Origin of the sequence: Vibrio ziniensis (assembly GCF_011064285.1) — a bacterium.
Classification (GTDB): domain Bacteria; phylum Pseudomonadota; class Gammaproteobacteria; order Enterobacterales; family Vibrionaceae; genus Vibrio; species Vibrio ziniensis.
Window position 1 is genome coordinate 345,368 of sequence record NZ_CP049332.1, and the last position, 57,671, is coordinate 403,038.

Annotated in this window: 55 protein-coding genes (3 of these 55 only partly in view); 31 read left to right on the plus strand and 24 right to left on the minus strand. The window is 42.8% G+C overall.

Annotated features, from left to right (window positions below; genetic code table 11):
- On the minus strand, positions 1 to 4 hold the 5' portion of the coding sequence (locus G5S32_RS16570) for a response regulator (protein ID WP_165313229.1). Its footprint begins 674 nt before the window's first position; 4 of the gene's 678 nt are visible here — the first part of the coding sequence; it begins with the start codon at positions 2 to 4; its stop codon lies off the left edge, out of view.
- Positions 1 to 1,590, minus strand: the 5' portion of a protein-coding gene (locus tag G5S32_RS16575) for an ATP-binding protein (RefSeq protein ID WP_165313231.1). Its footprint begins 3 nt before the window's first position; 1,590 of the gene's 1,593 nt are visible here — the first part of the coding sequence; it begins with the start codon at positions 1,588 to 1,590; its stop codon lies off the left edge, out of view. Before G5S32_RS16575 ends, G5S32_RS16570 begins: the two co-directional genes overlap by 7 nt.
- Before the next feature lie 257 nt (positions 1,591 to 1,847).
- Between G5S32_RS16575 and G5S32_RS16580 the strand changes: the two genes are divergently transcribed.
- Both G5S32_RS16580 and nhaD read left to right on the plus strand, forming a co-directional pair.
- Positions 1,848 to 3,254 carry an anion permease gene (locus G5S32_RS16580; protein WP_165313233.1) on the plus strand — a complete coding sequence of 469 codons (1,407 nt, stop codon included), beginning with the start codon at positions 1,848 to 1,850 and terminating at the stop codon, positions 3,252 to 3,254.
- A gap of 238 nt (positions 3,255 to 3,492) precedes the next feature.
- On the plus strand, positions 3,493 to 4,944 hold the full coding sequence (gene nhaD / locus G5S32_RS16585) for a sodium:proton antiporter NhaD (protein ID WP_425509219.1): 1,452 nt from the start codon (positions 3,493 to 3,495) through the stop codon (positions 4,942 to 4,944).
- A gap of 53 nt (positions 4,945 to 4,997) precedes the next feature.
- On the opposite strand, the gene G5S32_RS16590 is transcribed toward nhaD, so the two are convergent.
- Positions 4,998 to 5,474, minus strand: a complete 477-nt coding sequence (locus tag G5S32_RS16590; protein WP_165313237.1) for a methylated-DNA--[protein]-cysteine S-methyltransferase — start codon at positions 5,472 to 5,474, stop codon at positions 4,998 to 5,000.
- A 1-nt stretch (position 5,475) separates the two neighbouring features.
- Entirely contained in the window at positions 5,476 to 6,843 is a 1,368-nt protein-coding gene (locus G5S32_RS16595; RefSeq protein ID WP_165313239.1) for a DNA-3-methyladenine glycosylase 2 family protein, read from the minus strand.
- Positions 6,844 to 7,096: 253 nt separating this feature from the next.
- On the opposite strand from G5S32_RS16595, the gene G5S32_RS16600 reads away from it, so the two are divergent.
- Complete coding sequence (locus G5S32_RS16600; protein WP_165313240.1) at positions 7,097 to 7,534, plus strand: DoxX family protein; 438 nt, start codon at positions 7,097 to 7,099, stop codon at positions 7,532 to 7,534.
- A gap of 93 nt (positions 7,535 to 7,627) precedes the next feature.
- Here the strand turns inward: G5S32_RS16600 and G5S32_RS16605 are convergent, their stop codons facing one another.
- Positions 7,628 to 8,515 carry a LysR family transcriptional regulator gene (locus G5S32_RS16605; RefSeq protein WP_165313241.1) on the minus strand — a complete coding sequence of 296 codons (888 nt, stop codon included), beginning with the start codon at positions 8,513 to 8,515 and terminating at the stop codon, positions 7,628 to 7,630.
- Between the two features lie 150 nt (positions 8,516 to 8,665).
- Here G5S32_RS16605 and G5S32_RS16610 point away from each other — a divergent pair, with 150 nt between their 5' ends.
- The gene (locus G5S32_RS16610) at positions 8,666 to 9,034 is read left to right on the plus strand and encodes a MaoP family protein (RefSeq protein WP_165313242.1); all 369 of its coding nucleotides are present in this window, start codon (positions 8,666 to 8,668) and stop codon (positions 9,032 to 9,034) included.
- A 231-nt stretch (positions 9,035 to 9,265) separates the two neighbouring features.
- On the opposite strand, the gene G5S32_RS16615 is transcribed toward G5S32_RS16610, so the two are convergent.
- Positions 9,266 to 9,517 carry a DUF3081 domain-containing protein gene (locus tag G5S32_RS16615; RefSeq protein ID WP_165313243.1) on the minus strand — a complete coding sequence of 84 codons (252 nt, stop codon included), beginning with the start codon at positions 9,515 to 9,517 and terminating at the stop codon, positions 9,266 to 9,268.
- A 386-nt stretch (positions 9,518 to 9,903) separates the two neighbouring features.
- Here G5S32_RS16615 and nagB point away from each other — a divergent pair, with 386 nt between their 5' ends.
- On the plus strand, positions 9,904 to 10,704 hold the full coding sequence (gene nagB / locus G5S32_RS16620) for a glucosamine-6-phosphate deaminase (protein ID WP_165313244.1): 801 nt from the start codon (positions 9,904 to 9,906) through the stop codon (positions 10,702 to 10,704).
- 55 nt (positions 10,705 to 10,759) lie between these two features.
- Here nagB and G5S32_RS16625 read toward each other — a convergent pair whose 3' ends face one another.
- On the minus strand, positions 10,760 to 11,962 hold the full coding sequence (locus G5S32_RS16625; protein WP_165313245.1) for a tetratricopeptide repeat protein: 1,203 nt from the start codon (positions 11,960 to 11,962) through the stop codon (positions 10,760 to 10,762).
- 380 nt (positions 11,963 to 12,342) lie between these two features.
- The gene (locus tag G5S32_RS16630; RefSeq protein WP_165313246.1) at positions 12,343 to 12,924 is read right to left on the minus strand and encodes a class I SAM-dependent DNA methyltransferase; all 582 of its coding nucleotides are present in this window, start codon (positions 12,922 to 12,924) and stop codon (positions 12,343 to 12,345) included.
- Between the two features lie 258 nt (positions 12,925 to 13,182).
- On the opposite strand from G5S32_RS16630, the gene G5S32_RS16635 reads away from it, so the two are divergent.
- Together G5S32_RS16635 and G5S32_RS16640 are read left to right on the plus strand one after the other, a co-directional pair.
- Positions 13,183 to 14,061, plus strand: a complete 879-nt coding sequence (locus G5S32_RS16635) for a LysR family transcriptional regulator (protein WP_165313247.1) — start codon at positions 13,183 to 13,185, stop codon at positions 14,059 to 14,061.
- 182 nt (positions 14,062 to 14,243) lie between these two features.
- Positions 14,244 to 15,137 (plus strand): cation diffusion facilitator family transporter, encoded by an 894-nt coding sequence (locus G5S32_RS16640; RefSeq protein ID WP_165313249.1) that lies wholly within the window; start codon positions 14,244 to 14,246, stop codon positions 15,135 to 15,137.
- Between the two features lie 68 nt (positions 15,138 to 15,205).
- On the opposite strand, the gene yddG is transcribed toward G5S32_RS16640, so the two are convergent.
- The 7 genes from yddG to G5S32_RS16675 form a co-directional block, all read right to left on the minus strand.
- Positions 15,206 to 16,150, minus strand: coding sequence for an aromatic amino acid DMT transporter YddG (gene yddG / locus G5S32_RS16645; RefSeq protein ID WP_165313251.1), 945 nt, complete (start codon positions 16,148 to 16,150; stop codon positions 15,206 to 15,208).
- Positions 16,151 to 16,277: 127 nt separating this feature from the next.
- Complete coding sequence (locus tag G5S32_RS16650) at positions 16,278 to 16,829, minus strand: sugar O-acetyltransferase (protein ID WP_165313253.1); 552 nt, start codon at positions 16,827 to 16,829, stop codon at positions 16,278 to 16,280.
- Between the two features lie 103 nt (positions 16,830 to 16,932).
- Positions 16,933 to 17,526: a DUF1294 domain-containing protein gene (locus G5S32_RS16655; RefSeq protein ID WP_165313255.1), complete on the minus strand. Its 594-nt coding sequence runs from the start codon at positions 17,524 to 17,526 to the stop codon at positions 16,933 to 16,935.
- Positions 17,527 to 17,669: 143 nt separating this feature from the next.
- Complete coding sequence (locus G5S32_RS16660; protein WP_165313258.1) at positions 17,670 to 18,584, minus strand: L,D-transpeptidase family protein; 915 nt, start codon at positions 18,582 to 18,584, stop codon at positions 17,670 to 17,672.
- Positions 18,574 to 20,001: a deoxyribodipyrimidine photo-lyase gene (phrB, locus tag G5S32_RS16665; protein WP_165313259.1), complete on the minus strand. Its 1,428-nt coding sequence runs from the start codon at positions 19,999 to 20,001 to the stop codon at positions 18,574 to 18,576. The genes G5S32_RS16660 and phrB overlap by 11 nt, the downstream gene beginning before the upstream one ends.
- Entirely contained in the window at positions 19,998 to 20,804 is an 807-nt protein-coding gene (locus G5S32_RS16670; RefSeq protein ID WP_165313260.1) for a MerR family transcriptional regulator, read from the minus strand. Before G5S32_RS16670 ends, phrB begins: the two co-directional genes overlap by 4 nt.
- Positions 20,794 to 21,747 carry a YbgA family protein gene (locus G5S32_RS16675; protein WP_165313261.1) on the minus strand — a complete coding sequence of 318 codons (954 nt, stop codon included), beginning with the start codon at positions 21,745 to 21,747 and terminating at the stop codon, positions 20,794 to 20,796. Before G5S32_RS16675 ends, G5S32_RS16670 begins: the two co-directional genes overlap by 11 nt.
- Positions 21,748 to 22,077: 330 nt before the next feature.
- On the opposite strand from G5S32_RS16675, the gene deoD reads away from it, so the two are divergent.
- The 6 genes from deoD to G5S32_RS16705 all read left to right on the plus strand — a co-directional run bounded on the left by deoD (position 22,078) and on the right by G5S32_RS16705 (position 29,301).
- Positions 22,078 to 22,788, plus strand: a complete 711-nt coding sequence (gene deoD, locus G5S32_RS16680) for a purine-nucleoside phosphorylase (protein WP_165314179.1) — start codon at positions 22,078 to 22,080, stop codon at positions 22,786 to 22,788.
- A gap of 68 nt (positions 22,789 to 22,856) precedes the next feature.
- Complete coding sequence (locus G5S32_RS16685; RefSeq protein ID WP_165313262.1) at positions 22,857 to 24,326, plus strand: IS1 family transposase; 1,470 nt, start codon at positions 22,857 to 22,859, stop codon at positions 24,324 to 24,326.
- 177 nt (positions 24,327 to 24,503) lie between these two features.
- Positions 24,504 to 25,967, plus strand: a complete 1,464-nt coding sequence (locus tag G5S32_RS16690; RefSeq protein WP_165314180.1) for a hypothetical protein — start codon at positions 24,504 to 24,506, stop codon at positions 25,965 to 25,967.
- Between the two features lie 3 nt (positions 25,968 to 25,970).
- Positions 25,971 to 27,548, plus strand: coding sequence for a GGDEF domain-containing protein (locus G5S32_RS16695; RefSeq protein ID WP_165313263.1), 1,578 nt, complete (start codon positions 25,971 to 25,973; stop codon positions 27,546 to 27,548).
- A gap of 242 nt (positions 27,549 to 27,790) precedes the next feature.
- Positions 27,791 to 28,171: a DUF3302 domain-containing protein gene (locus G5S32_RS16700; RefSeq protein WP_165313265.1), complete on the plus strand. Its 381-nt coding sequence runs from the start codon at positions 27,791 to 27,793 to the stop codon at positions 28,169 to 28,171.
- Positions 28,171 to 29,301 carry an HlyD family secretion protein gene (locus G5S32_RS16705; protein WP_165313268.1) on the plus strand — a complete coding sequence of 377 codons (1,131 nt, stop codon included), beginning with the start codon at positions 28,171 to 28,173 and terminating at the stop codon, positions 29,299 to 29,301. The genes G5S32_RS16700 and G5S32_RS16705 overlap by 1 nt, the downstream gene beginning before the upstream one ends.
- A gap of 147 nt (positions 29,302 to 29,448) precedes the next feature.
- Here the strand turns inward: G5S32_RS16705 and G5S32_RS16710 are convergent, their stop codons facing one another.
- Complete coding sequence (locus G5S32_RS16710; protein WP_165313270.1) at positions 29,449 to 30,624, minus strand: MFS transporter; 1,176 nt, start codon at positions 30,622 to 30,624, stop codon at positions 29,449 to 29,451.
- Positions 30,625 to 30,723: 99 nt separating this feature from the next.
- On the opposite strand from G5S32_RS16710, the gene G5S32_RS16715 reads away from it, so the two are divergent.
- Entirely contained in the window at positions 30,724 to 31,689 is a 966-nt protein-coding gene (locus tag G5S32_RS16715; RefSeq protein ID WP_165313272.1) for an endonuclease/exonuclease/phosphatase family protein, read from the plus strand.
- Here G5S32_RS16715 and G5S32_RS16720 read toward each other — a convergent pair.
- Entirely contained in the window at positions 31,678 to 31,956 is a 279-nt protein-coding gene (locus tag G5S32_RS16720) for a GNAT family N-acetyltransferase (RefSeq protein WP_165313274.1), read from the minus strand. The genes G5S32_RS16715 and G5S32_RS16720 overlap by 12 nt on opposite strands.
- A gap of 122 nt (positions 31,957 to 32,078) precedes the next feature.
- On the opposite strand from G5S32_RS16720, the gene G5S32_RS16725 reads away from it, so the two are divergent.
- The 7 genes from G5S32_RS16725 to sstT all read left to right on the plus strand — a co-directional run bounded on the left by G5S32_RS16725 (position 32,079) and on the right by sstT (position 38,279).
- Entirely contained in the window at positions 32,079 to 32,831 is a 753-nt protein-coding gene (locus G5S32_RS16725; RefSeq protein ID WP_165313276.1) for a flagellar brake protein, read from the plus strand.
- Between the two features lie 94 nt (positions 32,832 to 32,925).
- Positions 32,926 to 33,846 (plus strand): polyprenyl-phosphate transporter, encoded by a 921-nt coding sequence (locus G5S32_RS16730; RefSeq protein ID WP_165313278.1) that lies wholly within the window; start codon positions 32,926 to 32,928, stop codon positions 33,844 to 33,846.
- A 140-nt stretch (positions 33,847 to 33,986) separates the two neighbouring features.
- Positions 33,987 to 34,415, plus strand: a complete 429-nt coding sequence (locus G5S32_RS16735; protein ID WP_165313280.1) for a hypothetical protein — start codon at positions 33,987 to 33,989, stop codon at positions 34,413 to 34,415.
- Positions 34,412 to 35,014 (plus strand): SCO family protein, encoded by a 603-nt coding sequence (locus G5S32_RS16740; protein ID WP_165313282.1) that lies wholly within the window; start codon positions 34,412 to 34,414, stop codon positions 35,012 to 35,014. Before G5S32_RS16735 ends, G5S32_RS16740 begins: the two co-directional genes overlap by 4 nt.
- A 4-nt stretch (positions 35,015 to 35,018) precedes the next feature.
- Positions 35,019 to 35,459 (plus strand): copper chaperone PCu(A)C, encoded by a 441-nt coding sequence (locus G5S32_RS16745; RefSeq protein WP_165313284.1) that lies wholly within the window; start codon positions 35,019 to 35,021, stop codon positions 35,457 to 35,459.
- Positions 35,460 to 35,765: 306 nt separating this feature from the next.
- The gene (gene rsgA / locus G5S32_RS16750) at positions 35,766 to 36,824 is read left to right on the plus strand and encodes a ribosome small subunit-dependent GTPase A (protein ID WP_165313286.1); all 1,059 of its coding nucleotides are present in this window, start codon (positions 35,766 to 35,768) and stop codon (positions 36,822 to 36,824) included.
- A gap of 234 nt (positions 36,825 to 37,058) precedes the next feature.
- Positions 37,059 to 38,279: a serine/threonine transporter SstT gene (gene sstT / locus G5S32_RS16755; RefSeq protein ID WP_165313288.1), complete on the plus strand. Its 1,221-nt coding sequence runs from the start codon at positions 37,059 to 37,061 to the stop codon at positions 38,277 to 38,279.
- 88 nt (positions 38,280 to 38,367) lie between these two features.
- On the opposite strand, the gene G5S32_RS16760 is transcribed toward sstT, so the two are convergent.
- Positions 38,368 to 38,733, minus strand: a complete 366-nt coding sequence (locus tag G5S32_RS16760; RefSeq protein WP_246201166.1) for a bactofilin family protein — start codon at positions 38,731 to 38,733, stop codon at positions 38,368 to 38,370.
- A gap of 8 nt (positions 38,734 to 38,741) precedes the next feature.
- Positions 38,742 to 39,689, minus strand: coding sequence for a M23 family metallopeptidase (locus G5S32_RS16765; protein ID WP_165313292.1), 948 nt, complete (start codon positions 39,687 to 39,689; stop codon positions 38,742 to 38,744).
- Between the two features lie 830 nt (positions 39,690 to 40,519).
- On the opposite strand from G5S32_RS16765, the gene G5S32_RS16770 reads away from it, so the two are divergent.
- From G5S32_RS16770 to G5S32_RS16790, 5 genes are all read left to right on the plus strand, one after another.
- Complete coding sequence (locus G5S32_RS16770) at positions 40,520 to 42,412, plus strand: PTS mannitol transporter subunit IICBA (RefSeq protein WP_165314181.1); 1,893 nt, start codon at positions 40,520 to 40,522, stop codon at positions 42,410 to 42,412.
- Positions 42,413 to 42,504: 92 nt separating this feature from the next.
- Positions 42,505 to 43,650 carry a mannitol-1-phosphate 5-dehydrogenase gene (locus G5S32_RS16775; RefSeq protein WP_165313293.1) on the plus strand — a complete coding sequence of 382 codons (1,146 nt, stop codon included), beginning with the start codon at positions 42,505 to 42,507 and terminating at the stop codon, positions 43,648 to 43,650.
- An 83-nt stretch (positions 43,651 to 43,733) separates the two neighbouring features.
- Positions 43,734 to 44,264: an MltR family transcriptional regulator gene (locus tag G5S32_RS16780; protein ID WP_165313295.1), complete on the plus strand. Its 531-nt coding sequence runs from the start codon at positions 43,734 to 43,736 to the stop codon at positions 44,262 to 44,264.
- Positions 44,265 to 44,373: 109 nt separating this feature from the next.
- Complete coding sequence (locus G5S32_RS16785; protein WP_165313297.1) at positions 44,374 to 45,300, plus strand: Gfo/Idh/MocA family protein; 927 nt, start codon at positions 44,374 to 44,376, stop codon at positions 45,298 to 45,300.
- A gap of 66 nt (positions 45,301 to 45,366) precedes the next feature.
- Positions 45,367 to 45,549 carry a hypothetical protein gene (locus tag G5S32_RS16790; RefSeq protein WP_165313299.1) on the plus strand — a complete coding sequence of 61 codons (183 nt, stop codon included), beginning with the start codon at positions 45,367 to 45,369 and terminating at the stop codon, positions 45,547 to 45,549.
- Positions 45,550 to 45,613: 64 nt separating this feature from the next.
- On the opposite strand, the gene G5S32_RS16795 is transcribed toward G5S32_RS16790, so the two are convergent.
- The 3 genes from G5S32_RS16795 to G5S32_RS16805 form a co-directional block, all read right to left on the minus strand.
- Positions 45,614 to 46,999 (minus strand): SLC13 family permease, encoded by a 1,386-nt coding sequence (locus G5S32_RS16795; protein ID WP_165313301.1) that lies wholly within the window; start codon positions 46,997 to 46,999, stop codon positions 45,614 to 45,616.
- A gap of 214 nt (positions 47,000 to 47,213) precedes the next feature.
- On the minus strand, positions 47,214 to 48,071 hold the full coding sequence (locus tag G5S32_RS16800; protein WP_165313303.1) for an alpha/beta fold hydrolase: 858 nt from the start codon (positions 48,069 to 48,071) through the stop codon (positions 47,214 to 47,216).
- A 57-nt stretch (positions 48,072 to 48,128) separates the two neighbouring features.
- Entirely contained in the window at positions 48,129 to 48,719 is a 591-nt protein-coding gene (locus tag G5S32_RS16805) for a TetR/AcrR family transcriptional regulator (RefSeq protein WP_165313304.1), read from the minus strand.
- A gap of 181 nt (positions 48,720 to 48,900) precedes the next feature.
- Here G5S32_RS16805 and zntR point away from each other — a divergent pair, with 181 nt between their 5' ends.
- From zntR to G5S32_RS16830, 5 genes are all read left to right on the plus strand, one after another.
- Complete coding sequence (gene zntR / locus G5S32_RS16810; protein WP_165313306.1) at positions 48,901 to 49,320, plus strand: Zn(2+)-responsive transcriptional regulator; 420 nt, start codon at positions 48,901 to 48,903, stop codon at positions 49,318 to 49,320.
- A gap of 1 nt (position 49,321) precedes the next feature.
- Positions 49,322 to 50,419, plus strand: coding sequence for an SO_0444 family Cu/Zn efflux transporter (locus G5S32_RS16815; RefSeq protein WP_165313308.1), 1,098 nt, complete (start codon positions 49,322 to 49,324; stop codon positions 50,417 to 50,419).
- A 132-nt stretch (positions 50,420 to 50,551) separates the two neighbouring features.
- A complete protein-coding gene (locus tag G5S32_RS16820) occupies positions 50,552 to 51,514 on the plus strand; it encodes an AEC family transporter (RefSeq protein ID WP_165313310.1) in 963 nt (320 codons plus the stop codon).
- Positions 51,515 to 51,663: 149 nt separating this feature from the next.
- Positions 51,664 to 52,689, plus strand: coding sequence for an acyltransferase (locus G5S32_RS16825; RefSeq protein ID WP_165313312.1), 1,026 nt, complete (start codon positions 51,664 to 51,666; stop codon positions 52,687 to 52,689).
- A gap of 7 nt (positions 52,690 to 52,696) precedes the next feature.
- The gene (locus G5S32_RS16830) at positions 52,697 to 53,338 is read left to right on the plus strand and encodes an START domain-containing protein (protein WP_165313314.1); all 642 of its coding nucleotides are present in this window, start codon (positions 52,697 to 52,699) and stop codon (positions 53,336 to 53,338) included.
- 65 nt (positions 53,339 to 53,403) lie between these two features.
- On the opposite strand, the gene glgB is transcribed toward G5S32_RS16830, so the two are convergent.
- On the minus strand, positions 53,404 to 55,590 hold the full coding sequence (glgB, locus tag G5S32_RS16835) for a 1,4-alpha-glucan branching protein GlgB (RefSeq protein WP_165313316.1): 2,187 nt from the start codon (positions 55,588 to 55,590) through the stop codon (positions 53,404 to 53,406).
- Positions 55,591 to 55,756: 166 nt separating this feature from the next.
- Positions 55,757 to 57,671, minus strand: the 3' portion of a protein-coding gene (malQ, locus tag G5S32_RS16840; protein ID WP_165313318.1) for a 4-alpha-glucanotransferase. 266 nt of this gene lie beyond the right edge of the window; only the last 1,915 of its 2,181 coding nucleotides appear in the window; the start codon falls outside the window, past its right edge; its stop codon occupies positions 55,757 to 55,759.

Genomic DNA, 57,671 nt, shown 5'->3' on the forward strand with positions numbered 1-57,671 from the left:
GCATTGTGGCTCCTCATGCTTTGGGAAGTAAAGTGTAAACGACGTTTCTTGGGCGTCACTGTCCAGCTCAACGTGTCCATTTGCAGCTTCAATAATGGATTGCGTCAGATACAGTCCAATCCCATGTTCTGCTGAATTTGATTTAGTGGTGTAGCCCCATGCAGTCAGTTCATCGAGTGGCTTGGTGATTTCCGTACCGTTATTGGTTATGGATAAACCAAACTCAAGGGAAGACTCCCACATTTCCAACTCAATTTTACCACTGCTTTGACCTTGCACCGCATCCATACTGTTATCCAATAAATTACCTACGACTGCACATAGCTGATCCTGATTCAGCTTGCGTGGCAACTCCTGCCAGTGATCTTCATTGGGTAATAACAGCTCAACCTGGCGTTCCTTTGCTTTCATCAACTTCGCCAGCAGCAAAGCTGATAGTTGGGGAAAACGATCAAACGATTTCAGTTGATCAAGCACCTGTTGATCTGCTCTGGACTGGTTCAACACCACATTCAGTGCCTGCTCATACTGACCAAGCTGAAGCAAACCTGCAAGAATGGAAAGTTGGTTCTGATACTCATGTCGAGTCACCCTCAAACTTTCGATGTATTGTCCAACCTGGCTCAATGTTTCAGACAGTGCTTGTAGCTCTTCTGAAGCACGCAGACTAAATACAGCACCTTGTTCGCCAGTTCTCGACATAGGGAGTGTCACACGCGTCATTACGCAGTTTTGACCATTAATTCGAACAAGCTTGTCTAGGAAGTCATCGCCACTTAATGAGAAAGCTGCGCTGTCATCGACCCAATCTTTAATGTGTGTAGAAAGGATATTGCGGTGTATACCCAATAACTTCCTCGCCGAATCATTAGCAACGTAAATTCGACCATCGCTGTTCACCGCGAGCAGACCTTCGTGGGTCGCTTGCAATACACCTTGCTGTGTCACTAGTGTCTGTTTTAATTCCCAAGGCTCCATATGTTGCATGTTCTTTTTCACATAAGTAGAAAAACGAACCGCAACGCCAATAGACACAACAATGATAAATAGCCCGAACATCAGCAGTCCTGCTAAACGCTTACTGTTTAGCATCTCTAGCGTATTGAGCAGATATCCCACTTTGATCATGCCGATGATCTGCTGATCGCCATTAACAATGGGCGAGATATAACGAACCGAAGGACCGAGTGAGCCAGAGGCATAAGAAAGATAGGACTTACCGTGAAGCAACGCATCGTCAATATCACCACCAGTGACAGGCAGCCCAATGCGTTCTTCAACTGGATGAGTCATACGAATGCCCTGCTTATTACTTACCGTAATAAAATCCGCGTCGCTGACTTGCTCTAGGGTTTTAATCAACGAATGAACTGCGGGAATATCTTGAGATTCTACTGCTGCAATTAAGCTAGGCATCTTTGCTATCTGTTGCGATTGAACCTGAGCCCGCAAAGAAATTTGTTTTGTCAGTACATCATGCAACTGATACGCACTGTACACCCACCAGCCAGCAGCAACCAACAGTAACGCTGCGCTCAACAACCAGAAGAGATGTTTAGTAAATGTGTCTGAGATAAAGCGTACTGTCATTGTGCACATCCAATTAGAAACGGGAAACCAGAACCTATTCGCGTGTTAGGTCGAGGGACGATTCGTGAGTCAACTCACCGCGGTGAATTTAATGAATTTTATGATTTTAAAACCGTTAATTTCACTACGTTTACAAAGCAAATCAGAACCAACACCCACACTGGAAGTTAAGCAAAAAACGAATGACTAGAAATTGATTTTACACAGTAAACGTCTCGGTTGAAGCGATATATATAAGGAAAACCTAGGAGGTAATTATGATTTCTTCAGCCAACTCAAGATTGCTTTTATTAGCATTACTCGGAGTCATTTTATGGTTCTTCCCCGTTCCAGATGGCTTAACAGATAACGCTTGGCAAATGATGGTTATTTTCGTTGTAACCGTTCTGAGCCTGATACTTGCTCCACTGCCTTTAGGCGCGATGGCCCTAATAGGACTTGTCGCTTGTACCATTTTAGGTGTATTGCCGATCAAAACAGCACTCAGCGGTTTTGCTAACCCAACAATTTGGATGATTGCGGCAGCATTCTTTATTTCACGAGGCTTCATCAGCACTGGCTTTGGTCGCCGTGTCGGCTACTGGTTTATTTCAAAACTCGGCCACAATTCGCTTGGTTTGGCTTACGGTTTAGTTCTGACAGATCTTCTTTTTGCTCCTGCTACACCAAGTACAACTGCTCGTTGTGGCGGCATCATTTCTCCTCTTTTCCGCTCTGTCGCTGCGGCCTATGACTCCGATCCTGAAAAAGGAACCGAAAACAAAATTGGCGCTTTCCTTGTTCAATGTATTTTCCAATGTAACGCCATCACTTGTGCCATGTTCCTGACTTCAATGGCGGGTAACCCACTAGCAGCGAACTTCGCAAAAGAACAAGGTGTAGAAATTACATGGGCTGGTTGGGCATTAGCGGCGATTGTTCCAAGTGCATTGTGCCTATTCTTAATCCCTTTGGTGATGTACTACGTTTTTCCACCAGAGTTGAAAAAGACACCTGAAATGCGCGCATTAGCGAAGAAACATTTAGTAGAAATGGGCGCAATGAGCCGCGCTGAATGGATGGTAGGTTTAACCTTCATTGGCATGGTGACTCTTTGGGTACTTGGTCCGACGTTAGGTTTACACGCAACCGTAACCGCACTATTAGGTCTAGTATTCCTGCTTATTACTCGCACCATTACTTGGGATGCAGTGCTTGGCGAAAAAGAAGCGTGGCACACCATCACTTGGTTTGCAGTGTTGGTTATGATGGCGGCTCAACTAAACAGCCTTGGCTTTATTAAGTGGTTTGGCGACTACGTAAGCAGCTCTCTGTCTGGCTTTGGATGGGTAACCACTATCGCGATTTTGCTGCTGGTTTATTACTACAGCCATTATTTAATGGCGAGTGCAATGGCACACATCAGCGCTATGTATTCAGCGTTCCTTGCAATTGCTATTTCAGCGGGAGCACCTCCAATGCTGGCAGCGATTGTTCTGGGTATTTTCAGTAACCTTTATATGTCTACAACCCACTACTCTTCAGGCCCTGCTCCTATTCTGTTTGGTGCAGGTTACCACTCATTGCAAAACTGGTGGAAGATTGGTTTCGTGTTCTCACTCATCGTTATCCCTATCTTCTTCTTCGTGGGTGGCGCATGGTGGAAAATTCTTGGCATGTGGTAAGCCATACATTGAGAAATTAAATTTCACACTATTTTTAGCCCATCTTCGGATGGGCTATTTCGTTTTCACTTAACTGAATTCACTCAATATTTGCCCAAGCTCACACTCCAGCGATTAAATAAATTTATCTGCAACCAGAACCTACCAAGTTCACACTCTGAGCAAATTATCCTTCCTACACTGATGCATATCATTTCGACAACGCTATGAGAAAGTGTAAGGATTCATAATGAAAAGAATGCGTTACTTGCCTTGTTGGCCATTAGCCATACTATCTGTTTTGTTTTCTTCTCCAAGCATCGCTTCTGGTAGCACAAGTCACGGTTTAAATCTAACCCATTCATTCATTGGCTATACCGCAGTATGTATCTTCGTCTTCGCATATATCTTAGTGACTCTTGAGGAGTACTTAAAACTCAGAAAGTCCAAACCCGTATTGCTGGCAGCTGGTTTAATTTGGGCGATGATTGGCTATGTCTATCAGCAACAAGGCGCAACGGAAATTGCTCGTGAAGCACTTGAATACAACTTATTGGAATACGCAGAGCTACTGCTGTTCCTATTAGTCGCCATGACCTACATCAGTGCCATGGAAGAACGGAGGCTGTTTGATGCCTTGCAGGCTTGGATGGTAAGTAAAGGGTTTAATTATCGAACCCTGTTTTGGATCACTGGCTTACTCGCTTTTTTCATTTCCCCCATAGCGGACAACTTAACCACGGCACTCTTAATGTGTGCGGTGGTAATGAAAGTGGGAGGTAAACACAATCATTTTATAAATATCGCCTGTATTAACATCGTCATTGCCGCTAATGCTGGCGGTGCTTTCAGTCCTTTTGGCGATATTACGACACTGATGGTGTGGCAAGCTGGGCATGTGAACTTCACTGAGTTCTTGAGCCTGTTTATTCCAGCCATATCTAACTACATGGTTCCAGCGCTGATTATGTCTTTCTTTGTACCGAAAGAGACACCAGACACCGTCAACGAACATGTGGAGCTAAAACGCGGTGCCAGACGCATCGTGCTGCTGTTCATTCTTACTATTGTCACGGCGGTTAGCTTCCACGCCTTGTTCCATTTCCCTCCAGTAATGGGCATGATGATGGGCTTGGCCTATTTGCAATTCTTCGGCTATTTCTTGCGTAAAACGCTGGCAGGTTCCCTTGCGAAGAAAACCGCTTTGGCTATTGCCAACAATGATGAAGCAGCTCTCAAACGAATCGGTTCTGTGGTGCCTTTTGACGTATTTAGCCGAGTATCACATGCAGAATGGGACACGCTACTGTTCTTCTACGGGGTTGTTATGTGCGTGGGAGGCCTCAGTTTATTAGGCTATCTCACCCTGATTTCCGAGATCATCTACACCCAGTGGGATCCAATGTGGGCGAACGTCACTGTGGGTATCCTATCTTCCATCATCGATAACATTCCAGTGATGTTTGCCGTGTTGTCTATGGAACCTTATATGTCTTTAGGTAACTGGTTGTTAGTAACACTGACAGCAGGTGTTGGCGGTAGCTTATTATCGATCGGATCTGCCGCTGGTGTAGCGTTGATGGGCGCCGCCCACGGCAAATACACCTTCTTCGGTCATTTAAAATGGGCTCCAGCCATTATATTGGGCTATGTGGTGAGCATTGTGTTGCATCTGATGATTAACCACGCGTCGTTCAATATATTCTTTTAACTGTGGAACTTATTGAGTCGCAACTGATAACAAACGACATAATACATATATTGTTATGCTTTGTTTTGTTCCAGTTGCAATAGTTTCTCTTTGGTTTCCACTCCGCCCGCATACCCCGTTAGCTTACCGTTTTTACCAATCACTCGGTGACACGGCACTATGATGGATATCGGGTTTTTCCCGTTAGCTAAGCCGACTGCTCGCACTGCTTTGGGATTGCCAATTTCATCCGCCAGTTGTTGATAACTCCAAGTCTCACCGTAAGGGATACGACACAACGCCTGCCAAACTGCCTGCTGAAAATCGGTCCCCTTTGCGGCTAATGGCATATCAAACTGGGTACGTTGACCTGAGAAATATTCTTCTAGCTGACTCTTAGTCTGATTCAAAATCTCATGGGTTTCAGTGTAAGTACCCAACTCTTTGGGCTGTGTTGTTTGTGTTTCAAACCAAGCGCCAAGCAATCCTTTATCGTTTGCTTGAAGAGTCATTTGCCCGTATGGGCACTGGAAAAAAGTGTAGTAATTCATGTTATTGGTTCCAACAGTGGAAAGTCGCATAGCTACCCCATGGCGCTACTTTTTGTTTATTCAATTGTGGGTAACCGACGAGGGCTTTCTTAACCACCAGATCGGTGTCCAGAAAACAGTCGCTATCTGATAAGCCTCTTAGACGTGCGTAGTTCACCGTCCAAGGCCCGACGCCTTTTAAGTTAAGCCATTGATCAACATCTTCATCAAAATGCTCGAGCATATATTGAGCAAACCGGCTCAACGTATCTTTGCGACTTTGTGGCATACGTAAAAATGACAGATCTGCCTTTGCCACCTGCTCAGGCGAAGGAAATGACACATCTTCTCTCAGCGGAGTGAGTGTTTCTGTCAGTAGATTAAGCTGCCCTATCGCCGCTTTAATCGATACCTGCTGTCCTAATATCGCTCTCACCCCCGCTTCCCAAGCATTCCATACACCAGGTATACGAATTCCAGAGGTTTTTACTAAACCCGGAGCAGCTTGTTCCAATTGATTTTCTACCGCAACGATATCGACGTCTAAATCGAACAATCGTCTTAGTTTAACCACCAACTGGCGTAAATCAGCCATCGACTCTAACTCAAACTCAATATCTAAATGAGTATTGGAGTTCTTACTGGCTTTAAACCAACCTTTGCCTTGGCTTAATCCAACGTATCGAGCATAGCTGTTGTCATCAACTGTCTCGAGCCCGTGAATCGCTCTTAGCCGATAAAACGCCAGCATATGTGACCAATCAAAAGGCCCTCGGTAAGCCAAAGACAACTGATTCTTTGCCGTCACTTGAACTTGCTCTTTGCGCACTTGAGAAGGCGTTAATTGTAACACCTTCTGAAAAGCGTCATTAAAACGCCGTGTGCTATTAAATCCACAGGCAAAACCAATATCTGTGATCGCCATTTGGCTATTGTGGAGAAGCTGCTTAGCAAACATAAGCTGATGATATTGAGCGTATTGCTTCGGCGACATGCCAAGGTGAGTTTGAAATAGCTGACGTAGATAACGGTCGGAAATACCAAGTCGATTTGCAAGATCGCTGAGTGAATGGCTTTGCAACTGGCCGCTGTCAATCATCGACAGGGCGCGAATAAACGTCGTCTCAACCCCTTTCCACGCCCAAGAGCTAGGCGCACTGTCTGGTCTGCAACGCAAACAGGGGCGATAACCTGCTTGAAGTGCTTGAGCTTGGTTTAAGAAGTATTCGACATTCTCTTCTTTTGGAAGATTGGCAGGGCAGATAGGACGACAGAATATGCCGGTTGTCTTTACCGCCACATAAAACTGCCCGTCAAAACGTGCATCTCGGCTTAGGCGTGCTTTTTGACACTGCTCATGAGTGAGTATAGCTTCCGCTTGAATCGCCATGGTCTATCCTTAAACGATGAAATTGACTTTAGTTTACGTTGCTTGCACGATAACACTAGCCATTTTCGGAACTAAATGATTGCCAAAGCTCAAACTGATGCTAATTTAACGCCAAAGTTCATTCGAATTTTTCAAACAACAAAATCAACCAATCTAGATTATCAATTCTTCATTCGTCTTCTAAACTTTATTCCAACAGTAACAGACAACATCAAAACTTATTCGAAAGTTTTGAATTTTGAGGAATCTAAATATGTCAGCTCTTAAAAAACTCCTAGCATCAAATGTAGGTTTTGCTCCACTCGCTTTGCGTCTTCCTATCAGTATCATTTTTATGGCGCACGGTTCTCAGAAACTTTTTGGCTGGTTTGGCGGCTACGGTCTTCAAGGCACTGGTCAATGGATGGCATCAATTGGTCTAGAACCAGGCGTGCTGATGGCATTCCTAGCAGGTAGCGGTGAATTCTTCGGTGGTCTATTCATCCTAATCGGTTTACTAACTCGTCCAGCAGCAGCGGTTCTTGCTTTCACTATGGTAGTAGCAATCCTAAGCACACACATTAGCAATGGTTTGTTCCTGTCTAACGGTGGTTACGAGTTTGGTCTTGCGCTTCTTGCAGCAGCTGTTTCCCTCGCTATCTCAGGTGCAGGTAAGCTAAGTGTGGATAACATTCTAAGCAAATCAAAATAATTGGTTTCTTTATCTTAAAATAAAGGGAAGATCGAAAAGGCGAGCAGATTCTCGCCTTTTACTTTTTTGCCTGACTTATTCGTGTTTTTTTAATTATAAATTCGCTTCACCGGCACGCTGAATACTGTACGCTGTAAGAGGGTCGATTTTCTTCACTAGCTCTTCGACATGCCCTATCGCTTCTATAGTCGAGCTATTTTTACGATAGCTGAGAAATACCGGTCTATGCCACTCTTCAACACCCGGTACAAGATACAGTTCACCAGAGGCAATAAATGGCTCGACAATCGACGTTGGCAGATAAGCACTACCACCTTTCTCCAAAATGAAGTCTAAGGCAATACGCGCCGTTGAGGTGCGTAAAAAAGGTGCTGGCGCTTTGGGGTGTCTATCAGCATGCTCTGCGGCAAATCGAGAACCCCAATCAACGTAAACATAGCGATTCTGAAATACCGACTCTAATGTGTCATCTTGGGTAGAGACAAGCACTAGCACCAGATCTGCCACTTTCTTGCAATTAAGCTCTTCGGCTTTAATCTGATCAAAGGCAAACGCCATATCTAGAGTACGCTCTAACAGTTGTCGGCTTAATTGCTCACGCCCCATGACTTCCGCCATGAACGCATAACCACTAAACGCATCGGTCACCACGCTCAAGCAGTTTTGTAAATACGCATCCCATACGTTTGGTGTGCCACCAATCGTCAGTTGTAATGCTTGACCATTTTCCAAAGAAAGTTCAAATTTAGCCTGCTGCAAAGTAGTCACCATCACCTCTGCATAACTAACCAAACGTTCCCCTGCTGACGTCAACTTAATGTTGTTACGATCACGAGTGAAAAGCTGCGTGTCAAAATAGCTTTCTAGTTGTTTAATACGTGCACTTACAGCCGCTTGAGTTAAATATAGGTTTTCAGCAGCACGACCAAAATGGCGTACCTGAGCCAACTCAAGAAAAGTACGAAAGACTTTTACGTCCATATAGAATCCTCTGAATTTACAGTCGAAGATTAACAAGGAAGTACAATTATGACGATAAAAAATTTTTGTTTTTCTTTTATATAATTTGCGCCTAACTTTCGCGGTGAACCAAAGCTACATAGTAGCAGCTCATATTTACACGAGGTTGATATGTTTGAGACTGCATTTCGTACAGGTAAAAAACGTTTTTACGACACGAAAAAGTTCCCACGCGGATTCGCGAAATCCGGTGATTTCACTCTTGCAGAAGAGGATATTCTTACACTTTATGGTGAAACTCTAAACGGCTTGGAAGCTGGTACTCTGCAACCTGAAAACGCTGAAGAACAACAATTTCTAAAAGTGTTGGAGAACCCAGATCTAGCATCAAGCAAAATCGAAAAAGCATGGTTGAAATACGTGCGTTTGGCTCGCGGTCGTAAACGCTTCCATACATTAAATGGTCGCAATAAACTTGACGCATCATCAGACGATTACACTGATACTGATGACGAGCCGACCTTAACCGAAGAAGGTTAATAGAAAGCTTCAGCACACCCTCGTGCTGAAGCTGTCGGTATAAAGGCGATATGCTCGCCTTAATGCTTGTTTTTGTTCAATAACACCGTTCTCAATATTGAGCTTACAGCTTTACTACGCAAAGCTCAGAAGCTTTTAGGTACCCCCTATTTCACCACAGCGTGACGACCATAAGTTCAAGCACATAAATTTCTATGCTAAGCGACCACCGCTATCTATTTTTTGGCTACTCTATTTAGCCAGCATAGAAACTTTCTTTAAAAAGGTGTCCTTTAAGTGCTCTTGATCATACTCGAGATGGTAGGTATTGTGGAATCCCACTTTAAGCTCAACGCCATTTCCACGTAGATAAATACTGTATCCATCGTAGTCTGAAAAAGCCTCTACACCCTCATAGATTTTGCCATGCTCGGTCGGTGTACCGTGTTCTATAATTGCCTCGTAGGCATGTAAGATTTTGGTTGGATCAAGTTCGTTTTTCATTTGTTCACTCCTTAATCTCTCCTTGCACATTAATTATGGGTAACGAACATTCTCTTCGCCAATTGGCTATGCGCTACGAATCAAAAATTCACTTAATTTTAAATGTGAATTTTGTCGTTCTACTTTTACGTACTCAGCCATTAACAAAGCTTAGATTGGGTTTAAATCCACATTTTTCGGCTTCACAAGGTTACATACAGGGTCATACAACGAAAGTTTGACATAAAACAATGGCAGATACTGAAAACTTATTTTATAATGCAAATTAATAAAACAACCCAAAGTGTTTAAAGCAATGTTGCAATGAAATGGCAACATTTTCAGACAGTCAAATGTCACTTTACACATCGAGGCGAGAAGACAATTACCAATATTAAGGGCGGAACATGAGACTTATCCCACTGAACAACAAAGCACAGGTCGGCAAATGGGCTGCGGCGCACATTGTTAAGCGTATCAATGCATTCAAACCTACTGCAGAGCGTCCGTTTGTTCTAGGTCTACCAACAGGTAGTACTCCACTTGAAACTTACAAAGCGCTAATTGAGCTTTACAACGCAGGTGAAGTGAGCTTCAAGCATGTTGTGACTTTCAACATGGATGAGTACGTAGGTCTACCAGCTGATCACCCTGAATCTTACCGTACATTCATGTACACCAATTTCTTTAACCATGTAGATATCCAAGAGCAAAACATCAACTTGCTTGACGGCATGTCTGAAGATCACGACGCTGTGTGTAAGCGCTATGAAGAGAAAATCAAGTCTTACGGAAAAATCAACCTATTCATGGGTGGCGTAGGTAACGATGGTCACATAGCATTTAACGAACCAGCATCGTCACTATCGTCACGCACTCGCATCAAAACACTGACTGAAGATACACGTATCGCGAACTCTCGTTTCTTTGGTGGAGATGTTAGCCAAGTACCAAAATACGCACTAACTATCGGTGTGGGTACCCTGCTGGATGCAGAAGAGCTTCTTATCCTTGCTATCGGTCACAACAAAGCGCTTGCTGTTGAAGCGGCAGTTGAAGGTTGTGTTAACCATCTTTGGACAGTAAGTGCTCTGCAGCTACATCCAAAAGCAATCATCGTATGTGATGATCCGGCAACTCAAGAGTTGAAAGTGAAAACCGTTCGTTACTTTAACGAACTAGAAGCAGAAAACATTAAAGGCTTCTAAGCTTCGATATGGCAATAAAAAGGCCCAGAGATTACCGCTGGGCCTTTTCGTATTACTAGGAATGTTTATCCATCGCCGTATGGCTAAAATCAGGCTTCACTGATAATTCTTGATTTCTATTCTCTGTGTCTTCATCAGTTTGGTCAGGAAAGTGCAGCTCAAATTCATCAAAATCATCCATCTCAGCTAACTCTTCACGCAATGTCTCGCTCGCATTTTCAGTAATCTCGCTATCATCCAGCACTTCACCTTTCATTGGTACCGGGATTTGGCGTTTATACAATTTGTTTAAAGCGCGAATAATTGAATGCTTGTTTACCTTACCCGTTGCGATTTTCTTTTGTAGTGGCCTTGCTAATGCTTGTAAACCCACAACTGAGTTAACACCCATGTTACTACCGACTTTATCACGCAATATTTTTGCTGGTTCATAACCAAAGTGAGCCGAAAGATACAACCAGATATAAGCAATCGAGTTACCGTTGGAACCTTTATCTACCCATGCTTCTGCTGCATGATACATCGCCTCTGCATGCCCTTTTTCTGATGCACGCTCTAACCAATAACAACCTTTTTCATAGTTTACCGGAACCCCAACACCTCTTAAGTAGTTGATTCCAAGTTTCATCATACCGTCAAGGCTGTTTCTTTTTGCAGCTTTCGAATACCAGTAAGTAGAGTCACCTGGCGATGGGGAAAGGTTATCTTTAGAAATACACCAATCACCCATAAAAATGATCGCTTCAATGTATTTGCGCTCGGCAGCTTCCTGAATTAAGCCGAGACCTTTAACTACATTGACTTCGGTCCCCCGTCCAAATACCAATGATTGACCTGTTTCGAATTTTGCTTGTAGATCCCCTTCAAGCCCTTTTATAAACATTTCCCAAAATTGACTTTTTGAACGCAGAATCATGTCATCACGCATTCTTTTACAAATTCGCACAACTCCATGCATGCCGTTGATATTGTCAAGCAGAGCCGCTTTTTCATACCAAAAAAGAGCCTCACGTAGGTTGCCTCTTTCAGACTCTTTAGCCATATAGAGTATTGTCGGAATATGCCCTGATTCAGCTTTAAATAGGCGTTCCTGGCGTTCTTCTTCTCTCGTGCGCTCTAATGCTCGACGATAAGCTTCCTCACGCTCTTTTCTTTCTTCTTCCAACCGTTTTTTTCTGACAGAGAGAGAAACCATCCAAATAAAGATAACAATGAATGATAAGCCCAATGCACCAATGGCCATCCCAATAATATCCATAAGATCTCTATTACTATTATTCCAATAAGACTCTGTACATCTTTAGCGGCAGAATCCCAATTATTTGTAGATTTTGTTCACTTTTTTCAAACATCAAATACCGTATCTATAATGTTGAATAAAGCTCATTATTAAACAATACGTCACTATGGCTGAATTCATTTCGCTTAATCATATACATTATTATCGCAGCAACTTGCTGGAAAAGATGTAAGTAGCTGATCAGAAATTAATTATGAGATCTCTCAGTGATCACTTTTGGAACAAGCATCACATGAAAAAATTAAGTAAATAGTTCCACTGAATTGATTTTTCAACAAAAAAAACGCAGTGACGATGCACTACGATTTTTCTAAATGATTCAGAAGAACTTGCTAAAATTACTTACGCCCTAATCCCATGATGACAGGTTTTAATCCTTGCGGCGTGTTCAACTCAAAAGCAATTCGCGTTTCAATATCAGTAAAGCCAGCTTTGTCGAGTGTTCTTTCAATGTCTACTTGGCTTAAACCATATTCAGGATCCGAATCATCCACTAGCCAATCCCAATGAACAAATAAACCATTTTCTTCTAGCAGAGAATGAATAATGATCGCAACTTCCTGAAAATCTGACACAAAACCGCATACTGAAGATGCAACAACTAAATCGAATTGTTTGCGAAACGCTGGATGCTGGGCAACCAAACCACGAGTTAAGTGGTCGACGACAGGCTCAACATTTTTTAACTCTTTTTTATCAAGTTCTTCAATCATAGCTTCGGAGCCATCTAAAGCGACGATATCTTTTGCCAGTGGAGAAATCCGTTGAGTTAGCAAACCTGTACCACAACCGAAATCAAGTACATGCATCCCTTCTACGCTTGTAAGTTGTTGAAGTTGTTGGAATACGTTTTGTGCAAAAACGGTTGTCGATTCGTCTTTTTCCCAGTTAGCTGCGTATTCGTCCCAATCATGTGCCATCATGGCCTCCGTGTTACTTCGTGTATTCGGCAATTACGTCAAGATTAAACCAAAATGAGGTGTAGTTCCTAGCGTTAGAGTGCAATCTTATTGAAGAAATTGACATTCTTCCGCAATTCTTGTTTTGCACAACTATTTTTGCCTCAATAAAACAAAAAGTAGCGGAAACATCAGTGACATAGAATTCCATGAGCTGTTGATAGGCAGCTTGATCGTTTTTGTATATGATTCCTTAACTTTCATCCGTTTGAGCACATTATGAATTTGTCGCAAATTGAAGCTTTTTGTACCATCGCTGATACAGGATCTGTCTCAGAGGCTGCGCGACAGTTAGAGTGCAATCGAACAAAATTAAGCATGGCCCTTAAAGCGTTCGAAAAAGAACTTGGTGTTGAGTTATTCCAACGCTCAGGCAACAACGTCACGCTTTCGGAAGCTGGGAAAGCAATTTATAAAGACTGTGAGAGTATACTTATCACAGCCACACGTATTCGGCGCACATGCTCCCAAGTTTCAAGTGAATTCGCTGCTGAAATGTGGATAGCACGTGATGACTCTTTACCAGATTCACTTTGGCAAGACCTTGCTCATAAATTGAATAACTTATTCCCGAACACTTCTTTCAACCTCTTTCTCGCTTCCAGCGGTGACTTGGCTAACATGGTCGCTACTCAGCAGGTCGACTTTGCTTTTGGCGTTGACTACGAGCGCTTAGATGATCCTCGCATCACCTATCAACCTCTGGGTAAAATTCGAATGATGTCCGTGTGCAAAGCGACACATCCTCTCGCTAAACTCAAACGTGTGGCTGATGAAGAGCTTCGTAAATCGATGCAGGCCGTAATGGTCTATCTGAATGAGAAAGATAACCCTAGCCTTGAGCCATTCTCTCGTCGCTATATTGGCTTCTCTAGCTTCGAATACATTCTCAATACTATTTTGACTGAAAACGCTTGGGGCGTACTGCCGGAACCACTTATTCGCCATTATCTCCGTGAGCAACGTCTATCTGTTATCAAACACACCTATGGATTGACCCAAGAAGACTACTGTATGTTTACTACCTCTGGTATTGCCGAAAACCCAGCGATGGTCTGGCTAGCCGATAAAATCAGTGATTATCTGTTTGATTTCTAGTCGCTATGTAACTAAATCAGTCAGTGTCAACATTTATGACACCAGAAGAATTAAATAACTATATGATTAATATTATTAAAATTTAAAAGGTTATTTTTTACACTAGCTATAAATCAAATAGCCATTGTAAATGCCTATTTAAAAGCCAAAATATCAGCAGATTTTCAACTGGTATTTCCTAAATGTGTGCTAAAACAAACTTCAACGAAAAACGTATTCTAACGCTTTCAGCCCTTATTTCTTCTGGCTTTGCTATGGGTGGTTTAATTGTTGGCTTATTGGTTAGTTCACTCGTTATCCTATTTGACGGCATGTATTCACTAGTCAGTTTACTGTTAACTATTTTGTCGCTAATGGCTTCTCGATACATCCAGAAACCGTCAGATGATGAATTCCAGTTCGGTCGTGCGGCCCTGGAACCAGCAGTGATCGCCATCAAAGGTGCTGTAATTTTAGCACTTGTATGTTCTTCGTTGTACAACGCCGTTGTCGCGATGTTTACTGGTGGTCGTGAAGTTGACGTTTCAATTGCTACGCTATTCGGTATTGTAAACGTGATTGGTTGTGGTATCGCATGGTTCTACATGACCAAGTTGAACAAACGAACGTCTTCTGACTTAATCGATGCTGAAGTCAAACAGTGGAAAATGGATACTTTGCTAAGTGTGGTCGTTACCGTTGGATTCATCTCAGCATGGTTACTGACACTATCACCACTGGCTGAATATGCAATTTATACTGACCCTGTAATGATGTTGGCAATGTCTTTCTACTTCTTGAAAGTGCCATTCGAAATGTTGAAATCGTCATTACGTGAGATTTTCATGATGGCACCAAGTGAAGACATTTGTAACACAGTAGACCAAGGTGTTATCGCTGCAGGTGAAGAATCTGAACAGTGGGTGGAACTTGCTGCGGTAACTAAGATTGGTCGCGAATTATGGGTTGACGTGGATATCAAAGCGGAAGATAACGTGATTGCCGTACAGGATATTGAACATACACGTCGTACATTACATAAGAAGTTATCGAAACTGCCGTTTAATCTTCAGTTAAGTGTAAACATCGCTACCTAGAATAGAACTTAAAAAGAACCCTCGCCGATAGTGAGGGTTCTTTTTATCAACGCTAATTTCCCGTCAAACTAAGCTTCTTTTCCACTACTCAGCTTTTTATGGCCAACGGTCACCACACTTGACGCGGATTTATTTTTACTACGGGTAACCCACCAACAGAGCAAAGAGCCAATAGTCACCATCACAACACCCTGCCAGAAAGATGTCCCTAGAACGACGCCTAATATGGTTGAGGAAAACAAAGTAGAGAATATAGGGGTAAAGTAAGACAAAGTAGCAAGTAGCATCATATTTCCACGCAGAATCGCCACGTTCCATAGTGCATAGCCACTGCCCATCACAATGCCAGTTAGCACCAAATACAATGTTGATGGCACTGTAAACTGCAAAATACCTTCATCACTTAGCGCATATTTCAGCCAAAGGGATATTGCGGTCATAATAAAAAACACCGTAATCGCGTTTTGTCCATTGGCTAAAGTCTTGGTTACATTGCAGTAAACCGCCCAAATAATTGCGCCGATAAAAGCCATCGAATAGGTCACAGGGTTTGTTGCTACATTCGCCGCGATTGTCGAAACGGAAAGGCCTTGATCCCCTGTGATAGTCCAAGCTACGCCGACAAATGCTAAAGCGACACTTGGATAAACAAAGACATTAACGTTTTTTCGACTCGTCAGTACTGCGAGTAATACCGTTAATGCAGGCCACAAATAGTTCACTACAGCCATTTGCAACGCTTGATGTCGATCATTTGCCATGCCAAGCGCGAGCGCGAAACAAATCTCATAACTGACGAATAGCCCCCCACCAATCACAAGATACTTGAGTGAGAAGTTTTTAAGCTTTGGTATACCCAAAACCAGCATTAAAAACACGGAGGCCGCCGTATAGATAAGCGCTGCGCCACCAATTGGACCAAATTGCTCAGCGACAGTGCGAGTTAACCCCATTAAACATGCCCACAACAGAATTGCAGCGATACCAAACAGAGTATGTTTATGACGAGACAAAGCCTTTCTCCAAATACAACAGAAGCCTGCACTGTAATTCAAATACTAACGGGAGAGAAGATAACAATTATTATGTCAATTCAAGCAATCGTAAGCCCTAGATTAATAGCAAATATAAATCAACCAGTTAGTCAACATTCAACTTGCGAATAATTCGGGCAGGAGTACCTCCAACTAAGGTGTCTGCTGGCACGTCTTCATTGACAACAGAGTTTGCAGCAATCACTGAGCGCGCACCAATGGTCACACCTTGGTTGATAACCACATTGCCACCAACCCAAACATCATCTTCAACCACAATAGGTTTGCAAACCGTTTCCCATCGTCTTCTTGCTTTATAATCCAAAGGATGAGTCGGTGTATAGAACTGGGCGTTTGGACCAATCAACACGTTATTACCAATAGTAATGGGTGCATTGTCCAACATGACGACATTCATATTGATGAAGGTTTCTTCACCAATAGTAATTGTTTTACCAAATTCGCAGTGAAAAGGTGGCTGAACAAGACTTCGGCCAATTTTGCCAAACAGCTTCACCAGCAAAGCCTGACGCTGTTCTTCATCAATACACTGATTAATGTCCAGTTTAAGCTGCGCTGCTGTTCTGCGAAGCTCAACGATCTCCGAGTCAAATCCATCAAAATCGAGACCATTCATCATCTTTTCTATTTCTGTCATTATTTACTGCCTATGTATTTGATGAAGGGAAGTGGAATCTTAAACTTTTTTGCGCAGATAAAAACAGTAAAAAAGTAACGGTTTATTTTCCTCTATTGAGGGTCTAGTGCAGGGAAATTGCCGTCAACCATTGGCGAAGATAAACACCGCCTTCTGGAGTAAGGGTCCACACCAGAAAAATGACATGCAAAGCCATCACAATGAAAAACAATAGCTGAAAAATAAAAGATTTGGGATGTAGATTAAACGAGTACTGCCCGATAACTGCACCCGGCCATCCGCCTAAAAGAGAGAGAAATAACAGTGCGGATTTGCTTGTCACCGGATTGGTACGTTTCTCATTACGCTTATCAAACAGATAAACAACAAACACAATCGCAGTCGCAACTAGATAGTAGTAAACAATAAACAAAGGGTACTTCCAAAAGTAGACACAGCCACCTAAAGTTGCAGCAAACCAAACCACGATGAGCGTGGACCAAGGAAATGCTCGTGTTCCTTCTACATGAGTTGCTCTTCGGTTGCCATTCTCATCTTGTGTAATAACGAAGCGAACAGACTGTTTTATTTCACCCAAATTTACTGAATTTTTAACGTCAGAGACCAAAAATTTGATTCTTAATGCCCCTGAATCGGGAATGATATAGCCATAGCCTCGATCTAGATACCATTCCGAAATTGTCCCTTTTAACGCCATGATTACCTTTCACTTTGCTGTTTATACGTTAAGCATAGCCAAGTAATAAGGTGCTGGTAGGAATAATTATCTGCTAAGTGTTGGTTTTCCAAACACTAAATAGCGAGTAATGAATATTTAAATCTGTGCCTAGTTTTGTTCATTCACTTAGATTCGGGAGCAACAACTTCTAACGGTACCCCATTCTGCGCCAGTATGACTGCTTTTGCTTTCACTTCAGATTTATCAAATTCTTCGAGCCACCATTTTAGTTCCACTGGCAAAGCGAGCTCTTTTTTACTGCCGTTACTGCGCGTTAATGGTTCATGCGCTTCAACAAATACACTTCTATCAGGTTCTAACGCGACCTTAACAGGTTCATCAATAATCCGTACTTTTTCGCCTTTTTCTACTTGATGAAACAACCATTCAATATCTTTCGGCTCCATACGGATGCAGCCAGAACTCACACGTAAACCAATACCAAAATCTTTATTAGTACCGTGGATCAGATAATCTCCATTACCAAATGCTAGACGAAGTGCGTATTCACCTAATGGGTTTTCAGGACCCGATGGGACAACTTCTGGTAACTCAATGCCTTTTTGTCGATATTCCTTACGAATTGACTCAGGTGGAGTCCAAGTCGGGTTTGGTCGCTTCTGACTGATCTTGGTTTCCATTTCAGGCGTATCACGCCCAATTCGACCAATACCTACTGGAAATATGTGTACTTTTCTCTCTTCTGGCTTGAAGTAGTAGAGACGCAATTCTGCAAGGTTCACCACGATGCCTTCATAAGGCACCATAGGTAAGATGATTTGTGACGGAATGGTAAGCACATAACCTTCTTGCGGGAGGAAAGGATCAACACCTTTATTGGCAGCCATCAGCCCTAGAAAACCGATATCATATTGTTTAGCAATTTGCGCTAGCGTTTCGCCTTTTTCAACAACATGGTATTGAGCATTTCCCACCATGCTGCTTCCTTCCATTGGAAAATCATAAGTGGCTGCAAAAACTTTTGTCATAACACTGGAGGCCAATATACACCCAATGACCAATAACTTACGCAACATGTATCTCTTTATCCCTTGCTTGCTTATACATGTCTAAGGTTACTTCTCTTTCTGCTTTATGATCAACGATTCGTGCAGGATATAACACCAAGTTTACACCCGCCCATAACCAAGGTGCGTGAACGTACTTCTCAGGCACTGAACGCAATTCAGGTATCCAGTGGCGAACAAATGCCCCTTTACCATCAAACTTCTGACCTTGAGTGATCGGGTTGAAGATACGGAAATAAGGCTGACCATCACACCCAGTGGACGCACACCACTGCCATCCTCCGTTGTTTGCTGCGTAATCGCCGTCAATCAGTTTGCTCATGAAATAGCGCTCACCCCAACGCCAGTCGATATGCAGATCTTTGGTCAGAAAGCTTGCGACTATCATTCTTAAACGGTTGTGCATCCAGCCAGTTTGGTTGAGCTGTTTCATTGCAGCGTCGACAATGGGGTAGCCCGTTTCGCCACGACACCAACGCTCAAACTTTTCATTATCTTGCCACCAAATGACATAACGTCCCCAATTGAGGAAGTCCCTACCTTTGCATAGCTTAGGTTCAAAAGTCAGTAAATGCTGGTAGAACTCACGCCAGATCAGTTCGCTAAGCCAAGTTTGAGCTCCTTGAGATAAGTTCCCCGAATTAGACTCTGCATAAAGCCTTGCCATACATTGTCTGGCAGATAGCGCACCTATCGCCAAATAGGGAGACAAACTGCTAGTACAGTCTGTAGCAGGAAAATCTCGACGCTGCTGATAATCATCTACGCGCTCTTGGCAAAAGGTTCTTAACTGAGCTCGAATCGTTTCAAAATCCGCAGCCCACTGAGAGCTGTCTTCTCTTGGATAGCTAAATGGTTGTTCTTTGCTCCAGAGAAGCCCCTGTACTTCATCTGGCAACACCATCTCCGGCGCACTTTGAGTTGGTTGGATTCTTGGAATACTTGCTGCAGAAAGCCAAGCTTTCTTAAACGGTGTAAATACCTTGAAGTATTGACCTTGTTTATTCAGCAAACTGCCCGCGGGAACAATGCATTTGTCGTGTAGAGATAACCAATCAATACCTTGCTCAGCCAAAGCGATTTGAGCCAGCTTATCTCGTTTCTGCTCATTCACTTCATATTCTTGATTAACCAACACTTCACTTGCACTGAACAGCTTCGCTATCTCGGAAATTCGCTGTGCAGAATGCGCAAAGTCGGAAACTTCAGAATAAAGCAGAGGTATGTTTAGAGCCTGAAGCTCCTTTTGAAGTTCATCAAGGCGGCGATAGATCAGATCAGCCTGACGAGGTGCCATATGATGCTGTTGCCACTGCTCTGGTGTTGCAATGAAAACTGCAGTAACGGGTTCTCCGCTTGCAATCGCATTGTTAAGAGCCGTGTTATCAACCGATCTTAAATCTCGGCGCAACCAAACCAGCTTCACGAGCTCAATCCGCTTAACGTATTGAGAACATCAGATAAATAGCATTGATCGTTAAAATGATTTCGTAGTTTACTAATCGCATTCATCTGAGAGTCAGGAAGTGACTTGTGAGAGAACAAAGCTAATGTGCTGTAGGCATCAATTGCTTCATGCCCAACAAGACCAGAAACATCATCTACCCCGTCTAGGAAAGTCACGTTGTATCCCTTTTCTGACCAAGTCACAGCCCATAACCAAGCAAGCAAACTGCCTACAGGGTCATAACTAACACAGAGGCACTTACCTTTGTGAGCAGCTTTATTCTCTGCTTCGAGTATGGATGAAAGCTTATTGATCATCAGAGATTGAAACAGTCCTTTTTGTAATGATCGCCAAGGTCCTTTCACTCGCTCTAAGGCATCAATCACTGGAAATACAAATTGAGTTTCAACAATATCCAGCGGATATTCTTTCATTACGGTAGCAATCAGATTTTCAGACTTACCACGATTAAGCTGTGACAGAGCAGTCAGCAGCTGTTCACACTCTTCAAGTTGTAAACGCGCATCTTCCTGGAATTCATCTGAAGCAACACCGCCTTTGAGCAGCTCACTCACTTTACCAATGGAAACGCCTTTAGCTAACCAGCCCTGAATTTCTTTAATGCTGTCGATGTTTTCTTGATTAAACAGACGGTGACCTTTTTCGGTTCTTTGCGGCTGAACCAGGTTGTAACGTCGCTGCCAAGCACGCAATGTGACGGGCTTAACTCCGGTTAATTCTGCTACTTCACGAATAGCGTATAGCTTTTGTTCATAAGCCATAGCGTAACTTCAACTCCTGTGGATAGGGATCCAGATAACGTTGTTGGATGAGGTACGCATCTGGATACAAGGACAAATAATGTTTGATAATGGTTATCGGCGCCAAAAGTGGCAAAATGCCCTTTCTATAATCATGAATAATTTCTGTCAGCTCTTTTTTCTGAGACTTATCGAGCGAACGCTTAAAATAGCCTTGAAGGTGCATCAACACATTGGTGTGATTTTTTCTGCTCGCCCTTATTTTCAAAGCTTGCATAAGCCCCAACCGGTAAAGTTCTATAAACTCATCAGTGGTGTAGTTTGTCACATTGGCCACTAGTCTTCCCAGTTCTCGATAAGAAAGTGGGTGGTGCGCCATCAAAGTGAGTTTGTAACGGGAATGAAAGGCCACAACTTTACCTGCGGTCGCTTCCTGACCAAGAGTCTGGTAAAAATCATGCAAGCAATAGACGCGAGTAATAAAGTTTTCTTTCAAAACAGCGTCATTGAGCCTTCCATCTTCCTCAATAGGAAGCCATGGCATTTTTTCCATTAACTTCTGAGTGTAAAGGCCAATACCACTTTTCTCAGCTTCGTGGGATTTGTAGACCTTAACTTTTTCCATGCCACAAGAAGGAGACTTGGCACAAACAATATAACCACACAACGGCTGCTGCATGAGCTGATCTATTTTTTGCTCTGAATACTGTAACAAGCCTGCGGTGTGATCTTTTGAAGGATCCTTTGTTTCAACCAGAGCTATACGCTCTTCATTTGAAACTAAGCGAATTGGTGGTCGTGGTACGGGTAATCCCATTCCAACTTCAGGGCAGACTGGAACAAACTCAAAGTATGGCAAAAGTTCTTTAATCACAAACTGACTGGCTTTATGTCCAGAATCAAAACGCACTTTTTGTCCCAGAACACATGCACTAATGCCCAATAAGATAGGTGACTGAGCCATATTAGCCCCCCTCAACTCCCAGACCAATAATTAATATTATACAAAAATAAACTTTGTATAATTTATAGCATATCCAAGACTAGTTATACAATTTTAAATTTCGTACAAATTATGCCAACATTTTCCCAAATCGATTGCTTTATCACTTTCAACATAAATCGTTATTAAATATCCACCTAAGTAATCCGATCGCCTTTTTTGTGACAAAAATCTCAAGAAACCTTATTATTACTCATTAGTATTGCCTCAACAGACAAATCCTAAGTCAACAGAAATAGTAATTTGATATGCAATGCTGTTTAATTGACTGAACATTTTTGGAGAACAATGATGGCAACCCCACACATTAACGCGCAACCTGATGATTTCGCTGAAACAGTTCTGATGCCTGGTGACCCGCTTCGTGCAAAATTCATCGCAGATACTTACCTTGAAGACGTGAAGCAAGTGTGTGACGTACGTAATATGTTCGGTTACACAGGTACATACAAAGGCAAAAAAGTTTCTGTAATGGGTCACGGCATGGGTATCCCTTCATGCTGTATCTACGTTCACGAACTGATTGCTGAATATGGTGTGAAAAACGTCATTCGTGTAGGTAGCTGTGGTGCAGTACGTGACGACGTAAAACTGATGGACGTTGTTATCGGTATGGGCGCATCAACGGACTCTAAAGTTAACCGCATTCGTTTTAGCAACCACGACTTCGCAGCTATCGCTGACTTCGATCTACTAGAAACAGCGGTAGCTCAGGCTCGTGCGCAAAAAGTAGATGTAAAAGTAGGTAACATTTTCTCTGCTGACCTGTTCTACACTCCAGAGCCAGAAATCTTCGAAAAAATGAAAAAACTTGGCATCCTAGGTGTGGATATGGAAGCTGCGGGTATCTACGGTGTGGCTGCCGATTTAGGCGCTCGTGCACTGACCATCCTAACGGTTTCTGACCATATCCTACGCGGCGAGAAACTCAGCGCTGAAGACCGTCAAAAATCTTTCCACGAAATGATGCAAGTGGCACTTGAAACTGCTATCAAGATGTAATTTCACATTTATCAAAAGGTTGCCGAGTAGCGCGCTTGGTAACCCCCAATATTCCCGAGGGGGAGATCGTGTCGACCGACCAATTACCTGCGGACGCTGATGGCTTGCAGCTCAACTTTTGTAAAACATTGGCGTGTGACAACTTTGGTTTGAGCGATGCAGAACGGTATGTTTTGCAACGTGCAAATCCTAAGCGTCCAACGATGGTTTGTCGTGAGTGCGGTGCTTTCCCCCCCTTACTTAACAATAAAGAAGTCTTAAACGAACTGGTTCGTTTACGTCAACTTCATAGCGACGGCTTACCGGCTTGTCGTAATCTCGAATGTGAAAACGCTGGGCTTTCCGTCCATATTCACAAACATCTTTATCATGCCTTTGGCTATAGCGGCGATCGTCAACGTTATCGCTGCAAATCTTGTCACTCTACCTTTGTCGATAAATGGTCTGGATCTAATAAGAAATTATTATTCCAAGAAACCTTATTCGGATTACTTTTCATGGGTTATTCGGTACGAGAAATTTGTCGCAAACTCAATATCAATCCCAAAACCTTTTATGACCACATCGACCACATTGCGAGTCGCTGTCGTAGAAAGTTGGCGATGATTGACGCTCGTTGGGTAAACCATGCGAAAAGTTTCCAATTCTCTTCGCACTACATGCCGTTGCAACCTAAAAGCAGCAATGGTGTGCTTTGGATTGCCACTGGTGATGCAAACACCGGCTATATCCTCTGTCAGCATGTTAACTACTCAACCAAAGAAGAGCCTGTAGGTTCTGTTGATCACAACCCTTATGAATTTCCGGCGAGATTCGTTTCAAGAGAACATTCTTCAGAAGCGAACGTACCTCAACCACCACCTTCCCCCATATTAAGAGAAAGAATTGATCAGCAATATCAGACCATTCTTGCTCGCGGTAACGTTGAAGACCCAATGGGGAATTTATCCACCTTTAACTACCCTTCTAAAGGTGCCTTGATTCGTCCGCCATACACGTCGTATGCTCACTATCTACACGTGTTGGATATGTGCGACATTGATAAGCATGTCTCTATCTTTATGCCTCAGGATCCGATTCTGCGCTCGGCGGCTTTAAGTGTGTGTTTATCGAGAATCAGACGTAAAAACATTGACTTAATGTATGTTGAAGAAGATGCTAGCTGGCAAGACACCCAATCTTTTAGCAAGGTTGACATTGTGCTTATGGGTTGGTGGAGAGACAGATGGGCAATTGCCCACCAAGAAAACGGCTCTAAAGGAATCTGTTATTTGGCAGGAGTCAATTCTGAACCTGAAGCTTGGTTACAAAAGGCATCGATAAAACAAACTGAATATTATCAGCAACGTTTTCAGTTACTATTTGAATCCTTCATCAATGAACCTAGACGCAAATTGCGTCCCGGTGGCTTACAGCCACTACTCGACATGTACCGAGCTTGGCATAATCTATGCTATCAAGATAAGTATGGAAATACTGCGGCACAAAACCTAGGATTAACTCAGAAGCCTTTGACGTTAAAAGAGCTTTTGTCCTGAGCATTTAGCATTGGAGTGTGAGGAAACACAAATTTATACACGAGCAAAATAATAAACATTTCCGATTTGCCGTGTAATTAGTGCTAAATGACATCGATACTCAAACGAAGCATATAAAGGCAGGTGGCAACACATCTCAAGATGTCATGTGTGTCGAACAGCCAGGAAGTAATGGATTTGGATCAAAGCCAGTACCTTTTATTATCAGAACTCAAACAGCTTAGGCTCCGAATAGAGTCTGAGCCCGCAGATGTATTGGCAGTAGCAGAAAAGGCTCTTGTCCAAGCTAAACAATCCCTTTTTCACGATGGCATTATTCACGCGCTCATCATTATGTCGCGTTGTGCTTGGTGCGAAATGGATTATCGCCGAGGTTTAAAATACATTAAAGAGGCACATCAGTATCAAAACAGCCTAGATACAGATGAGTTCCTACCTGAAATACTCCATGTTCATGCGCTACAATTTTGGGGGCAGGCCAAATACTATACGGCCCAACAATTTTGGATTAATGCTTTAGAGCAGTCTGCCTTAGTTGACGAAAATGAAGTCCTAATTGAAAGCCTCATCGGTCTCGGCAATATCTGGCGCATAACAAAACAATATGAGCAAGCTTGTTCAACCCACCAACTTGCAGCCAAAGTCGCACACAATATGGATATCTCATGGCTAGAAGGCAAAGCTCGTATATTATGGGCTTGGGATCTGTATTTGTTGCAGCAATACGTCGATATGCTCACTGTGCTTGATGGTGCAGACGAGGCGCTTATCGGCCATCCTGATCAAACATGGCAGGCCGAAGTGTGGGATTTCCGAGGCTTGGCACTATTAGGTCTAGAGCGCATTGAAGACGCGCAGCAAGCAACTCAAAAGGCTCATAAACTAGCTGTGGCGCATAACCTCTCTTGGATGAAGGCTCACTCATACATTAGCCGAGCAAGAATTGAGTTATTGAGGAAAAACCTTGGTCAGGCGGCACAATTGCTCATTTCTGCAGAAGAAACAGCGCGTGGTTTTGATAACGGCGAATTATTATCACAAATTTGCTATCAACAATCTCTCGTTGCTGAAGAGAGTGGCGATGACCACACAGCACTCGAAGCGTTTAAAAAGTATCGTAAATACTCACTGCAAATGCTGCATGAGCAAACGATGAGACTTGGCTCAGATAAAGCTCGCACATCAAAACGCCAGCTCGATCAACGAGCAAGAAAGCTTCTGAACCGAATTCGTAATCAGCACGACTATCATCCAGAAAAACATCTATCCAATGTAGTACCTGAGAACTACTGGTGGGAACAAATGGTCCTACATAAAGTTGACCTAATGAACTCCTCCCACTCCGTGGTTTCTATTTATCATGCAAATCCTCTTTTTTTGGACGCCTGCACCGAGCTGGTTCACTCATTGTGTGGATCTAAAGATCTGCTATCACGTTTGAGTGCCCATTATTTGGGGTTGCTCGTGTGTGAGAGAGGAGAATCGGCTCAGCATATATTTAGTGTACTGGAACAAATGATCGAGATTTATCCATGGGAGCGTAAAAAGCTCCTAGGAACGCTTCCACAAGCGACTCTTCATACTATCGTCAGCTTCCCTTTCACGCTTGAACTACTTGAAGACCTGAACTTGGAGAAATAATGAATGGAAGCGTTACTCAATAAAGTTCAAGAAGCAGGTTTAGACGCCACCTCAGTCAGTGGTGAAGAAGCGGTTATTTTTTGGAGTAAAGTGCGTAAAAGCATTGCTACCACAAATGAAGAAAAAGCTATCTGTTTTATCGTTAGCGCTGAGTTCCATGCGGAAATGCGACAGTTACAGAACAGCATTAATGAGCTTAGATCCGCACTAAACTTGTTGGATTCCGAACATGCTGAGCTCATCCTGACCGTTAAAAACAGTCTTGCTGAACTACTGATTGAAAATGGCGATTACGTAGAAGCCCTTCAAGAACACATTTCCTCTTCAGGATTGGCGGTGGAATATCGTTACATTGATCATTACGTGCTTGCCATACTCGGAATGGGCAACTTGTGCGACGCCTATGGTGATCATCGCCGAGCGATGAGTTACTACCTCAAAATAGACAGCCTCGATCATGCCATCAACAGCCGCGCATTAAGATTACGATACAAACTTTATATGCTCGCTTGTTATGTAAACCTTGGGCGTTTTGATGAAGCCGACGAACTGGTTAAAGAGTGTGAAGAGCTCAGCATTCTTGTTAGTGACAAAATTCTTGCGGGTCAAACCATTCTGTACGAAGCCAAAATATATCGTCACCAAGGCAATATCGAACAAGCACTCCGCACTTTATCAACTGTCCAATTTTCACCGGGTAATATGCATTCTTACTGGCTTGCTAATATGGTTCGTGTCGAACGAGCGAAATGCCTCATAGAACTCGGAAAGTCTGACATTTCAAACATGCTGTTATTTGGAACTGAGAAACGTCTAAAACGTTTTCCATCACCTGTACTAGAAAAAGGGTTATATCAAACCATTAGTCGCATATTTGAACACCAAGGACTGTATAAGGAAGCGCTGCGTTACGAACGCGAAGCCTTCATGATTGAATCCGATCTCATTCAGCGAATCCCAATCGCTGAACTTGGAGCAACTCAATTACGCCGGTTATCTCGATTTGAACTGCAACTGAAACTCATCGTATCTGAGCTTGAGAACCAAGAGCTGAAAGAAACCACTGAGCACCACAAGAATGCGGTAGCTCGTCTGCAGCAGGACGTGTTCACCGATCCTCTCACCAAACTTCACAACCGCCGCTGGCTAGATGGCAAACTTAAAGATCTCCTCCACAATGAAACACCGTTTGCTTTCTTAGTGGTTGATATTGACCACTTTAAGTCGATCAACGATGAACTAAGTCACCTAGTTGGAGACAAAGCTATTGTTAATGTTTCAAGTGAACTGGCAGAACACTTCAACTACCCACAAGCGTCTTGTGTACGCTATGGCGGAGAAGAGTTCTTAGTCATCCTTGAAAACCAGACTTTAGAGCAAGCACAAGCGGCTGCGGAAGAGTTCCGCGAACGAATCTTTAAGTTCCAGTGGCAAGAAATTCTTGGTGAACGAGGCTTAACCGTCAGTATTGGGATTACTTTGAACAAGGAAGGCGAAAACACGCAGAGAACCTTCTATCGTGCCGACAAAGCACTCTATCGAGCCAAAGCAAACGGTCGAAACCAAGTGTGTTCAGAATAATCCTTTGATTTATCAGAGGATACTGTTACAAATGTTCTCGCGTCCAAGTAGAATAGACAGCGATATCAAAGAAAAACGTACTACGCTTTAAGCAACACAAAAGTACTGACCCACGATTTTTATATCTAGTGGCTCAGAGTGAATTTGTCACCGCATATACATATCCAATCGGCGATGATTTTACTTGGGGAAAGCTTTTGTAAATCAAGACGATAAGTATTCAATTTATATAGGACCATTCTATGTTTTTAGATTATTTTGCCCTAGGTATGTTGGTATTTGTGTGTTTAGTGATTTTTTACGGCATCATCGTCATTCATGACATTCCGTACGAAATTGCTAAAGAACGCAACCATCCACATCAAGATGCCATTCACGTGGCAGGTTGGGTCAGCCTTTTTACTTTGCATGTTTTGTGGCCATTCTTATGGATTTGGGCAACATTATGGCGCGAAGATCGTGGTTGGGGCTTCCACAAACTTCAAGAAGAAACGCATGATATTCATGTACGTGTTGACGAGTTAACCCAACAAGTGGCTATGCTAAAAACTGAAATTGCAAAACTAAGTCAAAACCAAGCTCCTACGGCTAAAGAGACTACTCAAGAAGAGGAGCAAAAATAATGGATTTGTTACTTATTCTGACTTACACCGCGATTTGTATTGCCATTTTTAAAGTCTTTAAAATTCCGCTAAACAAGTGGTCAGTACCGACAGCAGTCTTAGGTGGCGTGATACTCATTGGCACACTGATTCTTTTGATGAACTATAACCATCCATTTACTGCTATTGGTGGCCAAGCTTATAGCACTACTCCAATCGTTTCTGGTGTTCGCGGAAAGGTTATTGAAGTCGATGTTGTTGCCAACCAGCCACTGAGAAAAGGGGATACTCTATTTAAGATTGACCCAACTCCTTTTGAAGCAGAAGTTGTTCGTAAAGAAGCGGCCGTGGCAGAAGCTGAACAACAAGTGCTGCAGTTAGAGTCTGTTTACAAAGAAGCAGTATCAAATACCACTAAAGCAGAAGCGGCTCGCGATAAAGCCAAACGAGAGTACGAGCGATACGAGAAAGGCTTTAAACGTGGTGCATTTACCGCTCAACAAGTTGATACGACTAATCAAGCATACAAGGGCGCCCAAGCTTCTTTTGAAGCAGCTCAGGCTAGTCAAGAATCAGCTCGTCTTGCTTATGAATCGCAAATTAATGGCGAAAACACTACGGTTGCCCGCGTTGAAGCTGAACTGGTTCAAGCGCAATTCAACCTAGAGCAAACGGTTGTAACTGCGCCAACTGATGGCTTCGTTACGCAACTTGCATTACGTCCGGGGATGATGGCGGTTCCACTCCCATTAGCGCCTGTAATGACGTTCGTACACACAGAAGACGTTTATTTCTACGGTGCTTTCCGTCAAAACTCGATGCAAAGATTAAAATCCGGATTTGAAGCGGAGTTCGTATTCCGTTCAATTCCGGGCAAGGTGTTTAAAGGTGAAGTGGTGGACGTCATTCCTGCAATTGCAGAAGGTCAAATTCAGGCAAGAGGCTCATTACTAGGCACGCAAGCTATCAACACACAAGGCCGAGTAATGGTGAAACTGAAACTTACCGACGATATGAGCGAATACCATCTACCTCTAGGATCAAGCGCAGAGATAGCGGTGTATTCTGACAGCTTTGAACACGTTTCTATCATGCGTAAGGTGCTAATTCGTATGAAGAGCTGGCAAAATTACTTATATCTGGATCATTAATATCGAATAATCTAGTAGTCTCCTAGGATATTTAATTAAGGAAACGCCGCAGTAAATGCGGTGTTTTTATACCATCCTAGATAAAAATATGATCAGACTGAGCATCGGCGAGCAGCGAATGGTATTAATCCTCGATTACCCAAACAACTAGGCCCAACGTAATACACGAACTTCATTGCCTTCTTCAGGCTGTTTCGGAATGTTGAGGGACAACAGCAGTGACACGCACGCCATTCCGGCACCAATGTAAAATACCGCAGCTGGCGATACGAGCCACAACAAACCAAAACTCACAGGAATAATTACTGCAGCGATATGGTTAATGGTAAATGCCACCCCCGCTGTCGAAGCCATATCCGCAGGATCTGCAATTTTTTGGAAGTATGTTTTAACAGCTAATGCCAGTGCAAAGAATAAGTGGTCAACAACATACAGACCTGCAGCCCAGTGCGCATCAGTCACTAGTGCATAACCTACAAAAACACCAATTAATCCTACATACTCCACGATGAGTGCTTTACGTTCACCAACTACTCCGATGAAGCGACCAATTCGTTTAGCAAACAGGAAGTTAAATACGTAGTTGATCAAAAAAAGAAGTGTGATGTCTGCTGCGGTATAGCCAAATTTTTCAACCATTAAGAAGCCAGCAAACACAGTAAATATTTGACGACGGGCACCACTCATGAAAGTTAAAGCATAATAGAGCCAGTAGCGCTTACGTAAAACCAACTTCTTGGTCTGAGGTGTCGCTGATTTAAATTCTGGGAAAGCTACCGTAGCAGCCACAACTAAAGCCAGCGCCAATCCACCGGTAATTCCATACACCCATTCATAGCTCAAATTCAGTTGTTCAAGCATGACCCACAAAGCGCTGTATGTAAGCAGTGATGCTAACGCACCAATAGATATCATCTTACCAAGCATTTCTGGAGCTTCATCTTTACTCAGCCATTGAAGTGATAGTGACTGTTTCAATGTTTCAAAATAGTGGAAACCAGAAGACATCAATAAGGTTGTTAACAGCAACCCCGTGAGAGAAGGGAAGAAACCTGTGATTGCCGTGCCTAAAGTCAGCATCATCAGAGAAATCAGCATAAAGCGCTGTTCTCGAACAAAGAGCAAAACAAATACAGCCGTGAAAGCAAGAAACCCTGGTATTTCACGCACGCTCTGAAGCAAACCAATATCAGCACCGTTAAAATTCGCTTTTTCAATCACGAAGTTATTCAGTAGAGCCATCCAACTGGCAAAAGCAATTGGCACAATTGCAGAAATAACCATCAGGAAGTTTTGTGGCGTACGCCAATTTTTAGTGTTCATGAAAAGTATTATCATCCTTGTTATCATGTTCTCAGTGTAATCAATCCTGCTTTAGCTGTAACCTAACGATTAAAACTAAATACACAGGAGCAACTACTGATGCAGATTCGCTTTGCTACCGTAAACTTGTTCAACTATCTCGCACCGCCGAGTGCTTTTTACGAATTCAATAATATTTATGATGAAAATCAATGGAATAAGAAGAAGCAATGGTTAGATAGAAAATTATCCGTCTTAGATGCAGATGTCATTGGATTTCAAGAAATTTTCAGTGCAAAAGAACTAGAGATTCAATTAAAGGAACTAGGCTACGCCCACTTCTTCGTTGTTGACCAACCCAAAATCTCGGATGAGTATATTTATACACATCCAGTTGTGGGTATTGCTTCACGTTATGAATTGACAGGTGTTGAAGCTATTGAAGTCGATAAGCCGAACTCAGAAAACGCTTTTAACTTTTATCGAAAGCCGCTCAGAGCGACGCTTAACCACCCTATTGTCGGTAAATTGGATGTCTATATCGTGCACTTTAAGTCACAGCGCCCCACATCGGATCGTAAAGAAGAAAACTCGAGCGTTTTCGAAGCTTGGCAGCAAGAAACTTATGGCAATTGGATTTCCACTGTACAGAGAGGATTTGAAGCTGCTTTGTTACATCAAGAGATAATGGAAAGAAAAAGAATAACGGGTCACCCAGTCGTTTTAATGGGCGACTTTAACCAGATACTTGATAGCCAAGAATTCGCTTGTCTACGCTCTACTCACCGTTTTCGCCAACCGGACTCTTACTTGCCACTTTTGCCCTATCAACTTCTCGATAGCTGGGAGCTATATTGCCACACTGGTACTGCGCAGCGTAAACCCACTCACTACACTGGTGCTTCAGGGCAAGTTCTGGATTACATACTACTTTCAAGTGACTTCGGTTCGGAAACCGATCACAACATTGCTCGAGTGATCAATTTTCACGTTGAGGACCAACATCTGATAAACCCGAATTTTGAACTCGACCAATTCGCCAGTGATCATGCCTTTGTCGCAGTAACGTTGGAACTACGCACGTAAATGCTGCCATTCAGGGTGACGATCTAAATAGTGTTTTACGTAACTACACACAGGCACAATTTTAAATCCTTGTGTTTCAATCATGGGCAACACGCTTTCCATCATAATCTTTCCATAGCCTTTACCTTGAAGAACTTCCGGAACTTTGGTTGAGGTTATATGCATCGCTTTATCAAAGAACTGATAGCGTACAACTGCATAATACTCACCTTCTAGATGAACTCGGAAGCATTCGTTCTCCCTGTCATAAATTACTGTATGTTTCATTTTTATGTCCAAATTGCTAATTAAGTATCACTTTATATATATGATGAATTGAAAGTCTGAATACATAACCATAAAATCTCAACTCTTAAAAAAATAATAAATTATCTTGTTGGAGATTATGGATGACCTCACAGCTATCAGCGACCAAAAATGATAAGCCTACTGTAGCTAAACCGAATAAATCCGTTATCACTCTCAATAGCACTGATGCCCTAGCCATGGTTGAGCACAGTAGCGAGTTGAAGCTCAATATTACAACACCAGTTGGTACAAAGTTTATCTGTAAAACTCCATTTATTGGCACGCATTCAGACACTTACCTTCTCATTGAGATCCCTAACATCTCAGCAAGCGACATGAGTTTTTACTTCCAAGAGGGCTTTTGGATCAATATTCGTGCAATTTCGTCACGAGGTGAAGGCGCGATGATCCATTTCCGTAGCCAGCTATTACATGTTGTACAAGAGCCCATTCCACTTGCAATGCTCTCTATCCCAAGTTCAATGCAGGTAACACAACTGAGAAAAGAGCCACGATTTGAAGTTAACCTACCAGGTAAAGTGATTTGTGGTGAGCATAGAGCTAACGGAGAAATACGTGACTTATCAAAAAGCGGTTGCCGGTTCATAGCTCCACCAGTAGGTAGAACCTACCAAGTTGGCGAGATGGTTGCGATTGAAATATTTGCAGACCAACGAGGTAGCAAGGTCTTTGCTCCGCTAACCGGAAAAATCTGTAATCTTCAACGTTCAACCCACTATGCACGTTACGGTATGGAATTTAACGAGCAAGGACAAAAGAACGCTAAAAACCTACTAAGTCAGCTAAAATTCAATGGAACAAAACTAACACTGAATTTCGAACGAATCTCCTAATGCATTAATTTCTCAATATCTAGCCAAAACCTAGGAGTATGGCATAGTAATTTTCGCTATACTCCTGTGCATCTTTCTCATTTTAAGGTTACAAATGAACTACTTTAGTACGTTTATTAAAGGAATGGCGATGGGTGCAGCAGATGTTGTGCCCGGAGTTTCAGGCGGAACCATTGCTTTCATTACGGGTATTTATGACACTTTGTTAGAAAGTATTCGACGCATAAACCCGAGTACACTGGGGATATGGAAGCGCGAAGGGTTTGCCGCAGCGTTCCAATACATTAATGGCTTTTTCCTGATCTCCTTGTTCGCAGGGATACTCACTAGCATCGCAACTTTAGCGAAGCTGATCTCTTGGGCATTAGTGATGCATCCCATTCCTACTTGGTCTTTCTTCTTTGGCTTAATTCTCGTATCGGTATTCCACATGCTCAAACAAGTGGAGCACAAAACTGTGTCACGCTGGATATGCTTAGCCATCGGTGTCGCTTTCGCTTATAGCATCACGATTTTAAAACCTCTCAATCTGGAACCAAGCAACATTAACGTCATAATTGCAGGTGCTATTGCTATTTGTGCAATGATACTACCAGGTATTTCAGGCAGTTTTATTCTTCTGCTAATAGGTATGTACGCGACCGTATTGGGTGCAGTGAAAAGTGCACAGATCGATATCCTGCTATTATTTGCTGTGGGCTGTATAATAGGACTATTAACCTTTTCTCACATTCTTTCATGGCTACTGAAGCATTTTCGCGAAGTAACTCTGATGTACCTAACAGGTTTAATGCTGGGTACTTTACCTAAGATCTGGCCTTGGAAAGAGACCATCTCGTGGCGCACAAACTCTAATGGTGAACAAGTTCCGCTGCTTCAGCACAACCTGTCGCCATTCGATTTTGAGGCGGTCACATCCCAATCATCGCAAGTTGTTGTTGCCATTATCTTTATGCTCTGCGCGATTGCATTAGTATTAGGGCTGGAAAAATACGCTGAAAAGCATGATGTATAAACGTTGTTTATACCTTGTCTAAGGCGGCATCTAGCCGCCTTTTGTTTGCTTGAACCCTTCCACATTTTCCCCTATTTTTCCTAACCTTAGTCTAGGTTTATGCTAGGATGCGCACATCTTTCCTAACCATGTGTAAGAAAATGCGTTCTGTTTTAAAACTTCTCGCCATATTCATCGCACTTCTTGCTGGTTTTTTTGCAAGCGATATCATCAAACTCTTTTCTGAAAAAACAAAGAACATCGATCTTTCTCAATATTGCGTATTGTCGACCACACCTTGTATCCAGAAAGGTATTTCCATGTCTTTAGCTCAACCAACCGTACATCCGTTAGTTGCCAATCGTCTCACGGTTTCGTGGCCAAATAGTGAAGCCCAACAGCTCGTTTTAAGTTTGGAAGGTGTTGAAATGGAGATGGGCACAGTGAAGTATGTGCTTAAAAAAGTAGAATCGGACAAATTTGAAACCGACATTATATTACCAGTCTGCACCAATGATTCGATGACATGGGTAGGGCAACTTTCCGACAGTAAAACAACGGTTCTCCCAGCATTAAGGATGGAACGATGAGTAAAAATTGGTCTTTAGTTTTAATCGTGGCCTTTGTATTGGGTTTTGGTACCAAGAGCTATTTCGATTCTCAGGAATCGCTCAAGAAAGAAAATATGCAAACAGCTTCCAACGTGACGCTGTACGGTGAGAAAAACCAGGCCGTGAATATCTTTGATACGGCTGACAGCCGTATTCGTGTTGTCTATTTTGGCTTTACACGCTGCCCTGATGTTTGCCCAACCTCCCTAGCAATGCTGGCAGGTGCGTTGAATCAAATCGACGACGAGACCAAAAAGCAATTAAGACCAATGTTTGTTTCATTAGATCCGGAGCGAGATGACGCAGATTCATCTGCAACTTATGCACACTATTTCCACGCTATGATCGAAGGTCTGTCAGCGCCTTTAGATGTGACAACATCATTGGCAAATCGATACGGTGTCATCTTTCGTAAAACAGAATTACCAAACTCAGAGCTAAAGTACACGCTCGACCATAGCTCCTATTTTTATTTTTTGAAACCAGACGGCACTCTTATAACTAAAGTTCCACATACGCAGAATCCTGCTCCAATAGTGGAAGCCATAAAAGAAGTCACTCAACCAACAAAAGGATGAAACAATGAAAGGTAAAGCACTGTTATTAATGAGCTTACTATCAAGCCCTTTAGCCTATGCTCAAATGGATATCATGGTTCATAATCCATACGCAAGAGCAACACCACCAACAGCAGTAACCAGCGCAGTGTTTGGCGAGATAGTAAACAGAAGCGATACCGACCGATACATTGTTTCAGCAACAACTGATGCAGCAGGTAAAGTTGAACTGCACGATGTCATCAAAGAAGGTGATGTTATGAAAATGCGTCAGATCACTGAATTGAAAGTGCCAGCGAAGGGTAAATTAGAATTAAAACCGGGCAGCTTCCACATCATGCTATTCAACCTGCCTAAACCATTATCTGAAGGCGAAGAAATCAATGTTCAGGTAACATTCAAAAATGGCGAGCAGCTGAAGTTTAAGGCTCCAGTGAAAAAAGTGATGAACGGAATGAAAATGTAACATCATTAATCTCGCGTTCTGAACTGATACAATCCAGACTCACATGAGTCACCATATAAAAAGAGGTGGGCATTCCCGCCTCTTATGCTATCATTTGCATGTATTTAAAGCAGAGACAATGAGGAGATTTTAATGATTGTATTCAACACTCGCCGTGCAAGTTCAGAGAAGAAAGCTTAACTTTCAACCTTTTCTTCGTTTCGATTTGCCCGGTGTTTGATTAACCGGGGTCACACCTTTATTCGACCCTAGTCATATATAATTACGTTATAAGACAGCGTACCTGCGCGTGTCTGGGGTAACCAAATGAGTTTAAAAGAAACTTTATCACTTTCTTTGCCACAATTAGGATGGCGACCTGTTTACCAGCAACAACTTAGTTGGGATGAATTAGAAACTACAATTCCTGCTCGTATCAGTGGACATCACCGTTCTGGCTACATCTGTTGGACAGAAAATGGCGAGATTCACTTAGATATCCACGCAAAGCTACCATCAATGACGGTAGGAGACTGGATACTGCTTGAACGGGAAACTCACCAGTTTATTAAACTGCTGGATCGCCAATCTCTCTTTAGCAGAAAAGCTGCTGGCATTAAATCTTACGAACAGCTTATCGCATCTAATGTGGACACGGTGTTCATTGTCTCATCACTCAATCATGATTTTAATTTGAGTCGTATTGAGCGTTATTTGGCTCTAGCCAAAGAGGCACAGGTTGAGCCAGTTATCGTCCTAACCAAAGCTGATTTATGTGATGATGTTGATGACAAAAAACAGCAGGTTCAAGCCTTAAACCCAATGCTAAATGTGGAATGCATCAATGCGCTTTCCTCAGAAAGCTGCCAAAGCTTAAAGCCATGGTGCAAAATAGGAAAAACCATCGCGTTTATGGGATCTTCTGGTGTAGGTAAATCTACCGTGGTGAATACACTAATGGGTAGCGAGACACAACAAACCAGCGGTATTCGTGAACAGGACAGCAAAGGACGTCATACCACTACGTCTCGTTCGTTGCTTTCAATGCCTTCAGGCGCTTTGCTGCTTGATACTCCGGGAATGCGTGAAATTCAGATTTCCGACTGTGAGCAAGGCATCGAAGAAGTCTTCGCCGATGTCGCCAATTTAGCGAATAAATGTCGTTTCAGTGATTGCAAACACATTAGCGAGCCTGGCTGTGCCGTGTTAAAGGCAATAGAAAGTGAAGAGCTTGATGAGAGAAGACTGCGTAACTATCGTAAACTTCTCGCCGAACAAGCACGAAATAGTGAATCCATAGCTGAAAGGCGTTCCAAAGAGAAAGATTTCCATAAACACGTGAAAAGCGTAATGAAGGAAATACAATCTAGGGAAAAAGGATATTAATCCGCTATATAAGTAAAGGGTGAAATATCACCCTTTACTTTTCACCAAAAACAACAGCTACAAATGCGAAACATTTCATCAAAAATGTGTCGAAATTCAACATCTCCGTTAAATATTATTCTAACTATAAATAAATCCTAGACACATTGTCCTGCAACGTTAATATTAGCCCCCTACAGCAACTACTGCTGTAAACATTACAATTCAAACTATTTATTCATTGCAGGGATAATTATGCAAAGCAACAATCTTTTTGCCCGCTTCGCTCGCGGCAATTTGGTGCTTCAGATCCTCGTTGGCATCGTTTTAGGTGCTATCGTCGCTTCTGTTTCACCAGATTCTGCTCAAAGCGTTGGCTTACTTGGTAACCTTTTTGTCGGAGCTTTAAAAGCCGTAGCACCAGTGCTTGTTTTCATCTTGGTTGCAGCGTCTATTGCTAATCAAAAGAAAAACCAACACACATACATGCGTCCTATAGTAATTTTATACTTACTAGGCACATTCACTGCAGCTCTAACAGCCGTTGTACTGAGCTTCATGTTCCCAACAACTTTAACGCTTGTTGCGGGTGCAGAAGGTGCTAATCCTCCTCAAGGTATTACTGAAGTACTGAATACACTTCTATTCAAGTTGGTTGATAACCCAGTAAATGCACTAATGTCAGCAAACTACATTGGTATTCTTGCTTGGGGCGTGGGTCTTGGTCTAGCACTTCACCATGCTTCAGCAACGACTAAAGCGGTGTTTGAAGACCTAAGCCATGGCGTTTCTCAAATCGTACGTTTCATTATCCGTCTAGCACCTTTTGGTATCTTCGGTCTTGTAGCTTCTACATTTGCGACAACTGGTTTCGGCGCTCTAGCTGGTTACGCTCAACTTCTTGCGGTTCTACTAGGTGCGATGGCATTTATTGCTCTGATCGTTAACCCATTGATCGTATACGTAAAAACTGGTGAAAACCCATACCCGCTGGTTCTACAATGTTTACGTGAAAGTGGTATGACAGCATTCTTCACTCGTTCAAGCGCAGCGAACATTCCAGTGAACATGGCACTTTGTGAGAAATTAGAACTGGATGAAGATACTTACTCTGTATCTATTCCTCTAGGCGCAACCATCAACATGGCGGGTGCAGCAATCACAATCACTGTACTTACGCTTGCTGCAGTAAACACATTGGGAATTGAAGTTGACTTGTTAACTGCTGTACTACTAAGTGTTGTTGCTGCAATTTCTGCTTGTGGCGCATCTGGCGTTGCTGGTGGTTCATTACTTCTGATTCCACTAGCATGTGGTCTGTTTGGTATCTCAAATGATGTTGCGATGCAAGTAGTAGCCGTTGGCTTCATCATTGGCGTGATTCAGGATTCTGCGGAAACCGCGCTAAACAGCTCAACGGACGTTGTATTTACAGCAGCCGTTTGCAAAGCTGAGCATAAGAAATCTCAAAGATAAGTAGTCACTCAAGCGACTCGCCGTTCAAAAAAATCCGCCTCTGTAGGGCGGATTTTTATTTCTAAATAATTACTTGTTGTCCAAATAGTTACTTCTGAGCAGCGAGTTTAGGTTCTTGGGTTTTCACCTCTTGTACCTTTGTCTCTTGAGCTTTCACTTCTTTCACTTTATCTGCCAATTCAACCACAGATTTACTGTCTGCGTTATTCTCTGCAGCATGAGTAACACCGTTGAAACGACCACCCTGCTCGATACTCAAATCATCACTGTAAATAGTACCAGTAACTTTACCACGACGTAGAATTTCGATTTTAGTCGCGTGACAAATTCCTTCGAATTCACCATTGATAACAATGTGCTTTGCAAAAATTTCGCCGCTAGCTCGACCAGATTCGCTAATAATTAAAGTTTTATTAACGTGAATTTCACCTTCAACTGCGCCATCCACTTGCATATTGCTTTCTACCCGGAATTTTCCGTTGATTGAACAGCCTTTTGCAATGAGAGTGGTAGCTGAGTGCTGACTCTTAGCTCGACTTGATTTACCAAAGATTCCCATCGAATACCTTTAACCTCACTAAATATCGTCTCAAAGTTATTTATTCCCCAATGAACAAACGGTTTAGGGTCTAATGAACGACCGACGAATCGAATTTCATAATGTAAATGTGGTCCTGAAGAAAGGCCACTATTGCCTGAGTAAGCAATCAAATCACCCTTTTGAACAAAGTCGCCACTGTTAACTGCGAATTTTTGTAAGTGTGAAAAAGAGCTGCTAAACCCGTGCATATGCAATAAGCGAAGAAAATTACCTGACCCTTGATCACTTTTACGGGTAATTTCCACAACACCATCTGCAGGCGCATAAATTGGGGTTCCAGTATTTACAGCAAAATCTTGGCCCCGATGAAACGCTGCTTTCCCAGTTACTGGGTGAACCCTTTTACCATAACTAGACGAAATTCGTCCTTTTTGTACAGGAGAACCGCTTGGAATTTGAGTCAACATCACCATCCTTACTGATGAGGTAATTGCAGCCGTATCTAAACGGGACTCCAATTCGGAAGATGTTTCTCCCATTCCGAGCACTTTCTCAAGGTCACCAAGTTTGTCTGAAACAAGTTGAATTTTTTCTTCTCGTTCCAATAGATCTCCCTCTAAGTTAGCTTTTAAACTTTTGAGAGAAGATACTTCTTCAGATAGCGTTAATGATTTATTTTCCAGTTCAAGCTGCTTTAAACGCGCAAAGTAAGCGTCATTAACGAGTTTATATATAAACGCTCCCGTAGCAAGAACACTGGCAAACAGTAAATAACCAATACCTTTTAAACAATATCGATAAAGCTTCCCTAGATGGAAATGCCGTGTCCCGTTAATCGAAGAAACGGAAACTATTACGTTTTCTTTCATTCACAAATTCTAGTGTCCATATTGAAAGTGGCGGAATTCTAACAAGGAAATGCAACTGGCTAAACCACTTGGTTCCCGTTGTTGCTTCCAATTCACACTTCTGAGGCACTTTCCCTAATTATTAATAATTCAGCAGATGTAAATAGATATGAAATTAAGTGCCTGATTTGATTTAGTGTTTGCTCATTTTCATGCACTAATCAATCAGTTATGCACACTAAAGAATAAGAATCTGCCGACATTTGAATCAGCGTCTATCGTTTAGATATCCTTGTACACCTACAGAGAATAGCTTCCACAAATTTGGCTAATGAAGTAGCAATAAAGAGTAGGTATTTTCGGCGTTCTTTATCAGCACCATGAAAACTCACCGTTCGCATTTATTGCTCATATTTTGCTCGCCAAAATTTTGTATCTAAATTACAAATATCTCACTAATAATTCCACTATTTATTTCAATATGTGAAATAAATTAATAAGTGTGATTTATGTCTCCTTAAATTTCTATATAAGGATTTAATTTTATGAATATGTGATTTTGATCGATAATTTTAAAAATGATTTTTTATCAAAAATGATACATTGAGCATTAAATACAAATTGACAAAAAAATAAAATTAATTTTGTAACAAAATTACATAACAAAAAAATGATGAAGATCACAAAGAAATTATTTGAAGTGCTTTAAATATGATTGTTTGATCACAAAAAACCCGTTCTCAGAGCTAACTAGAAATTGTGTGGTAGATTTATTGAGTGTTAATCAATCAGCGGTTTTGGCGAACCGTTACTACAACAAAATTAATCAGAACATCGAACGGGGTACACTTATGTTATCACCAGAAGCAAAGGTCAAGGTACAGAATTTTGGCCGATTCCTTTCCAATATGGTAATGCCGAATATCGGCGCGTTTATCGCTTGGGGTTTTATTACAGCACTATTCATTCCAACTGGTTGGATTCCAAATGAAACACTATCCAGCATGGTTGGCCCAATGATCACTTACTTGCTACCACTACTTATCGGTTATACCGGTGGTAAAATGGTTGCAGGCGATCGTGGTGCAGTTGTTGGTGCAGTAACCACTATGGGTGTCATTGTTGGTACTGACATTCCAATGTTTATGGGTGCAATGATTGCAGGCCCTCTTGGCGCTCTTGCTATCAAAAAATTCGACCAAGCTGTTCACGGTAAAGTGAAGAGCGGTTTTGAAATGCTAGTGAACAACTTCTCTGCTGGTATCATCGGTATGATCTGCGCAATCATTGCGTACTTGATTATCGGCCCTGCAGTTAAAGTTCTTTCTACTGGTCTAGCTGCTGGCGTAAACACTCTAGTTGAATCAGGTCTACTACCTTTAACTTCACTTTTTGTTGAGCCTGCTAAAATCCTATTCCTTAACAATGCTATCAACCACGGTATCTTCTCACCACTTGGTATTCAGCAATCTGAGGAACTAGGTAAGTCTATCTTCTTCCTAATCGAAGCTAACCCAGGCCCAGGTCTAGGTCTACTAATCGCTTACATGGTATTTGGTAAAGGTAGTGCTAAACAATCAGCAGCGGGTGCTTCAATCATCCACTTCCTAGGTGGTATCCACGAGATCTACTTCCCATACGTGCTAATGAACCCACGTCTAATCATCGCTGTAATCGCAGGTGGCATGACTGGTGTATTCACTAACGTAATGTTTGATTCAGGTCTTGTATCTCCAGCATCTCCTGGTTCTATCTTCGCAGTTCTACTGATGACTCCAAAATCGGCATTCGTTGGCGTTATCCTTTCAGTAATCTGTTCAGCAGCTGTTTCATTCTTCGTTGCATCGCTACTGATGAAAACTCAGAAACAAACAACGACTGAAGATGACGATTCTCTAGAACAAGCAACTAGCCAAATGCAAGACATGAAAGCGTCTTCTAAAGGTCAAACTGTTGTAGCTAACATCGATATGGGCAGCGTTCGTAAAATCATCGTAGCTTGTGATGCCGGTATGGGTTCAAGCGCAATGGGCGCTAGCCTTCTACGCAAGAAAGTTGATGCTGCAAATCTCGATATTGAAGTAACAAACCTAGCAATTAACAATCTTCCTAGCGACGTAGATATCGTTGTAACTCACCGCGATCTTACTGACCGTGCACGTAAACATGCAGCTAATGCTAAACACATTTCGCTATCAAACTTCCTTGATAACGCTCTGTACGACAACTTGGTTGCAGAACTTACAGCGGCTAAAGAGGGCGCGCTAAAAAAGCCTGAAGCACCAGCAAACACTGACTCTAGTGAAGACAAAACACTAAAGCTTTCCAATGAGAACATCTTCTTGGGCTTAACTCCAAAAAGCAAAGAAGAAGTGATCAAGTTTGCTGGTGAACAACTTGTAAAACTAGGCCATGTAGCACCTGAGTATGTCGAAGGCATGCTAGCGAGAGAGCAATTGGTGTCTACATATCTGGGTGAGTCCATCGCTGTTCCTCACGGAACTATCGAAACTAAACAGTATGTTAAGAAAACCGGCATCGTTTTCTGCCAATTCCCTGAAGGTGTTCAGTGGGGTGAAGACGAAGACGATGTGGCGAAATTAGTTATCGGTATTGCTGCGCAAGGCGATGAACATATTCAAGTTATCACTGCTATCACCAACTCACTTGATGACGAAGAAGCCATTGAGTGTTTGAAGACCACAACTAACCCTGGTGATGTTCTTCGTATATTAAATGGCTAAAGCGTTCTTGGGTCATGCTCCTACACGATGAACTTAAGGCCGGTCTCCCCCGACTGGCCTTCTTTTAAATTTGAATTTTTGGAAGGTATGTTATGAAAGCGTTGCATTTTGGTGCTGGCAACATTGGTCGCGGATTTATTGGTAAGTTACTCGCTGACGCAAACATTCATGTTACATTTACAGACGTCAATCAAGTTGTTGTAAATGAGCTGATCGCACGCAAAGAATACCCTGTAAAAGTGGTAGGTGCTGACTGCGTTACTGAAATTGTAACCGGTGTCACCGCAATAAATTCTACCGATCCTACGGTTGTTGATTGTGTTGCAGAGTCCGATCTCATTACAACGGCGGTTGGACCTACAGTTTTAAAAATCATTGCAAAAACATTAGCTCAAGGGCTTGAAAAACGAGTCGAGAGCGGTAAGACTTCGCCACTCAATATTATCGCCTGTGAGAACATGGTTCGTGGTACAACTCAACTAAAAGAAGCGGTATTCGAACTTCTTGCAGACGACATTAAGCCACAAGTTGAACAGTTTGTTGGTTTTGTTGACTCTGCGGTAGACCGTATCGTTCCTCCAGCAGAAGAAGGGGAAACAGATCCTCTAGCTGTCACAGTTGAAACGTTCAGCGAGTGGATTGTCGACGAAACTCAATTCAAAGGTGATATCCCTAACATTCCAGGCATGGAATGCACAGGCAACTTAATGGCATTTGTTGAGCGTAAGCTATTCACCCTAAATACTGGACACTGTGTGACGGCTTATTTAGGTAACATTGCAGGTCATAAAACGATCCGTGAAGCGATCGAAGACCCAGCGATTCGTCGCGAAGTTAAACAAGCGATGGAAGAAAGTGGTGAAGTACTGATTAATCGCTACGGATTTGAAAGAGAAAAACACGCAGCCTATATCGAAAAAATTCTAGGGCGTTTTGCAAATCCATTCCTAATTGATGAAGTGGATCGCGTTGGTCGCCAACCAATTAGAAAGTTAGGCCCAAATGATCGACTCATTAAGCCATTACTCGGTACTATTGAGTACAACGTAGCAAATGGCACTCTACTAAAAGGCGTTGCTGCCGCGTTGAAATACACCAACGACAGTGATCCACAAGCAGTAGAACTGCAAGCATCTCTTCAAGAAGTTGGCGTGAAAAAAACACTTGCCCATTACACTGGCTTGGACGAGAACGGCAAAGAAATACAACAAATTGAAGCTTTATATGGTCAGTTCTGAACAAAGAATGAACATTAAATAAAGCGACAACTTTAGAGGGCTGGTATTCAGTCCTCTAGCCCAAAATTTGATTAGAACATTATATGGTAAACACAATTAACGAAACTGAAATATTAGAACGATTAAATGATGCATCATCCGTTCGTGGTTATTTCATTGCTGCCGTAGAAGTATTCAGTGAAGCCATAAACGACTTGATGGAAAGAATCTTTCGCAAAGATAATTTCGCTGTTCAATCAGTAGTAGGTCCCCTACTGCACGATACAGGTCCATTAGGAAATCGTTCTGTCAGACTAAAGCTGCTTTATGGTTTAGGTGTTGTTGCCGACGATGTCTACCATGATATTGAGTGCTTTATCAAAATTCGTAATCAATTGAACAAAGACGGTTCGGAGTACACCTTCACCGATCCCAACATCGTGGCTCAAATAAAAGAGCTTAACCTTGTTAAGAAGTCCGGCATGGTGGCTTTTAATTCCATCGATCCAGATTTAGATATCGACTTAGACTTTTATCACCTGCAACTGCAACGCCAACAGCAGATGATTAAGTCAGGTTTATCTCTTGCTATCATAGAAATATGCAATGACCTCAACAAAGAGAGCCCGTTTTAATCGTTACAGAAAGTAATGTTCTCGTATTCCCACTTTTAAGTCATCACACTACCGTTTTTTCATCAGCATGTTAGCCTTCTAACCATTATGTCTTGAATGAGAACCTGCAATGAAAATCGGTATTATCGGCCTAGGCGATATCGCGCAAAAAGCCTATCTCCCAGTAATTACATCAATCCCCGACATCGAACTTGTATTCTGTACTCGCAACGAGCAAACTCTGGCTGCACTGGCAAAACAATACCGAATTTCGGAATCTTGTCGTGATTACAAAGAGCTGCTTAGTTTTAAGGTTGATGCAGTTATGGTTCATGCAGCCACTGCCATTCATCCTGAAATTGCCAGTTTCTTTTTAAGCCAAGGTATCCCAACTTTCGTCGATAAGCCGCTTGCCGACAGTGCACAAGCCTGTGAAACCCTTTACGAGTTAGCACAAAAATACCATCAACCGTTATACGTTGGTTTTAACCGCCGTCATATCCCGCTCTTTAATCAACACCTGTCGGGTTTACAGCAAGGGACATTAGAAAACTTACGTGCGCTTCGCTGGGAAAAGCACCGTTACAACCTAACAGGTGATATCCGAACCTTTATCTTTGACGACTTTATTCATCCCTTAGACAGCGTGAATTTATTTGCTAAAGCCGACTTACTAGATGTGTATGTCACTCACCAAATGTCTGGAAATGAACTCGCACGCATTGATGTGCAGTGGCAACACGGTGAAACCCTATTGCATGCATCCATGAACCGTCAGTATGGCATCACAGGCGAGCGTATACAGGCTAATTTAATCAATGAGGCATATGAATTTGATTCGTTTGTCTCAGGTCAGCACTGGGCGAATAATCAGCAAACCGCTCTATCATTAAAAGACTGGACACCAATGCTAGACAGTAAAGGCTTTGCTTACATGATCAAAGAGTGGCTAGACGTGGTTGAAACTGGAACACTTTCTACCTCCGTAATTGAACGTAATATTGCCAGTCACCGGCTAGCCGAAGCGATCTGCAATAAAATACAAAGTTCAATCTAACAGGCAGTCGTCGCCTATACTTAACTCGTCGCCGCTCTATTCTATGAATGCACAACGGGAGGGTATATGGAATTAAGAAATAAGGCTGGGCAGGTTACCCAACTAGCAGACAACCTCACTTTGAAAGAAGTTCAGGATATGGGGTTCACCATCGACTTATGTGATGAAGCCTACGACCCAAACGAACATTGGCAGGTCAAGCAAGATAGACACAACAAAAAGCGCAGAGACTATCCTGAAAATTCTTAGTATTAGAATATATAAAGGAGCAATCCGACACTGGATTGCTCCTTTATTTTCTTTTCGGAAAGTTTTACCAGAATGTCATTGCGATTGTGGTCAAGAGAGCAATACATGCTAGGTTGAGGACAAAGCCGACTTTCATCATTTCTCGTTGTTCAATGTGACCAGTGCCAAACACAATAGCATTTGGTGGCGTAGCAACAGGTAGCATGAATGCGCAAGAAGCGGAGATTGCAATCAACACTGACAATAGAACTGGCGATACACCGAACACTTCGGCAACACTGGCAAACACTGGGACAAGAAGCGCAGCACTTGCGGTATTGCTGGCAAACTCAGTTAAAAACACCACAAACACAGCAATCACAAATACAATGAAAAACATCCCAAAGTCTGAAATTAACTGACTTAATTCTTGAGCAATAAACACGCTCGTACCCGTTTGCTTCAAAACATTACTTAAGCAAATACCACCGCCGAACAAAAGCAACACACCCCAGTCAGCTGTTTTCTCAATGTCTTTCCAGTGTACCACTCGGGCAAAACTCACCATAATGATCGCTGAAAGAGCGATAAGAGAGTCAAAGCTCTTAAAGCCGCCTAACATTGCGTTAACGGGTGCACTGAATATCCATAGAAATACCACTAGTGAGAAAATTCCAAGAGTAACTATTTTACCCTTATCCCAGTTTACAGGCTCAGAATGGGTATCAAACTGACCGCTGAGATCAGGCTTTAACATGAAATAAAGAATCGCTAAACAAATTGGGAGCATCACCAACGTTGTTGGCAAACCGAATTTCATCCAACCAACAAAGGTTAAACCAACTTCAGCTGCTGCAATGGCGTTAGGTGGGCTACCAACCACAGTCGCAATACCTCCAATACTTGCACTGTAAGCAATACCTAACAGTACGAAGACGTAAGTTGAGTGACCTCGTTTATCGTCAACTTTACTCAATACGCCAAGCACTAAAGGCAGCATCATTGCCGTGGTTGCTGTGTTACTGATCCACATTGAAAGCGCAGCAGAGACACCAAACAACATAAAGACAGCCACACTCATACGTCCTTGGGCTAACACTAGTACTTTATCGGCAATAACTTTATCTAAACCTTGGCGATGCATAGCCGCCGCGAGGGCAAAGCCGCCCAAAAATAGGAAGATAATCGAGTTAGCGAAGTTGTTCAGAGCAGCTTGGGTGTCAAACACCCCAAGAAACACCGCCATTACAGGGACAAGTATTGCAGTCACGGTGACATGTAATGCTTCCGTCAGCCAAAGGATGGCGATAAACGTGAGCATACTGATACCCAACACTACGTTAGGCTCAAAAGGTAGGGTATAGAGTAAGGTCAGAAACAATGCGATATCTGCTATCACTATCAGACTGTTTCGGTTAAAAAACCATTCTCGGGTGTTACTGGGTAAAGGGACACTATCATTTCTATTCATTATTATTTTCCTTATAAAGGCCTTACGGCAACATCATGATCACACGTAATCAAACAAGGAGATAATAATTTATTGTCAACTTGTTAAACTAATCAACATTAAATCCAACAACTTAACATTTTGAAATAAATAGGAATGTAAATGTCCATTTTCATTCGACTGACTTTTAATAAAACATCAGTTTTAAACAACAACCTAGCTGAAAAGCTTATTTTTAAGAAACCAGCCTAGCGATTTGATCAAATGCATGCATTACCTCAGGACTTGTCATCACTCTGCCATGACCTTGGTTTTGAGTGGTTATAAGAGTAACGTTATCCATTTCTTGAGACGCTTTTTGCGAAACAGAATACCTCGCAAATTTATCACCTTCGTCATGAACAATTATAGTCTGTGACTCTCTGTGTTTAAGCTTTTTGTATGGGTCGATTGACTGAATTGGGTAACGATATTCGTCCTGAACTTCGTTAACAACTTCTTCAAACAGTCGCATTGAATAACCCGAGCGAGCTACTGTGCTGAACAAGTTGTCTAAATAATCTAAAACTGGGGCAATCAGCAGCATCGGACAACTCACAATTTTAGCGTGCCGACATTCCAGCGCAGTCGCATTGCCCATGCTGTGCCCAACTAAACCCACCACCTCATTTTCACTATCTAAGATAGCTTCTAGCCCTCGCACAAATGCTGGAATATGTCCTAAGGCTCCTTCACTTTCCCCATGACCAGGGTGATCGTAAGCAAGAGCGGTAAATCCTAGTGATGCAATGTGCTCCATCAAAGGATAAAACTGATTAGAAGAACCAGACCAGCCATGGGTTAATACCCAAACAGGGCCGGTGCCCAAACGGAATGTCGTTAGCTGCCCCTCCGGTGATTGGACGTGCGATTTGATTAACCCCACAGGAGGCTGATTCTTTGCTTTCATACGAACAGGGGTGAGAAGAAGCTTTTTTGCCATTTTCTTGGCGTGCCTTGGAGCCAATGAATGATGCAAACGTGTAGTGACATTGACTAAGCCGCGACGCCAATTAAAACGTTGCGCGGTGTTGAAGTAAATTTTCTCACTCATAACTGTCCTTAAACCAAAACGTACGGTCGTGCTTTTTATTGGTAAATTTTTTACTGGTTAACGTTTCCAGCGATCAAATAAGTCGCTGACTCCTTGCCAAAACCTCTGATGGCTTTGCTCTTGTCCATAGATGGAATAAAACAAATGCGCGCTAAGATACAAGCCATAAAGCTCATAACTCGCTTGCTTGGCGTCCAAATCCTCTCGGAACTGATGGTTCTCTACGCCCTTTTCAATCTGAATTTGTAAGTACTGAATCCAATGAGAGATGATTTTTTTGAGTTCCTGCTGAATAGCACACTCACTTTTTGCCGATTCTTTCCAAGCATCTAAAAACATACAACTACCTTGGAAGGAGTGGTTCCAACCCATCCAACTATCTAGGATAGAGCGCAATTTGCTCTCGATGTTCTTATCACCCAGCTCACGAGCAGGAGCAATGACACGCGAGACAAACACTTCATTCGCAAAATCAACCACGGCTAATTGTAAGTTCTCTTTTGAATTGAAATGAGCAAACAAACCGCTTTTGGACATACCACACTGCTTGGCAAGCTCTCCAATGGTTAAGCTCTCCAATCCATTTTCACTGGCTAAATCAAACGCCTTAGCCAAAATGTTTTCGCGGGTAATTTTTCCTTTACTCATTGCTCATCAACTTCAGTTAACATGCGAAAAGTTTAGTACGATCGTTCTTTTTTTACAAACAGTCTTTTCGCTCGCAAAGAAACACAAAATAAATTCTCCTACACACAATTAAAGCCTTGACCTTGTACTTAACTACAAAGTTTATACTCTTAAAAAATGACAAGGTAAGTGAGGTTTGTACATGGTGTCTTTAACCCGCGGTCAACTGGCGAAACAACTCAACATCACCACAGAGGCTATTCGATTTTATGAGCAGCAAAACTTAATAGAGCCGCTGCGTGCCGATAACGGCTATCGTCAATATGACCAACACTGTATTGATAAGTTGAAATTCATCCTTCACGCCAAGGAAGTGGGCTTATCTCTAAGTGATATTCAGGAACTACTTTCGATTCAAATTGAACCTGACCAGCACACTTGCCAAGAAGTAAAAGACATCACTCAAGCTAAGCTAAGAGACATTGAACTGCGCATTACTCAACTACAGCACATGCACAATGCATTAAAAGTGATTAACGAACGCTGTTGTGGAGGTGCACATTCCGCTGAGCACTGCACTATCCTGACAGCTTTAACTCAAACTCAACCAGAGGAGGCTTAACATGCAAGCTATTACGACGTTTTTAAATACCCTGCTCGATTTGTGGCTTGATGCTTCTTTCTGGCTAATCATAGGTTTGTTTGTTGCTGGTGTACTTAAAGTCACGTTAAGCAACGAGAAACTCAGCAAACACCTAACCGGACACGGAATGTGGCCAAGCATCAAAGCAGCGATATTAGGGATGCCGCTACCGCTATGTTCTTGTGGAGTGATACCCGCTGCGGTAGGACTCCGTCGTGGAGGCGCTTCAAAAAGTGCAACAACGGCATTTTTAATTTCGACACCGGAAACTGGCGTTGATTCGATTGCCATTTCATACGCTCTATTGGGGCCATTTATGGCTGTTATTCGCCCAATAGCGGCCACTGCTTCAGCAATCAGTGCAGCGTTTTTGGTATTGGTGACGGATAAAGATAACCACACTCCACCGCCACCCGCCGAGCCAGTAAAAAGTTCATGTTGTTCAGGCTCGCATAGTTGCAGTAGTCATGAATCCACAGAACATGCCACTGAGAAAAAACCACAACCTTGGCTGCAAAAAATGTGGGAAGGTCAGAAATACGCCTTCACGGATTTGATTGAAGATTTATCGCTATGGCTGATCGTTGGTTTGATTGTCTCAGCGTTAGTCGTCACATTTGTTCCTTCTGAAGCTTTAGTGGAAATCAGCCGTAGCCCTTGGGCGATGGTACTGATGGCTTTGATTGGTGTGCCTATGTATATCTGTGCTTCAGCTTCAACGCCAATTGCCGCAGGTTTGATGCTGGCTGGCGTCTCGCCGGGTGCTGTACTGGTGTTCTTACTTGCGGGTCCAGCAACAAACATGGCAACACTTGGTATTGTGAGAAAAGAACTAGGAACCAAAGCACTAATAAGCTACTTAGTTGGTGTGGTGGGCGTCGCTATATTGTTTGGTTATCTCACCAACTTCTTGGTCGATACCTACGATATCAATATCAATGCTCAGCTTGCTGCCAGCAACGAACTACTGCCTGCGGTGATCTCATGGGCAAGTGGTATCGCGTTAGCCGTGATCATCGCAGCTGACCTTTGGAAACGTTTTAGCCCTAAACAACATAAGGCAAGCTGCTGTTCATAAGGTTGACCGAGAAAGCGTATTCCAATCAAATGCAACACACTGTAGAGTATAAAAATCTTTCAGTAAGCACTGTCGTTAAACACTACGTCAGTGCTTATTGTTTTAAATATCTCTTCTTCTGAAGTTCAAGGAATGAACGTGGACAGTATCTTTCAATTACTGATGTTTTCGGCCTCCATTACAGGCCCTATTTGTTTGATGCTGGTACTCGGTGTTTTTCTTAAACGTATTAATCTGATTAACGATAACTTTATCGAAGTTGCGTCGAAAATCGTCTTTGAAGTGACACTACCGACCATGCTATTTTTAAGCATTGTCAGCTCAAACCACGATTTTTCTTCCAGTACATCTTTAATTCTCTATGGCGTAGTCGCAAACTTTCTGTTCTTCCTGCTGACTACGTTTATCACTAAAAAAACCTTTAACCGCCCCCAGGACCAAGGTGTCATTATTCAAGGCGCGTTCCGTGCCAATACGGCTATTATCGCTATCGCCTACGTAGCCAATGCTTATGGAAATACAGGGGTTGCATTGGCGGCTATCTATGTTGCCAGTATGACTTTGCTCTACAACATCCAAGCCGTTATCGCTTTAACCATCAAAAGTGACGCCAAAGGAACTTCTACTTCCAAAATCATCTTTCGAACCTTGACTAAGAACCCGCTGATCATCGCCATATTGTTCGGCATCTTCTGTTATGGATTCTCTATTCCAATTCCTAAAATGGTGACCGATGCTGGGCGCTATTTGGGGAATATGACTCTCCCTTTGGCTCTGCTTTGCACAGGTGGTTCTTTGGATTTGAAAGCCTTGAGAGAAGACAACGCACCCGCTTGGTATGCTACTGGCTTTAAGCTCATTCTCGCGCCACTATTAACCACATTAGGCGCACTCATATTTGGTTTCAGAGGCATGGAACTTGGACTTGTGTTCCTCATGAGTTCAGCTCCAACAGCTGCAGCAAGTTATGTAATGGCGAGAGCAATGGGAGGCAATGCAACACTGGCAGCCAATATCATTGCACTAACAACTATTTTTTCACTCTTCTCATGCACGTTTGGTATATTCCTGCTGTCCGCATTTGATTTAATGTAACGCATTTTATTTCGATGTAACTAACGCCTATCGAGTTCACAAATCAGAGCAATTGTTGAGAGCAAGTGCTTATTTGTTGATATGACTCGAAAGGATCGTGTTGCATAACCAGTATTGTTCCACTTTCTATTTTTTCTTTGTAAGTACTTATGACGTCGTTAAATAAAATTAAGAGCCTAGAGTTCGGAAGAACGGTGGCTATGCTCGCTATTATTGGTCTTCATTGCCAGTTGTTCACTACGCACACCTTTTACAATGATGAACCTTGGCTTGCGTACCTGTTCAACCAAGCCACTCGTTTTGCCGTTCCCCTGTTCTTTTTGATCTCTGGCTATCTGATTCAGCCAAAGCTCAGTAAAACACCTTTTGAAACCGCAAAACGCTACTCCCTTCCACTGATTCGTATTTGGTTGGTATGGAGTATTTTAAGCCTGTTGATGCCCTTTAACTTTGCTGCTGTTACCGAAAATGGTTACCTCACCGAGCGCACGGGCTATTGGAACTATTTGCTCACCAATCCTTTGAACTCTGTGCTTGAAGGCGGATTAGTTCACTTATGGTTTATTCCGTCTTTGATTATGGCGGTAGTCATTATCGCGTGGTCAGTTCGCTGGAATCTCTCTAAATGGATGATCCCTGTTGCAGCTGTCTTATACATTTATGGCGTTTTAGCTGGCGGCTATAGTGCGGTGAGCGAATTGGAAGCCCCTTTCTTTACTCGTAATGGTCCCTTCTTTAGCACCTTAATGGTTGTAATTGGCTATGTGGTTCGTGAGCGAAGTATTTCTTGTAGTGCTAAAACAGCATCGTTATTAGCACTGTTGGGTATGACAGTGCATTTCGCTGAAGCCTATGGCTTACATCAATACGGCCAAGTGTTTAGCAATAACGATTACCTGTTCGGTACTGCCTTATGGGGCGTAGGCACTTTCCTGTTGCTATTGGCGAAGCCAAATTGGGGAAGTGCGGTTTGGATACAGTCTTTTGCAGACAGTGTATTAGGTATCTACGTTAGCCACTTACTGGTTGCCGTCATTGTGATGAATATTTCTGGCATGTTGCAGCAAAATAGTTGGGATAGAGACATCACTCTATTTGCAGGAACGACGATTCTCACTCTACTCTTAGTAAAAGGAATTGAGCGGACATCGCTCAGAAGGATACTGTTTAGATAGGAGTTCTATGATTACGCGCATTGTCGCTATATCTTTACTTTTCGCTCAAAGTCTTGTTTGGGCGCAAAGTGAAAACAGTGAACTGCCATGGAAGCTCGCAAAAAGCGAGAACGGCATTCGAATTCATACTCGTGAACATCAAGGAGGATTGGTTGAAATTCGCGCTCAGATGTTCACGCCTACCACATATCAAGCATTCTTAGTGCTACTGGAAGACAGTGACAACCTGCCGAATTGGCTTGATAAAGTCAGCAGCAGCAAAGTGCTAAAGCAACTTTCCACCAATGAAAACATCGTTTATACGCAGTTCTCAGCGCCTTGGCCTGCACGCGATCGAGACATGGTGACGTATTCGAAATATGAAATTGACAATGGTACTTTCAAATTGGAAATCAAAGATGCGGCCGATCAATATCCAGAACAAACAGGCTATGTACGAATTAAAGCTGTACAGGCAGACTGGACGTTAGAAAAGCTCACCAACGGCTTAACCCATATCGACTACACAGCCTATGCCGACCCAGGGGGTTATCTACCTGACTGGTTGACAAACCAACTTTCCGTATCAAGCGCGTTTAACACCTTCGAAGCATTAAAAACTCAGCTTCCAAACTATCAAAATAGCCATCATCCCAATCTCAATGAGTGATGTTTCAAGATATAAAAAAGCCCCGATTTACACTATAAATCGGGGCTTAATTTAGTGGCTCTCCACTATGCTTTTAACTTGTAGAACAGTGTAGAAAGCGGCGGTAAGCGAACCATAAGAGACTGCGTTAAACCTTCACTTTTCACTTTTTCTGTTTCAGCCACTTTAATAACATCAAAGTCGCTGCCAGCGTATTTAGAACTGTCTGTGTTCAGAATCAGCTCATAGCGACCTTTGTTCGGCACACCTAAACGGAACTGTTCATGTGGCACAGGAGTGAAGTTAGTGATTGCAAGGATTCGCTCACCTTTATCACTAATGCGCTCATGCGCAATCACACTGGCATCGGCTGAGTCCTGTAAACGCCATTCAAAACCAGATGGTTCACAGTCACGCTCATGCAGTGCCGCTTCCCCTTTATACAAATGGTTAAGGTCACGAATAAGACTTTGAATACCACGGTGGCGGTCAAAATCTGTTAAGAACCACTGCAATTGATCGTCGTGATTCCATTCCGCAGTCTGACCAAACTCAGAGCCCATGAAGTTAAGCTTCTTACCCGGTTGAGCATACATATAACCAAAATAAGCGCGCATGTTTGCCGTTTGCTGCCACTCATCACCCGGCATTTTGTAGATCAAAGATTGCTTACCGTAGACAACTTCGTCGTGAGACAGAGACAACACATAGTTTTCACTGAATGCGTAAATCAGCGGGAAAGTTAATGTGTTGTGGTGGTATTTACGGTGTACCGGATCTTCCTTGATATAAGAAAGACTATCGTGCATCCAACCCATGTTCCACTTGAAGCCAAATCCCAAACCGCCCATAAAGGTTGGTGCAGAAACACCAGGGAAAGCCGTTGATTCTTCGGCAATCGTCATCGCATTAGGGAAGTATTTATAAACTTCTTCGTTCATCCACTTGAAGGTTGCAATGGCATCGTAATTCTCACGCCCACCGTCAACGTTCGGAATCCACTGATCATGGCTACGTGAGTAGTCCAAGTAGAGCATAGAAGCCACAGCATCAACACGAATGCCGTCAATATGGAACATGTCGAACCAATACAAAGCATTGGATACTAAGAACCGGCGCACATGCTCACGCCCTACATCATAGATGTAGGAGTTCCAGTCCTGATGCCAACCGCGACGTGAGTCTGGATCATGGAACAACGGTGTACCATCAAAATTAGCTAAACCGTGGTCGTCGGATGGGAAATGTGCCGGAACCCAATCAAGCACCACACCAAGTCCAGCTTGGTGACACATGTCGACAAAATATTTGAAATCATCTGGCGAGCCGTAACGACTGGTTGGTGCAAACAAACCCACAGGTTGATAACCCCAAGAACCATAGAATGGATGTTCAGAAACAGGCATAAGCTCAACGTGGGTATAGCCCATATCCACCAGATATGGAACAAGCTGATCGGCTAATTCACGATAGTTAAGAAAACGACCATTTTCACTACGCTTCCAAGAGCCTGCGTGTAACTCATAAAACGACAGCGCTTCTTTACGCTTTTGAGTTACAGGGCGATTTTGCCACTCACCATCTTGCCACTGATAACGGTTGTGATCATAAGTGACAGAGGCGAAAGAAGGATGTTGCTCAGCATAGAATCCCCATGGATCCGCTTTGTGAGGTAAACCTTCACCGTGAGGTCCTTTCAATTCAAACTTATATTGAACGCCCTCTTCCAGCCCGGGAATAAAAAGTCCCCAAATCCCATAATCCAAACGTTGCATTGGATGGCGACGGCCATCCCATTGGTTAAACGAACCCACCAAACTGCAAGCCGAAGCATGCGGAGCGTAGACAAGAAAACGAATTCCGGAGATTTGTTTGCCATCGCGCTCTAAGGTAATGAACTGAGAACCCATATGACGATACATCTCTTTGGGAGTGTGCAGATCATCATACTCAGCATAAATTCCGTGGTATTGGTATGGGTCATCAACGATTTGTTCGGTGCCTGCCCAATTAACGGCAAGTTGATAGTGAGTAAAGCGGAGATCTTGGTCTGATTTCAGAATAAAGCCTGAGTCTTCCTCTCTTTCAAGAGTCACTCTCGGCTCCCCATCCACCAGTAATTCCACACTATCTGCACCCGGCATCCAAACTCGTAGTGCCTCTTGCTTAGAAGAATTAAACGGACCTAAAAATGCGAATGGATCAGCAAAACCAGCGTGAGAAAGCTGGTTATAGGCGACTTGTAGTTTCGAAGGCTTCTTTGTTTTTTTCAATACTCTTCCCCTAGCGCAACAGAGAAATAAAAATGCCCGCTACATTGGCGGGCATACTAGCGTAAATTCATCTTACAGAACTCAGGACGGCTAGAGAGTGACCTAACTTAAATTTCTTAGCGTAAATATAAGAAATCACTAAATTTCCTCCTGAGTATTTACTCTATTATAGACTTGCTTTGGCGCGAATTTCCGTTAATCGAGATGAAATTCGATTAACATCTTCACGAGCAAAAATTTCATCCAAGTTCATAGACAGCTTACGACGCCAGTTTGGATATTCGTCTACTGTACCCGGAATGTTTACCGGATTATCCATTTCCAGCCAATCTTCAAGCTGAATACTCAGTAGAGAAGATGCACCTGCTGCTACATGTAGTTGCAAAGCTTCGCTGAGATATGAGTCCATTGGAACCATATTCGCATCACGACCAATACCATCAGGCAAGTAACCGTGCCAAGCCACGGAGTCCAAAATGCCTTGTTTGCATTTCAAGCGGTCATCAAACAAACCTGCCAACTGTTCTTTATCTGGATACAAACCAATTTCACTACCCATTTTCAGGTCAGCACAGTGCCAGAAACCACGTAGTGTCGGCATATCGTGCGTACACAGAGCTGCCATGGACTGAGGTGCATAGTGCGCAGGCGAAATAAAGCCGCCATCTTCTTTAGAAGTTTCAAAGAAGAACACCTTATATGAGTGAACGCCCGCATCACGCAGTAGACCAACGATTTCATCAGGCACAGTACCTAAATCTTCACCAATAACACTACATTGATGACGGTGAGATTCCAGTGCAAGAATCGCTAGCATGTCTTTCACTGGGTAGTAGATGTACGCACCTTTCGTCGCGTTTTCACCTTTTGGAATCCACCACAGACGCAGTAAACCAAGTACGTGGTCAATACGTAGAGAACCGCAATGCTTCATGTTCGCGCGTAGCAGTTTAATGTATGCATCATAGCCAGTCGCTTGCAGTACTTGAGGATTCAGCGGTGGAAGACCCCAGTTCTGGCCTAAAGGGCCAAGGACATCTGGTGGAGCGCCAATGCTTGCATCCAGAATCAGATTGCCTTCGTCAGCCCAAGTCTCAGAACCTGAATCTGCCACACCAACCGCTAAGTCACGGTATAAGCCAACTGCCATACCTTTCTCTTCAGCCAAAGCCTGAGCTTCGTTAATTTGTGTGTCAGCGACCCACTGCAAGTACATATACAGGTGAACGGCATCTTGGTTCTCATCAATGAAGCTTTGTACTGCCGAGTTTTCAAAACGGCGATATTTCTCTGGGAATACTGGCCAGCCCCAAATATTGCTGTCTTCGGCATGAAGCTGTGCGTGTAGCGCATCAAAAGTCGCTTGATGCAACAAGCTGTCTCCACCTTCTTCCACAAAGTCCAAAAATGCACGAGCTCGGTCGGTATTTTTGTCGAGATGACGAGCTTTAAATTCGCTGAACAACAACGGCAGTACGCTCATTTTCATTTGCGCGACTTCGGTGTAATTGACCCAATGTGATTCACGCGCTTTTTGCAGGCGCTGCTGGAACTCGGCACTGCCGACTTGTTGTTGAGCTTCACCACTCAAGGCAAATTCAGGTACTGAACTCACATCAATGTAAAGAATGTTCAACCAACGACGCGAAGACGGGCTATACGGGCTCGCAGCTTCAGGGTTAGCAGGGAACAAAGAATGAATTGGGTTCAAACCGACAAAATCACCACCACGAGAGGCAATATCAGCAACTAACTGTTTCAAGTCACCAAAATCACCGATACCCCAGTTGTGCTGAGTGCGCAGTGTGTAAAGCTGGATACTAGGTCCCCAAAATTTTTTGCCTTTTTCCATCGCTGGCTGCTTGTAACAGGCTTTTGGAGTTACAATAACAGTCATCTCATACGGTGCCTTACGACGCTTACGAGAAACAAATAACTTGTGATAACCCAGCGCTAAATCGCTAGGTAGAGAAAACACTAGCGGACCACCTTGTGCACGCTCATCTCGAATAATCTGAGACTGCAGGTAGCCTTCAAAAATATCGCCTTGTTCGGTTTCTAAACGCCAATCAAATTCACTT

What these genes read in the sequence shown, in the direction of transcription:
- G5S32_RS16730 (WP_165313278.1), top strand. Translation starts at nt 32,926, where the DNA reads ATGAACTACTTTAGTACGTTTATTAAAGGAATGGCGATGGGTGCAGCA.
- G5S32_RS16580 (WP_165313233.1), top strand. Translation starts at nt 1,848, where the DNA reads ATGATTTCTTCAGCCAACTCAAGATTGCTTTTATTAGCATTACTCGGA.
- G5S32_RS16650 (WP_165313253.1), bottom strand. Translation starts at nt 16,829, where the DNA reads ATGACAGAAATAGAAAAGATGATGAATGGTCTCGATTTTGATGGATTT.
- G5S32_RS16745 (WP_165313284.1), top strand. Translation starts at nt 35,019, where the DNA reads ATGAAAGGTAAAGCACTGTTATTAATGAGCTTACTATCAAGCCCTTTA.
- G5S32_RS16600 (WP_165313240.1), top strand. Translation starts at nt 7,097, where the DNA reads ATGTCAGCTCTTAAAAAACTCCTAGCATCAAATGTAGGTTTTGCTCCA.
- G5S32_RS16655 (WP_165313255.1), bottom strand. Translation starts at nt 17,526, where the DNA reads ATGGCGTTAAAAGGGACAATTTCGGAATGGTATCTAGATCGAGGCTAT.
- G5S32_RS16705 (WP_165313268.1), top strand. Translation starts at nt 28,171, where the DNA reads ATGGATTTGTTACTTATTCTGACTTACACCGCGATTTGTATTGCCATT.
- G5S32_RS16630 (WP_165313246.1), bottom strand. Translation starts at nt 12,924, where the DNA reads ATGGCACATGATTGGGACGAATACGCAGCTAACTGGGAAAAAGACGAA.
- G5S32_RS16590 (WP_165313237.1), bottom strand. Translation starts at nt 5,474, where the DNA reads ATGAATTACTACACTTTTTTCCAGTGCCCATACGGGCAAATGACTCTT.
- G5S32_RS16780 (WP_165313295.1), top strand. Translation starts at nt 43,734, where the DNA reads ATGGTAAACACAATTAACGAAACTGAAATATTAGAACGATTAAATGAT.
- G5S32_RS16735 (WP_165313280.1), top strand. Translation starts at nt 33,987, where the DNA reads ATGCGTTCTGTTTTAAAACTTCTCGCCATATTCATCGCACTTCTTGCT.
- G5S32_RS16765 (WP_165313292.1), bottom strand. Translation starts at nt 39,689, where the DNA reads ATGAAAGAAAACGTAATAGTTTCCGTTTCTTCGATTAACGGGACACGG.
- G5S32_RS16640 (WP_165313249.1), top strand. Translation starts at nt 14,244, where the DNA reads ATGTGTGCTAAAACAAACTTCAACGAAAAACGTATTCTAACGCTTTCA.
- G5S32_RS16760 (WP_246201166.1), bottom strand. Translation starts at nt 38,733, where the DNA reads ATGCAAGTGGATGGCGCAGTTGAAGGTGAAATTCACGTTAATAAAACT.
- G5S32_RS16700 (WP_165313265.1), top strand. Translation starts at nt 27,791, where the DNA reads ATGTTTTTAGATTATTTTGCCCTAGGTATGTTGGTATTTGTGTGTTTA.
- G5S32_RS16615 (WP_165313243.1), bottom strand. Translation starts at nt 9,517, where the DNA reads ATGAAAAACGAACTTGATCCAACCAAAATCTTACATGCCTACGAGGCA.
- G5S32_RS16670 (WP_165313260.1), bottom strand. Translation starts at nt 20,804, where the DNA reads ATGGCTTATGAACAAAAGCTATACGCTATTCGTGAAGTAGCAGAATTA.
- G5S32_RS16720 (WP_165313274.1), bottom strand. Translation starts at nt 31,956, where the DNA reads ATGAAACATACAGTAATTTATGACAGGGAGAACGAATGCTTCCGAGTT.
- sstT (WP_165313288.1), top strand. Translation starts at nt 37,059, where the DNA reads ATGCAAAGCAACAATCTTTTTGCCCGCTTCGCTCGCGGCAATTTGGTG.
- G5S32_RS16815 (WP_165313308.1), top strand. Translation starts at nt 49,322, where the DNA reads ATGCAAGCTATTACGACGTTTTTAAATACCCTGCTCGATTTGTGGCTT.
- zntR (WP_165313306.1), top strand. Translation starts at nt 48,901, where the DNA reads ATGGTGTCTTTAACCCGCGGTCAACTGGCGAAACAACTCAACATCACC.
- rsgA (WP_165313286.1), top strand. Translation starts at nt 35,766, where the DNA reads ATGAGTTTAAAAGAAACTTTATCACTTTCTTTGCCACAATTAGGATGG.
- G5S32_RS16825 (WP_165313312.1), top strand. Translation starts at nt 51,664, where the DNA reads ATGACGTCGTTAAATAAAATTAAGAGCCTAGAGTTCGGAAGAACGGTG.
- G5S32_RS16635 (WP_165313247.1), top strand. Translation starts at nt 13,183, where the DNA reads ATGAATTTGTCGCAAATTGAAGCTTTTTGTACCATCGCTGATACAGGA.
- G5S32_RS16805 (WP_165313304.1), bottom strand. Translation starts at nt 48,719, where the DNA reads ATGAGTAAAGGAAAAATTACCCGCGAAAACATTTTGGCTAAGGCGTTT.
- G5S32_RS16695 (WP_165313263.1), top strand. Translation starts at nt 25,971, where the DNA reads ATGGAAGCGTTACTCAATAAAGTTCAAGAAGCAGGTTTAGACGCCACC.
- G5S32_RS16830 (WP_165313314.1), top strand. Translation starts at nt 52,697, where the DNA reads ATGATTACGCGCATTGTCGCTATATCTTTACTTTTCGCTCAAAGTCTT.
- G5S32_RS16790 (WP_165313299.1), top strand. Translation starts at nt 45,367, where the DNA reads ATGGAATTAAGAAATAAGGCTGGGCAGGTTACCCAACTAGCAGACAAC.
- G5S32_RS16795 (WP_165313301.1), bottom strand. Translation starts at nt 46,999, where the DNA reads ATGAATAGAAATGATAGTGTCCCTTTACCCAGTAACACCCGAGAATGG.
- G5S32_RS16605 (WP_165313241.1), bottom strand. Translation starts at nt 8,515, where the DNA reads ATGGACGTAAAAGTCTTTCGTACTTTTCTTGAGTTGGCTCAGGTACGC.
- G5S32_RS16715 (WP_165313272.1), top strand. Translation starts at nt 30,724, where the DNA reads ATGCAGATTCGCTTTGCTACCGTAAACTTGTTCAACTATCTCGCACCG.
- G5S32_RS16740 (WP_165313282.1), top strand. Translation starts at nt 34,412, where the DNA reads ATGAGTAAAAATTGGTCTTTAGTTTTAATCGTGGCCTTTGTATTGGGT.
- nagB (WP_165313244.1), top strand. Translation starts at nt 9,904, where the DNA reads ATGAGACTTATCCCACTGAACAACAAAGCACAGGTCGGCAAATGGGCT.
- G5S32_RS16725 (WP_165313276.1), top strand. Translation starts at nt 32,079, where the DNA reads ATGACCTCACAGCTATCAGCGACCAAAAATGATAAGCCTACTGTAGCT.
- G5S32_RS16775 (WP_165313293.1), top strand. Translation starts at nt 42,505, where the DNA reads ATGAAAGCGTTGCATTTTGGTGCTGGCAACATTGGTCGCGGATTTATT.
- G5S32_RS16610 (WP_165313242.1), top strand. Translation starts at nt 8,666, where the DNA reads ATGTTTGAGACTGCATTTCGTACAGGTAAAAAACGTTTTTACGACACG.
- G5S32_RS16770 (WP_165314181.1), top strand. Translation starts at nt 40,520, where the DNA reads ATGTTATCACCAGAAGCAAAGGTCAAGGTACAGAATTTTGGCCGATTC.
- G5S32_RS16800 (WP_165313303.1), bottom strand. Translation starts at nt 48,071, where the DNA reads ATGAGTGAGAAAATTTACTTCAACACCGCGCAACGTTTTAATTGGCGT.
- G5S32_RS16820 (WP_165313310.1), top strand. Translation starts at nt 50,552, where the DNA reads ATGAACGTGGACAGTATCTTTCAATTACTGATGTTTTCGGCCTCCATT.
- G5S32_RS16595 (WP_165313239.1), bottom strand. Translation starts at nt 6,843, where the DNA reads ATGGCGATTCAAGCGGAAGCTATACTCACTCATGAGCAGTGTCAAAAA.
- G5S32_RS16625 (WP_165313245.1), bottom strand. Translation starts at nt 11,962, where the DNA reads ATGGATATTATTGGGATGGCCATTGGTGCATTGGGCTTATCATTCATT.
- G5S32_RS16675 (WP_165313261.1), bottom strand. Translation starts at nt 21,747, where the DNA reads ATGGCTCAGTCACCTATCTTATTGGGCATTAGTGCATGTGTTCTGGGA.
- G5S32_RS16660 (WP_165313258.1), bottom strand. Translation starts at nt 18,584, where the DNA reads ATGTTGCGTAAGTTATTGGTCATTGGGTGTATATTGGCCTCCAGTGTT.
- deoD (WP_165314179.1), top strand. Translation starts at nt 22,078, where the DNA reads ATGGCAACCCCACACATTAACGCGCAACCTGATGATTTCGCTGAAACA.
- G5S32_RS16785 (WP_165313297.1), top strand. Translation starts at nt 44,374, where the DNA reads ATGAAAATCGGTATTATCGGCCTAGGCGATATCGCGCAAAAAGCCTAT.
- nhaD (WP_425509219.1), top strand. Translation starts at nt 3,493, where the DNA reads ATGCGTTACTTGCCTTGTTGGCCATTAGCCATACTATCTGTTTTGTTT.
- G5S32_RS16710 (WP_165313270.1), bottom strand. Translation starts at nt 30,624, where the DNA reads ATGAACACTAAAAATTGGCGTACGCCACAAAACTTCCTGATGGTTATT.